The organism is Streptomyces sp. NPDC037410, assembly GCF_055602235.1.
Genome location: NZ_JBVJWR010000026.1, coordinates 31,362 through 85,656 on the forward strand (window position 1 = coordinate 31,362; position 54,295 = coordinate 85,656).

Below are 54,295 nucleotides of genomic sequence, written 5' to 3' on the forward strand. Positions count from 1 at the left end.
CGGGGGGGGGGGGGGGGGGGGGGGGGGGGGGGGGGGGGGGGGGGGGGGGGGGGGTTGGGGGGAGGGGGGGGGGGGGGGGGGGGGGGCGGGGGGGGGGGGGGGGGGGGGGGGGGGGCCGCTTTCCCCCCCCCCCCCCGCGGCCCGAATCCCTCAGCCGGTGCGGCGCGGCCGTCGGCGCAGGGCCGCGCGGACGGCCCGCAGCACGGCCACGTCGTGGGTGCCGGGCGCCGGTGGCATCGGTTCGGCAAGCCGGGCGGCGCGATACGTGTCGAAGAGGTACTGGTGCAGCGCGTTCATGACCTCACCGTGCGCCGCGCCGCCACGGCCCCGCCCCCGGATTGACCACCCCCGTCAATCCGGGGCCCGCCGATTGACGGGGACCGTCAAACGGGACGACAGCTCCCCCGCCGCACCCCGCACCATGGACGGGTGAGCGTGACCATCGACATCACCGGACTGCCGCACGAGCGGATCACCTTCTGCCCCTCGCCGCTGGCCGAGCTGGGCGCCGCCCTGCACGCCCTCGCCGAGCCCACGCACCACCCCCGGCTGCACGCCTGGACCACCACGACCGCCGCCGCGCTCAAGCCGGAGCTCGCGGACCGCCTGCACGAGGCCGACTTCATGTGGCGCTCGACCCGCTCCGACATCCTGCTGCCCGCCCGGCCCCGCGAGACCCTCGCCGAGGAGCTGGACGACCTCGACCGCATGGACGACGAGAAGTACGTGGCCTCGGCCCTGGAGATCTCCTGCGCCAGCCACTACACGCACGGCGCCCCCTCCCCGCTCGTCGACGAGCGGATGCGGCGCCGCGCCCTCGACCTGGCCGCCGCGCGCGGCCCGCGCCAGGCCGCCTTCGCCGAGCGGATGCTCGCGGACCCGCCCGGCACGCGCGCGTGGGTCCGGCGGCTCCTGGAGGACTGCGACGCGGCCTTCTTCGCCGACACCTGGCACCGCGTCCGGATCCAGCTCGCCGCCGACGCCCGCCACAAGACCGAGCTGATGCGCCGCAAGGGCCTGGCCGAGGCCGTCACCGACGCCTCCGCCGCGATGGTCCTGGAGGAGGACGAGGCCGGCACCCGGATCGTCGTGGACAAGCTGATCCACGGCCGCACCAGCGCCGAGGACTCGGGCGTGACGTTCCTGCCGACGGCCTTCGGCTGGCCGCACCTCTTCGCGCTGCACGCGCCCGGCTGGCAGCCGGTGGTCCAGTACCCCGTGCCCGCCCGCGACCTCGGCGGCGGCGCCCCCGTAGAGGCCGTCAAGCTGCGCCTGGAGGCGGTCGCGCACCCGATGCGGATGCGCATGTGCCGCAGCCTCGCCCGGGGCGCGTACACGACGAGCGAGCTGGCCGACGCGTACGGCATCACCGCCCCCGAGGTCTCCCGCCACCTCGCGGTCATGAAGAAGGCCGGGCTGACCACCACGCAGCGCCGCGGCCGGTACGTGCTCCACCAGCTCGACGTCTCCGTCATCGCCCGGCTCGGCAGCGACTTCCTGGAGTCGGTGCTGCGGTAGGGCCCCTAGAGCCCGCCGCCGCCCGCCCTGACCAGGCCCGTCTCGTACGCCAGGACCACGACCTGGACCCGGTCGCGCAGGCCCAGCTTGGTCAGGATGCGGCCCACGTGCGTCTTCACCGTCGCCTCCGACAGGACGAGCCGCGCCGCGATCTCGCCGTTCGACAGGCCCTGCGCGACCAGCATCATCACCTCGCGCTCCCGGTCCGTCAGCCGCTCCAGGCCCTTGTGCTCGGGCTCCCTGCCCGAGGACGGCAGCATCGGCGAGAAGCGGTCCAGGAGCCGGCGGGTGGTCGAGGGCGCCACCACCGCGTCACCGCTGTGCACCGAGCGGATCGCGCCCAGCAGCTCCGCCGGCGGCACGTCCTTCAGCATGAAGCCGCTCGCGCCCGCCTTCAGGCCCGAGAAGGCGTACTCGTCGAGGTCGAAGGTCGTCAGGATCAGCACCTTCGGCGCCCCCGGCTCCGCGCAGATCCGCCGGGTCGTCTCCACCCCGTCCAGCTTCGGCATGCGCACGTCCATCAGGACGACGTCGACCGCCGTGGAGCGCAGCACCTCCAGGGCCTCGACGCCGTCGCCGGCCTCCGCCACGACCTCCATGTCCGGCTGGGCGGCGAGCACCATGCGGAAACCGGTCCGCAGCAGCACCTGGTCGTCGACGAGCATCACGCGGATGGACATCAGGTCAGTTCCTTAGGGGTCGTCAGTGAGCGGGCTTGAGGGGGAGCAGGGCGCTGATCCGGAAACCGCCGCCCGGACGCGGGCCCGCGTCCAGGGTGCCGCCGACCATGCCGACCCGCTCCCGCATGCCGATCAGACCGTGGCCCCGGCCGTCGGCGCCGCCGTCCTCGTACATCTCCTGCGGAGCGCCCCGGCCGTCGTCCTCCACGAGCAGGCCGAGACCGTCGTCGAAGTAGACGAGGCGGACGCTGGCGCCGACGTCGGGACCGCCGTGCTTGCGCGTGTTCGTGAGGGCCTCCTGCACGATCCGGTACGCGGTGAGCTCGACGCCGCTGGGCAGCGGGCGCGGGCTCCCCTCGATCGCGAAGTCGACGGTGAGGCCGGCGCCCCGGACCTGCTCCACGAGGTCCTCGATCTGCCCGACGTCGGGCTGGGGCACGTACTCCCCGGCCTCCTGGTGCTCGCCGGTGCGCAGGATCCCGAGGAGCCGGCGCATCTCGGCGAGCGCCTGCCGGCCCGTGGTGGAGATCGTCTCCAGGGCCTGCTTGGCGGTCTCCGGGGAGGAGTCCATGACATAGGCGGCGCCGTCGGCCTGGACCACCATCACCGACACGTTGTGCGCGACGACGTCGTGCAGCTCGCGGGCGATCCGGGCCCGCTCGGCGGCGACCGCTACCTTCGCCTGGGCCTCGCGCTCCTGCTCCAGGCGGGAGGCCCGCTCCTCCAGCTGCGCGAAGTACGCCCGGCGGGTTCTGAGCGAGTCGCCGAGGACCCAGGCCAGGGCGAACGGCACGGTCATGATGATCGTGAAGAAGACCTTCGCCGCGTCCGAGCCCGGGGCCTCCATGGGCCATCTGATCTGCGAGAGCGTGGAGGCGCTCAGTCCGCCGATGAGCGCGAGCCGGGACGCCCAGCGGGGTCCGTCGTGCGCCGCGACGGTGAAGATGATCACGAGCATCGCGAAGTCGGCCAGGAACGGCATCAGGCCGAAGGCGAGCTGGGCGACGCCCAGCGCGACCGCGAGCAGCAGCATCCTCTCGGGGGCCCGCCTGCGCAGGGCCACGACCAGGGAGAACAGCGCGGCGACCGCGCCGTACGCGACGGGACTGTCCACCGCCGGGAGGGTCGTCCCCACCCACAGCAGGGAGAACCCGAGGAGGACGACGGCCCAGAAGGTGTCGACGCCCGTCGGGTGTCTGCGGATGAAGTCGTAGAGGCGCTGCACGTCACCCAGAGTAGGGAAAGCCGGCAGGTGCCGGGATCAACCGTGGGGCCGATCCTTGGCGCGGGACCCGTACTCCCCGAGGTGGAGACTGGGGCACGTGACGGACGAGACGTGTCAGGGGCAGGAGTGGCAGGGGTGGCGCGAGGCCACGGAACGGGCGCTGTACGGCCCCGGGGGCTTCTATCTGCGCCCCGAGGGCCCGGCGGGGCACTTCCGCACCTCGGTGCACGCCTCCCCGCTCTTCGCGGGAGCCGTGGCCCGGCTGCTCGCCGAGGTCGCCGGGGAGCTGGGGACGGACGAGGTCGACCTGGTGGACGTGGGCGCGGGCCGCGGTGAGCTGCTGACCTCGGTGCTCGCGGCGGTCGGGGCCTCGCTCACGGTGCGGGCGGTCGCGGTCGAGCGCGCCGCCCGCCCGGCCGGGCTCGACCCACGGGTGGAGTGGACGGACCGGGTGCCGCGGGGCGTGCGCGGGCTGCTCTTCGCGAACGAGTGGCTCGACAACGTGCCGGTCGACGTCGCCGAGGCGGACGCGGACGGCACGGTCCGGTACGTGGAGGTCGCGCAGGACGGCACCGAACGGCTCGGCGCCCCCGTCACCGGCCCGGGCGCCGCCTGGCTGGACCGCTGGTGGCCGCTGCGGGAACCGGGCGCGCGGGCCGAGATCGGGCGGCCGCGCGACGAGGCCTGGGCGGCGGCGGTCGCCTCCCTGGCGGCGGGCCGGGCGGTGGCCGTGGACTACGCGCACGTACGGGCCACCCGGCCGCCCTTCGGAACCCTGACCGGCTTCCGGGACGGCCGCGAGGTCCCGCCGGTCCCGGACGGAAGCTGCGACGTGACGTCCCATGTGGCGCTGGACGCGTGCGGGGGCGCGGGCGCGTACGAGTTGGTCACGCAGCGGGAGGCGCTGGGGCGGCTCGGGGTGTCCGGGGAGCGGCCGCCGCTCGCGCTCGCCTCGACGGACCCCGCCGGGTACGTCCGGGCGCTCGCCTCCGCGGGCGAGGCCGCCGAGCTGACGGCGCGGGGCGGGCTGGGCGACTTCCTGTGGCTGACCCGAAGGGTCCCGGCCGCGGGGTGACCCGCCCAGGGGATACTGGCCGCATGACGGAGACGACGGTCGGAATCGGCGGCGCGGCGGAGAGCACCGACATGGTGCTGAACATCGGACCGCAGCATCCCTCGACCCACGGCGTGCTCCGGCTCCGGCTCGTGCTCGACGGCGAGGTCGTCCGGCACGCCGAGCCGGTGATCGGCTACATGCACCGGGGCGCCGAGAAGCTCTTCGAGGCGCGGGACTACCGGCAGATCATCATGCTGGCCAACCGCCACGACTGGCTGTCCGCGTTCTCCAACGAGCTCGGGGTCGTCATGGCCGTCGAGCGGATGCTCGGCATGGAGGTCCCGGAGCGGGCCGTGTGGACGCGGACGCTGCTCGCCGAGCTGAACCGGGTGCTCAACCACCTGATGTTCCTCGGCTCGTACCCGCTCGAACTGGGCGGCATCACGCCCGTCTTCCACGCCTTCCGGGAGCGCGAGGAGCTCCAGGCGGTGATGGAGGAGGTCTCCGGCGGCCGGATGCACTACATGTTCAACCGGGTCGGCGGCCTCAAGGAGGACCTGCCGGCGGGCTGGCTGGGGCGGGCGCGGCAGGCCGTCGCGGACGTGCGGTCGCGGATGGACGTGTACGACCGTCTCGTCCTCGGCAACGAGATCTTCCGGGGCCGTACGCGCGGGGTCGGCGTCCTCGCCCCGGAGACCGTCCACGCGTACGGGGTGTCCGGGCCCATCGCCCGCGCCTCGGGCGTCGACTTCGACCTGCGGCGTGACGAGCCGTACCTCGCGTACGGGGAGCTCCAGGACACGTTGAAGGTCGCCGTGCGGCAGGAGGGCGACTGCCTGGCCCGGTTCGAGTGCCTCCTCGACCAGACGCACAACTCCCTGGACCTGGCGGACGCCTGCCTGGACCGGATGGCCGAGCTGCCGCAGGGCCCCATCAACCAGCGGCTGCCGAAGGTGCTCAAGGCGCCGGAGGGCCACACGTACGCCTGGACCGAGAACCCGCTCGGCGTCAACGGCTACTACCTGGTGTCCAAGGGCGAGAAGACCCCGTACCGGCTGAAGCTGCGCTCGGCGTCCTTCAACAACATCCAGGCCCTGGTGGAACTGCTCCCGGGAACCCTGGTCGCGGACATGGTGGCGATCCTGGGCTCGCTGTTCTTCGTGGTGGGCGACATCGACAAGTAGCCGCCCACCCGGGCCGGGGGCCGTCAGGAACTGACCGCGCCCCTGAGTTCGGCGACGTCGAGCTGTTCCGTCTCGTCGTGGGCCGTCAGGTCGATGACCTGGCCGATCGTGCGGGGGGCCGCCGGGACCGGGGTGAGGAGGGGGGCGCCGGAGGCGAGGACCTCCTCGCCCACGACGTCGGCGAGGTCGCTGTTCTGCACGGCCTCGATCGCGGCCGCCGCCTTCTGCGTACCGAAGAAGTCGAAGCCGCCCTCGGGGCGCGGGACGGGCCTGCGGGCGGCGTACGGGACGACCGCGGAGGCGACCGGGACGGCCGGCAGGGCGGTGGACGGGGTGGAGGCGGCCGGGCGGGTGTGCTGCTCGGTTCCGGCGGCCGCCGCGTGCTTCCCCTGCGGCTCCTCCGTGTCCCGGGCGCGCTCGGCGAGGTCGCGGGCGCGGGCGGCCTCGGCGGTGCGGCGGGCCTGCTGGGCCGCGGCGTTGCGCGGGAGGTCGCGCAGGGCCTGGGCGGCGCGGCGGAAGGCCTCCGGGGTGGGCGTGGATCCGGCGGCGGGCAGCGCCTTGGCGTCGGGTGCGGCGGCGCTGGTCTCCAGGGCGAGGACGCGGCGGCCCTCCAGGGCGCTGGCGCGCTCGGTCTCGGCGGTGGCGTACCGGCGGAGCAGGTCGGCGTGCTCGCCGCGCAGTCCGGCGAGCTCCACGCGCTTGGCGCGGAGCTTGGCGTCGAGCCGGGAGCGCAGCGTGCGGGACTCCTCCAGGTCGGCCTCCAGCTCGGCGGTCCGCTCCTCGGCCTTCCAGACCTCGGCGGCGCGCGCACGGTCGAGTTCGGCGACCTTGAGGCCGGCGCTCCGGTCCCAACTGCGCATGAGGACGGCACCGGTGACGGCGGCGGCGGCCGCCGCGGCCGCGAGCAGCCGCGCGATCACCGGGTCGCCGGGCAGCCAGGCGGCCGCGGCGCACACGACCGCGGCGCCGGCGACCGCGGACGGTGGCAGCAGCTTGTGCAGAGGCGGGGAATGGCGGTGGCGTCCACGTGGCATGGCCTGAAATTTACCGTGCGTAGGCGTCATGTGGGGCGTCGGCCCGGCAATCTCTTGGCCACTTCTCGCCACCAGAAGTGGATATCGACGGTTCCGGTTCCGTTTCGGGCCGACTCCCCTCCCCCACCGCCTACTTCTTGAGCAGCCCCTTCGTCTCCAGATACTCCTTGGCGACGTCCTCCGGCTTCGCCCGCTCGGCGTCCACCTTGCGGTTGAGTTCGGCGAGATCCGCTGTGGTGAGCACCTTGGTGATCTTGTCGAGGGCGGCGGCTATCTCCGGAGCGCCGGCGTCCTCGGCGTTGACCACGGGAAGGACGTTGTCGGCGTTCTGCAGCTTCTTGTCATCGGTGAGGAAGACGAGGCCGTAGCCGTCGACGGTGGCGTCCGTGGTGGTCGTCAGGACCAGCTGGTCCACCCCGTCCTTGACGGCCTGCTTGGCCTGCGGCGTACCGACGCCCTTGGGGTCGATCCCGGACACGTCGATCCCGTACGTCTTCTTCAGACCGGGCGCGCAGAAGGGGCGCACCGCGCATTCGTCACCGGCCGCGATCTTCACCTTCAGCTTCGCGCGGCCGAGATCGGAAAGCGTCGTCAGCTTGTTCTTCGCGGCGAATTCCTTCGTCACCGCGAACGCGTTCTGATCGACGGCCGCTCCGGCCGCGAGGACCTTCAGACCGCGCGGTTCGGCGAGCTTCCGCAGGGCGTCGACGGTGGCCGTCACGTCACCCGAGGCGACCGGCTTGTCCTCGGGCGCCTTCGGGCCGTTCACCTTCGCGTTGAGGAATTCCGCGACGGTCGCCGCGTATTCCGGGACGACGTCGATCTCGCCTTTCTCCAGCGAGGGTTCGTACAGTTCGCGATTCTTCACGGTGGTGATCGACACCGAGTAGCCCTCGGCCCTCAGCGACTGCGCGTACAGCTCGGCGAGGACCTTGGCCTCCGTGAAGGCGGCCGCGCCGACCACCAGCGAGCCCTTCTTCCCCGCGGCGGAACCGCCCGAGTCCTTCTTCTTGCCCTCCTCCAGGCTGTCGCCGCCGCACGCGGCGAGAGCGACGGTCAGCGCCGCCGTCCCCAGCAGCGCGCCCGCGATACGCGAGACCCTGTTCACGAGATCACCCATCCCAGTCAGCGTTCGGTCTTTCGTCTGTCACGTGTCAAGAGGCGGTCCGCGCCCGCCAGGACGCCCTCCACCAGGAGCGCGAGCGCCGCCACGAGCACGGCGCCCGCGACCACTCGCGCGGTGTCGTACGTGGCGAAGCCGGCCGTGATGATCCGGCCCAGGCCGCCCTGGCCGACCATCGCGGCGACCGTCGCCGTGGCGACGACCTGCACGGCGGCCGAGCGGACCCCGGTCATCACCACGGGCCGGGCCAGCGGGAGTTCCACCCGCAGAAAGAGCTGGCCGCCCGTCATCCCCATGCCCCGCGCCGCCCGCACCGCCGCCCGGTCGACCTCCCGCACCCCCACGTACGCGTTGGTGAGGAGCGGGGGTATCGCGAACAGCACCAGGGCCACCACGGTCGGCACATAGCCGGCGTTCCGCAGGGGGGACACCATGAACAGCGCGAGGACCGCGAAGACGGGGATCGCCCGCCCCACGTTCGACACGTTCACGGCGAGCGTCCCGCCGCGGCCGAGGTGGCCGAGCCACAGACCGAGCGGCAGCGCGAGCGCCGCGGCGATCAGCAGCGCCGCCCCGCTCACGTACACGTGCTCGGCGAGCCGCCGCCCGATGCCGTCCTCCCCCGTCCAGTGCGCGCCGGTGGCGAGCCAGCCCCAGGCGTCCGTCACGATGCCCATGTCACCCGCCTCCCGGCGCGGTCCGTATCCGGGTCCAGGGCGTGAGCAGCCGCTGGAGGCCCAGGAGCAGCAGGTCGGCGGTGACGGCGAGCAGCACGCACAGCACCGAGGCGGCGAGCATCTGCGCCTTGAAGAAGGTCGGCAGCGCGTCGTCGATGAGGTTGCCCAGGCCGCCGCGGCCGACGACCGAGCCGACCGTCGTCAGGGCGATCGTGGAGACCGTCGCCATCCGTATGCCCGCCATCAGCACCGGCAGCGCCAGCGGGAGTTCGACCTGCCAGAGCATCCGCAGCGAGCCGTACCCCATGCCCCGGGCGGCCTCCCGCGTCTCGGCCGGCACGGCCGCGAGCCCCGCCAGGGTGTTGCGCACGAGGATCGTCAGCGCGTACAGCACGAGGCCGGTGACGACGAGCGCCGCCGACAGGCCGAAGAACGGCAGCAGCAGCGAGAACATCGCGAGCGACGGCACCGTGTAGAGCAGGGTGGTCAGTCCGAGGACCGGGCCGGCGAAGCGGGGCCGGGCGCGGACGAGCAGCGCGAGGGGCACCGCGACGGCGAGCGCGATCAGCACGGACGCGACCGTGATTCCCACATGCTGGAACAGCGCGTCCGTCAACTCCCCGCTGCGCGTGCGCAGATACTCACCGCAGATCCAGTCGTTCGTGACCAGACAGTTCGGTGCGCTCATCGTCCCTCCCCCCGGGTCGCCCGCCCTTCCGAACGCTTGTGTGACGACCCTAACCCCCGCCACTGACAATCCCAGAGATCCGCCACCATGCGGCAACACGCCCTTCACACAAGCCCGTCGGCCAGGGGCCAGAATGGGGAACCATGATCCGGTTCGAGCACGTGACCAAGCGGTACGACGACGGCACCACGGCCGTGGACGGCCTCTCCTTCGAGGTCGCCGAGGGCGAGCTCGTCACCCTGGTCGGCCCGTCGGGCTGCGGCAAGACGACCACGATGATGATGGTGAACCGGCTCGTCGAGCCGACCTCGGGCCGCGTCCTCGTCGACGGCCGGGACGTCGCCGGCGTCGACCCGGTCGCCCTGCGCCGCAAGATCGGCTACGTCATCCAGCAGGTCGGGCTCTTCCCCCACCGCACGGTCCTCGACAACACCGCGACCGTCCCCGCCCTCCTCGGCTGGAAGAAGGCCGCCGCACGCGCGCGTGCCGCCGAACTCCTCGACCTCGTCGGCCTCGACCCGGCCGTGTACGGCTCCCGCTACCCCGCGCAGCTCTCCGGCGGCCAGCGCCAACGCGTCGGCGTCGCCCGCGCGCTCGCCGCCGACCCGCCCGTCCTCCTCATGGACGAGCCCTTCGGCGCCGTCGACCCGGTCGTCCGCGAGCGCCTCCAGAACGAGTTCCTCGCGCTCCAGGCCACCGTCCGCAAGACCGTCCTCCTCGTCACCCACGACATCGAGGAGGCCGTCCGCATGGGCGACCGCATGGCCGTCTACGGGCAGGGCCGCATCGAGCAGTTCGACACCCCCGCCACCGTCCTCGGCTCCCCCGCCACCCCGTACGTCGCGGACTTCGTCGGCAACGACCGCGGCCTCAAGCGCCTCGCGGTCACCCCCGTCGCCGAGGCCGACCTCGACTCCTGGACGGAAAGCACCGAGGCGACCACGGACGGCGCCCCCGTCACCGTCCCCCTCGGGACCTCCCTCAAGGACGCCCTCGCCGTACTCCTCCAGCACGACACCGGCCGCCTCACCGTCACCGGCAACGACGGCCGACCCCTCGGCGTCCTCACCCCGGCCGGCGTCCACCGGGCCCTGCGCCGGGCCTCGGCGCCCGCGGACCGACGCGAATTGTCAGACACGCCCTAGTTCGCGCTGAGCCTTCCGCCCATCCAGATCAGGCCCGGCGCCAGCTCGCGGTTCCACGTGTTGAAGTTGTGACCGCCGCTGTCGAGGATGATCGACGAGACCGTCGCCGGGCTCTTCACCTTCTTGATGAACTGCCGCGTCCCCTTCAGGTTGCTCTCGCCCCGCTTCGACGAGGTCACCAGGAACGACGTCTCCCCCCGCGGCCCGTGATCCAGGCTCCACAGCAGGTCGCCCCGCTTGCGCAGCGCGTCGTCCCCGCGGAACAGATCCCCGGTCGTGACGTCCTCCGCCGCCCGGTAGTACGCGGAGAAACCCGCCCCCGCCGTGAACCGGTCCGGGTGGTGGAGCGCCATCTTCAGGGCGCAGTAGCCGCCCGTCGAGTTCCCCATGAACCCCCAGTTCCGCGCCCTCTTCCCCACCCGGTACCGCTCCGAGACCGCCTTCGGCAGGTCCTGGGCGAAGAAGGTCTCCGTCTGCGGGCCGCCGGGAACGTCCACGCACTCGGTGTCCCTCGGCGGCGCCACCGTCGGGCGCAGCATCACCAGGATCATCGGCTGCATCCGCCCCGCCTTCGCCTGGAGGTACGCAGCCTTCGGATAGTTGAGCCCCTTGATCAGGTTCTCCGCCGTCCCCGGATACCCGGTGAGCACCACGGAGGCCGGAAACGTCCGCTTGGCGTACTGCGGCTGGAAGTACTCCGGAGGCAGATACACATAGGCCGGCGAGACGATCCCCGAGCGGTCGCCCGCCACCATGACCTTCTGGATCTGCCCCCCGACCGAGGGACGGCCGCCGCCCGGCACGTCCAGCGTCTGCGTCGCCAGCACCCGCAGGTGCTTCGAGCCGGCCGCGTGGTCGACGACCACGCCCAGGTCCTGCTCCTGCCCGAACAGATCGGCCCAGGAGCCGTAGAAGAGGAACGACCGGTTCGCCGCGAGCCCGACCGCCGCGAACAGCGTCACCTGGGTCACGAGCAGCAGCCCCACCCGGCCCACCACCGGCCGCCAGCCGCGCCGCGCGAGCTTCGGCCACAGCCAGACCGTGGCCAGGAACAGCACCACGGCCAGCACCACGGCCGACGCGAGGACTTTGTTACTGGTGAGACCCATGGGACGACCGAGCCTTCTTTCCGAGATTTTCCCGTGTCTGAATGAACCCGACCCCGCACGCCCTCGTCATAGAAGGCGCACCAGCCGGGACGGCCCCACCGAACGAGCCGCAGGGCCCGACCGGAGTCAAAGACCCTGCGCAGGACCACGGGAAGTACGGGAAGCCATGTCTGTCACGGTAGATGGGGACAAATCGGGATCGGTTCCGATTCGGGTGCGGCAGATTCTCCGCGGCCCCCGCCCCGAGAAGGTCCCGACCTACATCGGCACGGCCTGCACCGCCATCGGCCTCATCGACATCGCCGCCGGGGTCTTCCCCCGCTTCCGGGCCAGCCGCATGCACCACGCGGCCGAAGTCCTCCCCGGCACCCTCGGCCCCCTCTCCGCCGCCCTCTCCCTGAGCGCCGGCGTCCTCCTCCTGCTCCTCGCCCACGGACTCAAGCGGCACAAGCGCCGCGCCTGGCGCGCCGCCGTCGTCCTCCTCCCCCTCGGCGCCGCCGCCCAGTTCGCCTGGCGCCACTCCGTCCTCGGCGCCCTCCTCTCCCTGGCGCTCCTCACCCCCCTCGTACGCCACCGAAGCGAGTTCAACGCCCTCCCCGACCCCCGCAGCCGCTGGCGGGCCCTCGCCAACTTCGTCCTCATGGGCGCCGGATCCATCGCCCTCGGCCTCGTCATCGTCAGCGCCCACCCCCGACGCATCATCGGCAGCCCCAGCCTCGCCGACCGCCTCGAACACGTCCTCTACGGACTCCTCGGCATCGAAGGCCCCGTCGCCTACACCAAGGGCGTCGACTGGACCGTCGGCTACTCCCTCGGCGCCCTCGGCATGCTCACCGCCCTCACCACCATCTACCTCGCCTTCCGCCCCGAGCACCCCGCCGCCCGCCTCACCGACGAGGACGAGACCCGCCTCCGCGCCCTCCTCGACCAGCACGGCGGCCGCGACTCCCTCGGCCACTTCGCCCTCCGCCGCGACAAGGGCGTCGTCTTCTCCCCCAGCGGCAAGGCAGCCGTCTGCTACCGCGTCGTCTCCGGCGTCATGCTCGCCAGCGGCGACCCCATCGGCGACGTCGAAGCCTGGCCCGGCGCCATCGAACGCTTCATGGACGAAGCCAAGGCCCACTCCTGGACCCCCGCCGTCATGGGCTGCTCCGAGACCGGCGGCCAGGTCTGGACCCGCGAGACCGGCCTCGACGCCCTCGAACTCGGCGACGAGGCGGTCGTCGACGTCGCCGACTTCTCCCTCACCGGCCGCGCCATGCGCAACGTCCGCCAGATGGTCAAACGCATCGAACGCAACGGCTACACCACCCGCGTCCGCCGCGTCCGCGACCTCGACGACGAAGAACTCGAACGCGTCCGCCGCGCCGCCGCCGACTGGCGCGGCACCGACACCGAACGCGGCTTCTCCATGGCCCTCGGCCGCATCGGCGCCCCCGGCGACGGAGACGCCGTCATAGCGACCGCCCACAAGACCGACGACACCGACGATCCGCACTCCCCCTACGGGGACCTCAAGGCGGTCATCCACTTCGTCCCCTGGGGCCCCGACGGCATGTCCCTCGAACTCATGCGCCGCGACCGCACCGCCGACCCCGGCATGAACGAACTCCTCATCGTCGCCGCCCTCCAGGCCTCCCCCGACCTCGGCATCACCCGCGTGTCCCTCAACTTCGCCATGTTCCGCGCCGCCCTCGCCCGCGGCGAGAAGATCGGCGCCGGCCCCGTCCTGCGCATCTGGCGCGGACTCCTCGTCTTCCTCTCCCGCTGGTTCCAGATCGAGTCGCTCTACAAGTTCAACGCCAAGTTCCGGCCACGCTGGGAACCCCGCTTCGTCGTCTACCGCAAGAGCGGCGACCTCCCCCGCATCGGCTTCGCCGCCATGCAGGCCGAAGGCTTCGTGAACCTCTCCCTGCCCCGCCCCTTCACCCGCAGGCGCCCCGCACCCACACCCCGCCCCTGCGCCCACATCGTCCCCGCCCAGACCGGAGACCACGAGGTCCGCGCGGCCTGATCTCGCCCCTGGGCCCTACGCTGGACACATGAGTAAGACGATCGACCGGGGCACGGCGCTCGGCCTGCCGGAGTGGGACCGCTGCGCGGTCATGGGCGTGGTCAACGTGACCCCCGACTCCTTCTCCGACGGCGGCCGCTGGTTCGACACCACGGCCGCCGTCAAACACGGCCTCACCCTGGCCGCCGAGGGCGCCGACCTCATCGACGTCGGCGGCGAATCCACCCGCCCCGGCGCCACCCGCGTCGACGAGGACGAAGAACTCCGCCGCGTCATCCCCGTCGTCCGCGGCCTCGCCGCCGAAGGCGTCACCGTCTCCGTCGACACCATGCGCGCCAGCGTCGCCGCCCGCGCCGTCGACGCCGGCGCCATCCTCGTCAACGACGTCAGCGGCGGCCTCGCCGACCCCGCCATGATCCCCACCGTCGCCGCCACCGAAGCCCCCTTCGTCGTCATGCACTGGCGCGGCTTCAGCGACAACATGAACAGCCTCGCCGTCTACGACGACGTCGTCGGCGAAGTCCTCACCGAACTCCGCACCCGCATGGAAGCCGTCGTCGACGGCGGCATCGCCCCCGAGCGGATCGTCATCGACCCCGGCCTCGGCTTCGCCAAACTCGCCCCCCACGACCTCGCCCTCGTCGCCCACCTCCCCGAGCTCCGCGCCCTCGGCCGCCCCCTCCTCGTCGCCGCCTCCCGCAAACGGTTCCTCGGCCACGTCCTCACCCGCGAAGGCGCCACCCCGCCCCCCGCCCGCGAACGCGACGCCGCCACCGCCGCCGTCTCCGCCATCGCCGCCCACACCGGCGCCTGGGCCGTCCGCGTCCACGAGGTACGGGCCACCGCCGACGCCGTACGCGTCGCCAGGGCCGTCGAAGGAGCCGCGTGAGCCCCACGGACCGCGCCACCGACGAAGCAGCCGTCGAAGCCGCCAACACCGCCTTCTACGAGGCCATGGAGACCGGCGACTTCGAACGCCTCACCGCCCTCTGGCTCGACGACGGAGCCACCCCCATCACCTGCGTCCACCCCGGCTGGCCCGTCCTCACCGGCCGCGGCGAGGTGCTCCGCTCGTACGCCCTGATCATGGCGAACACCGACTACATCCAGTTCTTCCTCACCGACCTGCGGATCTCCCTCGCCGGCGACACCGCCCTCGTCACCTGCACCGAGAACATCCTCAGCGGCGGCCCCGCCGAGGACGGCGCCGAGCTCGGCCCCCTCGTCGGCCAGCTCGTCGTCGCCACCAATGTGTTCCGCCGCACACCCGGAGGCTGGCGCATCTGGTCCCACCACGCCTCCCCCGTCCTCGGCGAGACCGAGGAGACAAGCGGCCCCGAAGACGGCCCCGAACCTTCGGAACCACCCGCCTGACCCGCCCCCGGCCCCCCAAGAGCAAGCGCTGTCGGTCCCCGCAGGTAGATTCGAAGTGGACACCCGGCCGTCCGCAACCGGCTGCGTGGCCACCCGAACTACGACATCAGGAGTGATTCGCGTGGATCGTGTCGCGCTGCGCGGCCTCAAGGCCCGAGGCCACCACGGCGTCTTCCCCAAGGAGCGCGAGGAGGGCCAGACCTTCATCGTGGACCTGGTCCTCGGCCTGGACACCCGCCCGGCGGCCGCCGAGGACGACCTGACGAAGACCGTCCACTACGGAATCGTCGCCGAAGAGGTCGTCGACGTCGTCCAGGGCGAGCCCGTCGACCTCATCGAAACCCTCGCCGAGCGCATCGCCCAGCAATGCCTCAGCCACGCCGGGGTACAAGAAGTGGAGGTCGTCGTCCACAAGCCGGACGCACCCATCACCGTGCCCTTCGACGACGTGACCATCACGATCACCCGGAGCCGACGATGAAGCCGACGCAGAGCGACCCCACCGTCCAGCCCGTGCCGGCCTCCGTCGTCGCGACCGTCGACGCCGCCGACACCACCCTCTCCAACCCCCGCTGGGCCGTCCTCGCCCTCGGCGCCAACCTCGGCAACCGCCTGGAGAACCTCCAGGGCGCCATCGACGCCCTCGGCGACACGCCCGGCCTCCGGGTCAAGGCCGTCTCCCCCGTCTACGAGACGGCCCCCTGGGGCGTCGAACCCGGCACCCAGCCCTCGTACCTCAACGCCGTGGCACTCGTACGGACCACCCTGCCGCCCTCCTCCCTCCTGGAGCGCGCCCACGCCGTCGAGGAGGCCTTCCACCGCGTCCGCGAGGAGCGCTGGGGCGCCCGCACCATCGACGTCGACATCGTGGCGTACGCGGACGTCGTCTCCGACGACCCCGTCCTCACCCTCCCGCACCCCCGCGCCCACCAGCGCGCCTTCGTCCTCGCCCCCTGGCACGACGTCGACCCCGACGCCCAGCTCCCCGGCCACGGCCCGGTCGCCGACCTCCTCGCCGCCCTCGGCGACGAAGGCGTCACCCCCCGGGCCGACCTGGAACTCCGTCTCCCCGAGTAGTCGTTACGCTCGGGTAGACCGCCCGACGACCACACGAAGGACACCCGGTGAAACAACTGCGGCTGAAGGTACTCACCGGACTGTTCCTGGTCGCCGGTGTCCTCTCCTGGGGCGCCGCCCGGCTCTGGGACGCGGTCGGCACCCTCCCCAGCGTGCCGCTCGCCGCGCCCATCGTCCTCGCCGTGATCGCCGTCGTCCTCACCGCGACCGCCCTCTCGATCCGCGTCCGCCTCAAGGCCCAGCGCGAGCGCCGCCCGGGCGCCAAGGGCGTCGAACCCCTGATGGCGGCCCGCGCGGTGGTCTTCGGCCAGGCGAGCGCCCTGGTCGCCGCCCTCGTCGCCGGCATGTACGGCGGCACGGGCGTCTTCCTCCTCGGCTCCCTCGACATCCCCGCCCGCCGCGACCAGGCCCTCTACGCAGGCCTCGCGGTCGCGGCGGGCATCGGCGTCATCGCCGCCGCCCTCTTCCTGGAGCGCGTGTGCAAACTCCCGGAGGACGAGGACAAGAACCAGGCCCCGGCGGCCTAGCTCCCTACCAGGGCTCGCGCGCGAGGTGCCCGTTCACCAGGAAGGTGGGGTGGGGGGCGAGGCGGTAGCCGTAGAAGGTGAAGGGCTTGGTGCCGAGGGCGGGGCGGGGGCGGACTTCTTGAACTTGGACCCAGGTGGACTCGGGTGGGTTCAGGGGGTGGTGCTCGGGGGTGAAGGTGCCGCGGTATTCCCAGCGGTTCGAGACATAGAGCCGCGAGGCCAGGCCCCGTTTCGAAGGGGTGAACCGGGCCCCGATGAGCTGCGCGAGGTCAACCAGAAAGGGAACGTTGGCACTCACGATCACACGTCCCCAGCCATGCTTGAGGTTGCAACCGTCGCCCTCGATGTAGCCGTCCAGGAATCCCTGGAAGGTATCGATGTCCCGCAGCACCACGCGCGGGAGGCGCTGCCGCATGTGGTGGGCGTCCCCGCCCACATAGTGCCGCAGCGCGTCGGAGAGGTACGAGGAGACCACTCGTACGCGGAAGCCGGGCAGATCTCGCTTCAGATAGCCGGATGGCCGGGTCACCGCCTCAAGACGGGCGGGGAGTCCTGTGCAGGCCGTGCGCGCGGCCGCGTACCGGGCCGCAAAGGCCTCCTCATTGACGATCAGCGACACATAGTTCTTGTAGACCGTCCCGTCCGCGCAGGTGGCTCCGACGAAATAGCCGAACTCGTACCCCGGCCGGATCGTCGGCCGCTCCCTGCACAGCTTCTTCGCGTGCGTCCAGGCGACCGTCGTCCCCTCCGTGTCCGCCGCATGCGTCCACCCGTCCGGCGTGAGCAGCAGCAGGTCCGGGCTGACAGTGAAAGTCATGTGGTCCGTGACCACGTCGACGGCCTGCCGCCCCTTCACCGCCGCCACGTCCACGACCGTGGTCTGCACCGTCCGGTCGCCGTCCAGCGTCCACATGACACTGCCCGGAACCACGTTCTTGGCTTGCGCGTAGCCATCCACCAGGCTGACCAGCATCTTGCTGGTCGGTCCGTACCCCATACCGCCCCCTTGATCAGCGATCAACTCCACTGATCAGGACGGTATGGAGCACAGCGGACAGTCCGCTACTAGCGGGCCAATATCAGGGACATAGCCTCAGCACGGGTGGTAGCGTCACGAAGTTGACCACGTACCGCCGAGGTCGTCGTCTTCGCGCCCGGCTTACGGACGCCACGCAGCGTCATGCACATGTGCTCGGCCTCGATGACGACGATCGCGCCGCGCGCCTCAAGGATCTCCATGAGCGAGTCGGCGATCTGCGTCGTGAGACGCTCCTGCACCTGCGGGCGCCGGGCAAAGACGTCCACCAAGCGGGCCAGCTTCGACAAGCCGGTAATTTTGCCCGATTCCGCCGGAATGTAACCAATGTGAGCTACGCCATGAAATGCCAGGAGATGATGCTCACACTGGGATACCAGTTCGATGTCCTTCACCAGGACCATCTCGTCGTGCCCCAGGTCGAACGTCGTCGTCAGAACGTCCTCGGGCTTCTGCCACAGCCCCGCGAAAAGCTCCCTATACGCCCTCGCCACACGCGCCGGCGTTTCCTTGAGCCCCTCGCGGTCCGGGTCCTCGCCGACCGCGATGAGGAGCTCTCGTACGGCGTTCTCGGCGCGCTTCTCGTCGAATTCGCCGATCGTGCCCTCGCCGTCCAGCGTCACCGGGTCGGTCATCCTGTGCCTCGTTCCGTCTGACTGTGTGCGCGCGAAATGGCCGCGCCCCCACAGGCTAGAACCTGTGGGGGCGCGGCTTCCATTCCGGGGTGCCGGGACGGTCAGTCCTCGGGGGTGTCGACCGGGGCGATGTCGATGCCCTTGGTGGTGTCGACCACCGGGGCCGCCGTGCCGTTGGCGGTGTTCGTCAGGGCCAGCTCCTTGGGGGAGAGGACCGGCGGGCGGGTGGAGGGGGTGCGGCGGGCCGAGCCGGTCCAGGCCGGGCGGGCCGGGCGCTTGACGATGGGGGCGAAGATCTCGGCGATCTCCTCCTTGCCCAGCGTCTCCTTCTCCAGGAGGGCGAGGACCAGGTTGTCGAGGACGTCGCGGTTCTCGACCAGGATCTCCCAGGCCTCGTTGTGCGCGGTCTCGATGAGCTTCTTGACCTCTTCGTCGACCAGCGCCGCGACCTCTTCCGAGTAGTCGCGCTGGTGCGCCATCTCGCGGCCGAGGAAGGGCTCGGTGTTGTCGCCGCCGAACTTGATGGCGCCGAGCCGCTCGGTCATGCCGTACTGCGTGACCATCGCGCGGGCCGTGCCGGTGGCCTTCTCGATGTCGTTCGCGGCGCCCGTGGTCGGGTCGTGGAAGACGAGCTCCTCGGCCGCGCGCCCGCCCAGCATGTACGCCAGCTGGTCGAGCATCTCGTTGCGCGTGGTCGAGTACTTGTCCTCTTCCGGGAGCACCATCGTGTAGCCCAGGGCGCGGCCGCGGGACAGGATGGTGATCTTGTGGACGGGGTCGGCGTTCGGCGAGGCCGCCGCGACGAGGGCGTGGCCGCCCTCGTGGTACGCGGTGATCTTCTTCTCCTTGTCCGACATGATCCGGGTCCGCTTCTGCGGGCCCGCGACCACGCGGTCGATCGCCTCGTCCAGAGCCTTGTTGTCGATCAGCTTCTGGTCGCCTCGGGCGGTGAGGAGCGCCGCCTCGTTGAGGACGTTGGAGAGGTCCGCGCCGGTGAAGCCGGGGGTGCGGCGGGCGACGGCGCCGAGGTCGACGTCGGGCGCGACCGGCTTGCCCTTCTGGTGGACCTTGAGGATCTCCAGGCGGCCCTGCATGTCCGGGCGGTCGACGGCGATCTGCCGGTCGAAGCGGCCGGGGCGCAGGAGCGCGGGGTCGAGGATGTCGGGGCGGTTCGTGGCGGCGATGAGGATGACGCCGCCCTTGACGTCGAAGCCGTCCATCTCGACGAGGAGCTGGTTGAGGGTCTGCTCGCGCTCGTCGTGGCCGCCGCCGAGTCCGGCGCCGCGGTGGCGTCCGACGGCGTCGATCTCGTCGACGAAGACGATCGCCGGTGCGTTGGCCTTGGCCTGCTCGAAGAGGTCGCGGACGCGGCTGGCGCCTACGCCGACGAACATCTCGACGAAGTCGGAGCCGGAGATCGAGTAGAAGGGGACGCCGGCCTCGCCGGCGACGGCGCGCGCGAGGAGCGTCTTGCCGGTTCCGGGCGGGCCGTAGAGCAGGACGCCCTTGGGGATCTTGGCGCCGACGGCCTGGAACTTGGCGGGCTCCTGGAGGAATTCCTTGATCTCGTGGAGTTCCTCGACGGCCTCGTCCGCGCCTGCGACGTCGGCGAAGGTGGTCTTCGGCGTGTCCTTGGTGATGAGCTTGGCCTTGGACTTGCCGAACTGCATGACGCGGGAGCCGCCGCCCTGCATCTGGTTCATCAGGAAGAGGAAGACGACCACGATGAGGACGAAGGGGAGGAGCGAGAGCAGGATCGAGACGAAGGGCGACTGCTTCGTCGGGGAGACGGTGTAGCCCTTCTCGATCTGCCCGGCCTCGAACTTCTCCTGGAGCTTGTCCGCGAGGTCCGCGCCCTGGGTGCCGATGTAGCTGGCCTGGAGCTTGTCGGCCTTGTTGATCTTCTGACCGTCGATGAGGTCGATCTTGATGAGCTGCTCATCACCGGTGGTGAGTTTTGCCTGCTTGACCTGGTTCTTGTCGATCGCCTGGACGACCTGGCCGGTGTCCACCGTCTTGTAGCCCTCGGACGAGCCGACGACCTGCATCAGCACGACCACGGCGAGGACGGCCAGCACGATCCACATGACCGGCCCACGGAAGTATCGCTTCACGTCCATCCATACGGAGCGAGTACGCCCCGTCCCTCCTGCCCGTAGGAAAATGCTGCTGTGAGAGCTGCTGTGTGAAAAAGCTGTTCTTCGGACGGTACCTCAGCATCGTCGCCCGCGACCGCCTTCCCGTGGTTCAACGGAGGGAAGGCGGTGCGGGTTCCCTGCGAGGCCGGGGTCTCAGCCGCCGTAGACGTGCGGGGCGAGCGTGCCGACGAAGGGGAGGTTCCGGTACTTCTCGGCGTAGTCGAGGCCGTAGCCGACGACGAACTCGTTGGGAATGTCGAAGCCGATCCACTTGACGTCGATGGCGACCTTCGCGGCCTCCGGCTTGCGCAGGAGGGTGACCACCTCGAGGGAGGCGGGCTCGCGCGAGCCGAGGTTCGACAGCAGCCAGGACAGGGTCAGGCCGGAGTCGATGATGTCCTCGACGATCAGGACGTGCTTGCCCTTGATGTCGGTGTCGAGGTCCTTGAGGATGCGTACGACGCCGGAGGACTGGGTGCCGGCGCCGTAGGAGGAGACGGCCATCCAGTCCATGGTGACGGGGGTGGAAAGGGCGCGAGCCAGATCCGCCATCACCATCACGGCGCCCTTGAGGACGCCGACGATGAGCAGGTCCTTGCCCGCGTATTCCGCGTCGATCTTCGCGGCCAGCTCTGCCAGCTTGGCGTCGATCTCTTCCTTGGTGATGAGCACCGACTGGAGGTCGGTGCCCATGTCCTTCTCGTTCACCCGGGTCACTTTCGTTGCAGCGTGCGTCAGCCTTGCCGGATGACCAGTCTGCCACCCTGGCGGCGGGCTTCGACGCGGCCGGGCAGGTTGATGGCCCCCTGGCCGCGCCATCCGGTGATGAGCCGGTCGACTTCTTCGATGTGGCGGGCGAAGAGGGAGCCGGCGGGGGCGCCCTCGGCGATGACGGCGCGGCGCAGGACGCGGCGGCGTACGGCGGGGGGCAGGCCGAAGAGTTTGGCGCATTCGAGGGTGCCCGCCTCGTCGCGTACGGCGGTCTCGGCGTCGGCGGCCCAGGTGTCGAGGGCGTCGGCGTCGTCGCGGGAGAGTTGGGCCGTTCGGGCGAGGGCTTCGACGACGCCCTTGCCGAGGGCCTTCTCGAGGGCGGGGAGGCCTTCGTGGCGGAGCCGGGAGCGGGTGTAGGCGGGGTCGCTGTTGTGGGGGTCGTCCCAGACGGCGAGTTCCTGGGCGATGCAGGCCTTGCGGACGGTCTGGCGGTCGAGCTGGAGGAAGGGGCGCCGGTAGCGGCCGGAGGTGCCGGAGACGGCGGCCATGCCGGAGAGGGAGCGGATGCCGGAGCCGCGGGCGAGGCCGAGGAGGACGGTCTCGGCCTGGTCGTCGCGGGTGTGGCCGAGGAGGATCGCGGTGGCGCCGTGGCGGGCCGCGGCGGCGTCCAGGGCGGCGTACCGGGCGTCGCGGGCGGCGGCCTCGGGTCCTCCTTCGCGGCCGACGGTGACGGTGACGGCCTCGACGGGGGTGAGGCCGAGGGCGGTCATGCGTCCGGCGACCTCGGTGGCCCGGGTGTCGGAGCCGTCCTGGAGGCCGTGGTCGACGGTGATGCCGCCGGCGCGTACGGGGAGTTTGCGGGCCTCGAAGGCGAGGGCGGAGGCGAGCGCCATGGAGTCGGCGCCTCCGGAGCAGGCGACGAGTACGAGCGGTTCGGTTCCGGTCGTGTGGTCGGTGATGACGTCGTGGAGTACGCGGCGGACCGCCAGGCGTATCGCCGCGACCGCAGGATGGGGACCCATGTCCGGTTCCCTTCGTGATGGGGGTGGGGTGCCTCGGTCGGTGTCTTAACGGTCGGAAAGGGGGGTTCGGTCACTCAGAGTGCGTCGATGGTGACAGAAACCTGGCCGTTACCCGAGCATTGCACGCCTCACCCCATGCCCAGGGTCCCTCGGATGGGTGATTGGCGGGTTGTTCTCACGTGTTCCTGTGTCGTGTGCCGCATCCGCCTCAGGAGTCTGCCTTACGGTGCACCCTCGCGATCCAGTCGGCGGGTGCGGCGATCTCGGCCTTGGTGGGGAGGGTGTTGGGGGAGGTCCACACGCGGTTGAAGCCGTCCATGCCGACCTGGTCGACGACGGCGCGGACGAAGCGTTCGCCGTCGCGGTACTGGCGGAGTTTGGCGTCGAGGCCGAGGAGCCTGCGCAGGGCGAGGTCGAGGCGGGAGGCGCCGCGGGCGCGGCGGGCCTGGAACTTCTCGCGGATCTCGGCGACGGAGGGGACGACCTGGGGTCCGACGCCGTCCATGACGTAGTCGGCGTGGCCTTCGAGGAGGGACATGACGGCGGTGAGGCGGCCGAGGATCTCGCGCTGTTCGGGGGTCTGGACGAGTTCGACGAGGGAGGGGGAGGGTTCGCCCTCCTCGCCTTCGGGGCGGCCGCCGGCGAGGGTCTGGGCGGCGTCGCGGAGGCGTTCGACGACGGTGCCGGGGTCGACGTCGGTGGCGGCGAGGAACGACTGGATCTCGCCCTGGAGGTGGTCGCGGAGCCAGGGGACGGCGGTGAACTGGGTGCGGTGGGTCTCCTCGTGGAGGCAGACCCAGAGCCGGAAGTCGTGTGGGGTGACGTCGAGTTCGCGTTCGACGTGGACGATGTTGGGGGCGACGAGGAGGAGGCGTCCGCCGCCGTTCGCTCCGGCGGGGAGGTCGCGGGTGGCGGGGGCGAAGGTCTCGTACTGGCCGAGGATGCGGGAGGCGAGGAAGGACAGCAGCATGCCGAGTTCGACGCCGGTGACCTTGCCGCCGACGGTGCCGAGGAGGGCGTTGCCGGGGGTGGTGGCGCGGCGTTCCTGCATCTTGCCGAGGAGCGGGGTGAGGAGTTCGCGGAAGCCGGCGACGTTGGCCTTGATCCAGCCGGCGCGGTCGACGACGAGGACGGGTGTGTCGTGCGGTTCGGCGCCTTCGGGGATCATCCGGGTGTAGGCGCGGACGTGTTCTTCGGAGGCCTTGGCGTGTCTGCGGAGTTCGGCGACGACCTCGCGGGCCTCGTCGCGGCTGACTTCGGGTCCGGGCCGCACGAGGCGGGTCGCGGTCGCGACCGCGAGGTTCCAGTCGACCATCCCGGATGTGCCTGCGCCACCGATGCTCGTCATGCGTCAACCGTACGGGCTCGGGGCCTGTTCGGTGAGGGTTCGATGGGGGGTGTGTGGGGTCACTTCCGGCCGGTGAGGGCGGCGGAGAGGCGGTCGAGGGCGGGCTGTGCCTCGTACGGGGAGGGGGTGCGGCCGGCGAGGAACGCGAAGGCGAGGAGGCGCCCGTCGGGGGTGACGACGGTTCCGGCGAGCGTGTTGACGCCGGTGAGGGTGCCGGTCTTGGCGCGGACGAGTCCTGCTCCTGCGGCGGCGGGGCCGGTGTCGAAGCGGCCGGCGAGGGTGCCGGTGAAGCCGCCGACGGGCAGTCCGGTGAGGAGGGGCCGCAGTTCGGGGCGGGCGGGGTCGGCGGCGCGGGTGAGGAGTCCGGTGAGGAGGGCGGCGGAGACGCGGTCGCGGCGGTCGAGTCCGCTGCCGTCGGCGAAGCGGGCTCCGGCGACGGGGAGGCCGAGCCGGGCGAGTTCGTCGCGTACGGCCTTCTCGGCGCCCTGGAAGCTCGCGGGCTGTCTGCGGGCGAGGGCGGTCTGGCGGGCGAGGGCTTCGGCGAGGTCGTTGTCGCTGTGGGTGAGGGTGTGCTCGACGAGGTCGGCGAGGGGTGCGGACGCGGTACGGGCGAGGGGGGCGGCCTTGGGGGTGGGGCCGGGGGCGGGGGTTCCGGTGATCGTGACGCCGGCGTCGGTGAGGAGTTCGGCGAAGGCGGTGGCGGTGTCTCCGGCGGGATCGGCGGTGCGGGGGGCGGGGCCGCCGGCGCTGTCGTCGAGACGGCCTTCGCGGGTCATGAGGGCGACGACGGGGGCGAGGTTCTCGTTGGGGCCGATCGGGTGGAGTGCGGGGCCCCGGTAGAGGCTCGTGTCGTAGGCGAGGCGTACGGAGGTGTGGGCGCGGGCCTTGAGGGCGCGGGCGGTGTCGGTGGCGAGGGACTTGAGGCGGGCCCGGTCGAGGGTGGGGTCGCCGCCGCCGGTGAGGATGATGCCCGTGCCGTCGGGGGTGGCGGTGACGGTGGTGGGGATGCGGTGGTCGGGGCCGAGGGCGGAGAGCGCGGCCGCGGTGGTGGCGATCTTGACCGTGGAGGCGGGGGTCATGGGGGTGCCGGCGCCCTCGCCGTACAGCTGTCTGCCGGTGGCGGTGTCGACGACGGAGGCGGTGCGGAGCGGGCCGAGGCCGGGGTCGGCGAGGAGCGGCACGAGGACGGCGGCGAGGTCGGCGGCGCGCCCGGCGGCGGGGGCGTGCAGGGCGGTGAGGACGCCGGGGGCGCTGGGGGCGGGCGCGGGGCGGCGGGGTGGTGCGGGTGCGGCGGACGGGGCGTGATGTGTGACACCCGTCGCGGGGGCGGCGGCGCGGGCCCGCTCGGCCGTACGCTGGCCACCGTCCCATGGTCCGGCCGCGGTCACCGCGGCGGCGGCCAGGGCGAGACCGAGGACGGCGGCGCCCGCCGTGAACTGCCACGTTCTCGGCTCCGGCATCGCCGACCAGCCCCTTTCGCGATCACACACGTGCGTGAGGGACACTTAATCACCGCGCGTCGTCGCGAGCATTCACTTGTGTTGATTCAGGAGGAGCCACCCGTGGAGTTCGACGTTCTCATCGAGATCCCCAAGGGATCGCGGAACAAGTACGAGGTCGACCACGAGACCGGCCGCATCCGTCTGGACCGTCGCCTCTTCACGTCGACGGCCTACCCGACCGACTACGGCTATGTCGAGAACACCCTCGGCGAGGACGGCGACCCGCTGGACGCGCTCGTCATCCTCGACGAGCCGACCTTCCCGGGTTGCCTCATCAAGTGCCGCGCCATCGGCATGTTCCGCATGACGGACGAGGCCGGCGGCGATGACAAGCTGCTGTGCGTGCCGGCGACGGACCCGCGCATGGAGCACCTGCGGGACATCCACCACGTGGCCGAGTTCGACCGCCTGGAGATCCAGCACTTCTTCGAGGTCTACAAGGACCTGGAGCCGGGCAAGTCGGTCGAGGGTGCCGACTGGGTCGGTCGCGCCGAGGCCGAGGAAGAGATCCAGAAGTCGTACGCGCGCGCCAAGGAGCAGGGCGGCCACTGAGCCCGCTGTTCTCGTGAGCGTCTGAAGGCGGTGCACCTCTTGGGGTGCACCGCCTTTCGCGCATCCGTCCGACCTTCATACTGGAATCCTGGATTCCCCGGGGATGAGGCGGAGAGCGTGGTGGCGGAGCCGGAGGACGGTGTTCCTGAGGACCGGAAGCCGCAGTCGGACGAGGCGCGGAGCGCGTTCGTGCCGCCGGCCGGGGTGGAGCAGCCCGCGCCGCCCGAGGAGGAGCATCCGACCTCGGAGTTCGCCCTGCCGCCGGGGACGACGACGGAACCGCCGGCCGAGCAGGAGGGTTCGGCGTTCGCGACGCCTGCCACGTACTCGGCCAAGAGTTCGCCGCCCGCGTTCACCCCGGCGTACGGGGTGCCGCTGGTGCGGCTTCCGCAGGACGCGCCGTGGCAGGACCGGATGCGGACGATGCTGCGGCTGCCGGTGGGTGAGCGGCCGGTGCCGGAGGCGCCGCGCAAGGAGGACGAGTCGGGGCCTTCGGTGCCGCGTGTGCTCGACCTGACGCTGCGCATCGGCGAGCTGCTGCTGGCGGGCGGGGAGGGCGCGGAGGACGTCGAGGCGGCGATGTTCGCGATCTGCCGCTCGTACGGTCTGGACCGGGTGGAGCCGACGGTCACCTTCACCCTGCTGTCCGTCACGTATCAGCCGTCGCTGGTGGACGATCCGATCACGGCGAACCGGACGGTGCGGCGCCGGGGCACGGACTACACGCGGCTCGAGGCCGTGTACCAGCTGCTGTCGGACATCAACGCGCGGGCGGAGGAGGTGACGCCGGAGGAGGCGTACCGGCGGCTCGCGGAGATCCGGCGGAACCGGCATCCGTATCCGGGCTGGGTGCTGACGGCGGCGGCGGGTGTGCTGGCCGGGGCGGCGTCGGTGCTGCTCGGCGGCGGTGCCACGGTGTTCTTCGTGGCGGCGCTCGGCGCGGTCCTGGGTGACCGGCTCGCGTGGCTGTTCGCGGGGCGGGGGATGCCGGAGTTCTACCAGTTCCTGGTGGCGGCGATGCCTCCGGCGGCGATGGGGGTGCTCCTGACAATGCTGCACGCGGAGCTGCTGCCGTCGGCGGTGATCACGGGTGGTCTGTTCGCGCTGATTCCGGGGCGGGCGCTGGTCGCGGCGGTGCAGGACGGCCTGACCGGTTTCTACATCACGGCCTCGGCCCGGCTCCTGGAGGTCGCGTACTTCTTCGTCGCGATCGTGGTGGGCGTGCTGTCGGTGCTGTACATCGCGGTGCAGTTCGACGCGCAGCTGAACCCGGAGGGGCTGCTGCGGCCGGTGGAGCGGCCGGTGGTGCAGATCCTGGCGTCGATGGTGCTGTGCGCGACCTTCGCGATCCTGCTGCAGCAGTCGCGGTCGACGGTGCTGTTCGCGACCCTGAACGGCGGGGTGGCGTGGGTGATCTACGCGTCGATATCGGTGACCGCCGGGGGTTCGGCGGTGATGGCGACGGCGGTGGCGGCCGGGCTCGTGGGGCTGTTCGGGCAGCTGATCGCCCGCTACCACCACACGTCGTCGCTGCCGTACGTGACGGCGGCGATCGGGCCGCTGCTGCCCGGTTCGGCGACGTACTTCGGGGTGCTCGCGATCGCGCAGAACAATCTGGACCAGGGCTTCGCGTCGCTGGCGAAGGCGGCGGCGCTCGCCCTGGCGATCGCGATCGGCGTGAACCTGGGGTCCGAGCTGGCGCGGCTGTTCATGCAGGCCCCGGGCGCGGCGGCGGTGCGGCGCGCGGCGAAGCGCACCCGGGGGTTCTAGGCGTAGGGACTACCGCTTGGCGTGGCGGCCTCGGGCGCCGCCGGGCGGGTTCGGGGTGCCGGGGGCGTCGTGGTCGCTGTGCGGCGGGTTCTTCCTGGCGTGGGAGCGGGCGCGGAGGAGCTCGATCGCGACCGGGATCACGGAGATCAGGACGATCCCGACGAGGATCAGCTCGATGTGCTTGTGGACGAACTCGACGTTGCCGAGGGAGGCGCCGAGCAGGGTCACGCCCGCGCCCCACAGCGCGCCGCCGATGAGGTTGAAGATGATGAACGAGCGGTAGTTCATGCGGCTGACGCCGGCGATGATCGGCGTGAACGTGCGGACGATGGGCACGAAGCGGGCCAGGATCAGGGACTTCGGGCCGTGCTTCTCGAAGAAGGCGTGCGCCTTCTCGACGTTCTCCTGCTTGAACAGCTTGGAGTCGGGGCGCTTGAAGAGGGACGGGCCGACCTTGCGGCCGAAGAGGTAGCCGACCTGGTCTCCGAGGACGGCCGCGGCCACCACCAGGGTGCACACCATCCACAGCGGGGTGTCCAGCTTGTGGGTGGTGACGAGCAGGCCGGTGGTGAAGAGCAGCGAGTCGCCGGGCAGGAAGAACCCGATGAGGAGTCCGGACTCGGCGAAGACGATGACGAGGACACCGATCAGACCAAAGGTCTGGATCAGATGGTCCGGGTCCAGCCAGCTCGGTCCGAGGGCAAGCGTGTTCACGGGCTTCCGGGCTCCTGCGGTCGGTGGGGGCTTGGGGACGCCGGCCCCGGGGCATGGGGACGGCCGGCCCCACGGCAGGGGACGCCGGCCCCGAGGTGTGGGGACGGCGGCCCCGAGGCATGGGGACGGCGGGCCCCAAGCTATCAACGCGGGCCGGAGGCGCCCGGTTCCCCCGGCCCTCACGGGATGCGGACCCCGGCCGCGGGCCCGAGGCTTGGGGGTCAGGAGGTGATGCCGATGGGCATCGACGAGTACGGGGGCGGCCAGGGGCCGCACGCCGAGGTGCTGGTCGTGACGACGAACGACGTGCCGGGCTTCGAGGTCCGGCAGGTGATCGGTGAGGTCTTCGGGCTCACCGTCCGCTCCCGCCATCTGGGCAGCCAGATCGGCGCGGGCCTGAAGTCGATGATCGGCGGTGAGCTGAAGGGCCTGACGAAGACCCTCGTGCAGACCCGCAACCAGGCGATGGAGCGCCTGGTGGAGCAGGCGAAGGCGCGCGGCGCGAACGCCGTGCTCATGTTCCGCTTCGACGTGACCGAGGCGGCGGACGTGGGCACGGAGGTGTGCGCGTACGGCACGGCGGCGGTGATCGCGCCGCGCACCTGAGACTCCGCCGGGGAGCCTGGCCGGTCAGGCCTTCCGGCGTTCGGCGTTCGCCCGGACGGACTCCCGGAGGTGTTCGGGCAGGCCGGGGTGGATCGACTCGTAGAACGCGTGGAAGTTCTCGTCGGCGACGTACATCTCCGTGAGCTCCACGTGGGTCCTCGGGTGGCACTCGAAGAACCAGGTGGTGAGGTGGCGGCGGTGGGCCTCGGCGAGGTCCATCGCCTCCTCGGACCGCGGGTCGCGGCCCTCGTCCATCAGGGCGGCGTAGGCCGCGCCCCAGGCGTCGACCTCGTCCTTCATCCGCTGCCAGTCCTCCTTGGAGTACTGGGCGGCGCGGGCCTGTGCCTGCTCGTGCGAGTAGGAGCCGCCCCAGCGGCGGGCGGACTCCTCCGCGTACCGCTCGGGGTCCTTGTCCCCGAAGACCTCGAACTTCTCCTCGGGTGTGAGGTTGATGCCCATCTTCTTCGCCTCCATGGCGTGCTCGACGGCCGCCGCCATCCTCTGGAGCTCGCCGATCCGCGCGGTCAGCAGCGTGTGCCGGCGCCGCAGGTGTTCCTGCGGGTCGGCGTGCGGGTCGTCGAGGAGGGCGGCGACCTCTTCGAGGGGGAAGCCGAGCTCCCGGTAGAACAGGATCTGCTGGAGCCGGTCGAGGTCCGCGTCGTCGTAGCGGCGGTGGCCCGCCGTGCTGCGGCCGCCCGGTGAGAGCAGCCCGATCGCGTCGTAGTGGTGCAGGGTGCGCACCGTGACCCCGGCGAAGCCGGCCACCTGTCCCACGGAGTAGCCCATCGGCCGTCCGCCCTTTCTCTGTCGGTACGCCGTTCAGCCTGGGTCCTGACGCGACGTGAGGTGCAAGTCCCGGCTTGGGCGTTGTCCGGGATGTTGTGCGGCATTTGCTCACTTATGGTGGGCCGGTGGCCACCGATCAAGCTCCGCCTCCCGTCGAGTCGCCCGCCCGGCTCCTGCTCCCCCAGATCCTGCCCGCGCTCCTCGTCGGGGTGGGCGCGAGCCTGCTGTTCCTCGGGGTCAGCGCCCTCGCGGAGAAGTTCCAGCACGTGCTGTGGAACAACCTGCCGGAGGCGCTCGGCATCGGGAACTACTCCTCCCTGTGGATCATCATCATGCTCACGGCGACGGGCGTAGCCGTGGGTCTGATCGTGTGGAAGGTGCCCGGCCACGCGGGCCCCGACCCGTCCTCGGAGGGGCTCGGCGGGGCGCCGCTCGCCCCCGCGGTGGTGCCGGGGCTGCTGCTCGCGAGCACCTTCATGCTGGCCGGCGGAGTCAGCCTCGGCCCCGAGAACCCGATCATCGCCACCAACATCGCGCTCGCCTACTGGCTGGGCCGCAAGGCGGCACCCGCCGCGCCGGGCGCGGCCTGGGTCGCGCTGGCCTCGGCCGCCACCATCGGCGCCCTCTTCGGCACTCCGGTGGCGGCCGCCCTCGTCCTCTCCGAGGCCCTGGCGGGCCAGCCGGGCCGCGGTTCGCTCTGGGACCGGCTGTTCGCCCCGCTCGTCGCCGCCGGCACCGGCGCCCTGACCACCCAGCTCCTGGCCCAGCCCAGCTTCGACATCGGGCTCCCGCCGCTGGACGACCCCGGCTTCGGCGACATCCTCGCCGCCCTGGTGATCGCCTCGGCCGCGGCCGTGTTCGGCCTCGTCGCCTGCTCTCTCTTCCCGTACGTCCACGCCGTCTTCCGGCGGCTGCGGCACCCCCTGGTGATGCTGCCCGTCGGCGGCCTCGTCCTGGGTCTCCTGGGCGCCTTCGGCGGGCATCTGACGCTCTTCAAGGGCCTGGCGGAGACCAAGGAGCTCGCCGCCTCCGTCGGCAGCTGGTCCTCGGGCGAGCTGATCAAGTTCGCCGTGGTCAAACTCCTCGCCCTGCTCGTCGCCGCCTCCTGCGGCTTCCCGGGCGGCCGGATCTTCCCGGCCGTCTTCATCGGCGCCTCCTTCGGCCTGTGCGCCCAGGCCCTCGTCCCCGAGGTCCACCCGGCCGTCGCCGTCTCCTCCGCCGTCCTCGGCGTGCTCCTGGCCACCACCCGGCAGGGCTGGATCAGTCTCTTCACCGGCGCCGTCCTCGCCTCCTCCCCCGCGATGCTCGCCGTGCTCGTCCTCGCCTCCCTCCCGGCCTGGCTGATCGTCACGGGCCGCCCCCAGCTCGAACTCGACCACGAGGGCCACGCCCTGCGCTGAGCCCGGCTCCCGCTCCGGTCCGCCGCCCCGCAAGCTTCGTAGTCAAACTTGACCAGTGGGCCGTGACGGAGCACCGCATGCCCTCGCGGCGCATCAGTCACACGTGATCATTTCGCGTACGGGTTCTCCTGGCCCTCCGCGAGCACCCCCACGAAGGCCTCGCCCTCGCCCGCGAACACGTACGCCCCGCCCTCGATCCGCTCGATCAGGCCGAGCGTCCACTCCTTGCCGGCGTCGGCCGAGTGGACCCACATGTGCATGATCTCGCCGACGTGCCCGAGCTGCTCCGGGCCGCCCTCCGGCGTGTAGTACCCGGTGCCCGAGGCCCGCCACTCGTCGAGCGCCCGCACCCGCCGGCGCAGCAGCTCGGCGACCTCCTCGCGGGGCAGGTCCACCATGAAGCCGATCGCCGCCGACAGGACGTCCATCTTCTGGTCGTACGCGGTCAGCGCCTCGCGCAGCAGCGCGAAGTACTCCTCGACACCGGCCTCGGTCAGCTCGTACTCGACGCGCGGCGGCCCGCCCACCGCGCTCGGCGCGACCTCGTGCGCGCGCAGCAGTCCCTGCTTCGCCATCTGTTTCAGCGCGTGGTAGATCGAGCCGGGCTTGGCGTGGGACCACTCGTGCGCACCCCAGTACTCCAGGTCGTTGCGGACCTGGTAGCCGTGGGCGCGGCCGTGCTGCTTGACCGCGCCCAGGACGAGAAGACGCATGGCTGACATGCTTCGATGGTAGTCAATATGGACTAAGCGGCGCCGTTCTCCTCGTCGATCAGGTCGAAGGAGCCCTTGCCGTCCAGGGACTCGCGGATGACGTCCGCGTGGCCGGCGTGCCGCCCCATCTCCTGGACCAGGTGCAGCAGCATCCAGCGGATCGACACCCGCCCGTCCTGGGGGAACCAGGGCGCCTCGGGCAGCGGGAAGGTGTCGTCCAGACTCGGCACGGAACGGATGAACTCCTCGGACTCCTTCGTCACGCCCGCCCAGAAGTCCACGATCGCCGGGATCGTCTCGTCGCCGACGAGCCGGAACGCGTCGCCCCAGGTCTCCTCGGTGCGCTGCCGCTCGCTCGGCCGCTCCTGGGCCATCCGGAGCCAGGCGAGCTCGACCTCGGCGACGTGCTTGAGCAGACCGGAGAGGCTGAGCTCACTGGCGCTGGGCCGGCTCGCCGCCTGCTCCTCGGTGAGGCCGAGGACCGAGCGGCGCAGCGCGGCGCGCTGGGTCTCGATGAAGTTGAGGAACGCACCGCGCTCGTCGCCGGGCTGCTCCGCGGGAACAAACGCCACCATGATGTCCGCCTTCTGTCGTCCGTACGCCGGTCGGTGTCGGTGTGGTTTCCCCGACACCGACCAACTTAGGGGCCATGTAGGCCAGATGCTGTCCTAGAAGGCTCCGGAAGACCCCGGAAGGCTCAGAAGCTCCGGAAGGCCCTAGAACGGGAAGCGACTGCGGCCGTGCTGGATCGAGATCCACTTCTGGGTGGTGAAGGAGTCCACCATCGCCTCGCCGTTGAGCCGCCCGATGCCCGAGTGCTTCTCGCCGCCGAAGGGCACGATCGGCTCGTCGTGCACGGTGCCGTCGTTGATGTGGATCATGCCGGTGTGGATGCGCTTGGCGACCCGCACGCCCCGCTCCACATCACCCGTGTGGACGGCGCCGCTGAGCCCGTACGGGGTGTCGTTGGCGATCCGTACGGCCTCCTCCTCGCCGTCGAAGGGGAGGATCAGCGCGACCGGGCCGAAGATCTCCTGGCTCAGGACCGGGGCGTCGGCGGCGATGCCGGTGAGGACGGACGGGGAGACCAGGTTGCCGTCGACCGTGCCGTGCAGCAGGGCCGTGGCGCCGGCCGCGACCGTCTGCTCGACGACCGAGGAGACGGACTCCGCCTGCTGGGAGTTGATGAGGGGACCGATGTGGGTGGCGGGGTCGGCCGGGTCGCCGACGCGCAGGGTCTTCACCTTCGCCACGAACTTCTCGGTGAACTCCTCCGCCAGGGTGCGGTCCACCAGGATGCGGTTGGCGGCCATGCAGACCTGGCCCTGGTGCACGAAGCGGCTGAAGACCGCCGCGTCGACCGCGTAGTCCACGTCGGCGTCGTCGAGGACGATCAGGGCGCTGTTGCCGCCGAGTTCGAGGACCGCGTGCTTGAAGTTCTGCGCGCAGACAGTGGCGACGTGGCGGCCGACCTTGTCGGAGCCGGTGAAGGAGATGACCTTCGGGACCGGGTGGGTGAGGAGCGCGTCGCCGATCTCGGCGATGTCGGTGACGACGACGTTCAGCAGGCCGGCCGGCAGACCGGCCTCCTCCAGGACCCTCGCGACCAGCGTGCCGCCGCAGATCGGGGTGTTCTGGTGCGGCTTGAGGACGACGGCGTTGCCGAGCGCGAGCGCGGGCGCGACCGACTTGATGGAGAGGAGGAAGGGGAAGTTGAAGGGGGAGATGACGCCGACGACGCCGACCGGGACGCGGTAGACCCGGTTCTCCTTGCCGTCGACCGGCGAGGGCAGGATGCGGCCCTCGGGGCGCAGCGCCAGCTGGATCGCCTCGCGCAGGAACTCCTTGGCGAGGTGCAGCTCGAAGGCCGCCTTGAGACGGGTGCCGCCGAGCTCGGCGACGATCGTCTCGGCTATCTCCTCCTCGCGGTCCTCGACGATCCGCAGCGCGCGCTCGAAGACCAGGCGGCGGGTGTACGGGTTGGTCTCGGCCCACGCGGTCTGCGCGCGCTCGGCGGCCCAGTAGGCGCGGTCGACCTCGTCGGCGGTGGCGACGGTGATCGACGCCAGCTTCTCCCCGGTGTACGGGTTGAAGTCGATGATGTCCCACGAACCGCTTCCGGGCTTCCACTCGCCGTCGATGTACTGGTGGGCCAGGTCGGTGAAGTGCGACATGGTGGAGACCCCTCTACCCGCTACCTGCAGTGCGACTGATGTGGCGTCATCGTACTGATGTATCAGGAGAGTTGGAGGAGACCCCGGAGAAGGTCCCGGCTTTCGGCCGGATCCGGTCCGTCCTCCTGGAGCTTCTCCATCACCCGCTGGTACTGGGCGACTTCCTCGCGCTTGTCGAGGTAGAGGGCGCTGGTGAGCTGTTCGAGGTAGACGATGTCGGAGAGGTCGGACTCGGGGAAGCTCAGCATCGTGAAGGCGCCGCTCTCGCCGGCATGACCGCCGAAGCTGAAGGGCATGATCTGGAGCGTGACGCCCGGGTGTTCGGAGATCTCGATGAGGTGCCTCAACTGCCCCTGCATGACGGACCGGTCGCCGTAGGGGCGGCGGAGCGCGGCCTCGTCGAGGACGGCGTGGAACTGCGGGGCGCGCTCGGAGACGAGGACCTTCTGGCGCTCCAGGCGCAGGGCGACGCGGCGGTCGATCTCGGCGCGCGGGGCGTCGGGCATGCCGCGGGTGACGACGGCCTGGGCGTACGCCTCGGTCTGCAACAGGCCGTGGACGAACTGCACTTCGTAGACGCGGATGAGGGAGGCGGCGCCTTCCAGACCGATGTACGTCTGGAACCAGCCGGGCAGGACGTCGCCGAAGCTGTGCCACCAGCCGGCGACGTTGGCCTCGCGGGCGAGTCCGAGGAGCGCGCCGCGCTCGACCTCGTCCCCGACCCCGTAGAGGGTGAGCAGATCCTCGACGTCCCTGGCCTTGAAGCTCACCCGTCCCAACTCCATACGGCTGATCTTTGATTCGGACGCGCGGATGGAATAGCCCGCCGCCTCACGGGTGATCCCGCGCGACTCGCGCAGTCGCCTCAGCTGGGAGCCCAGCAGGATGCGCCGCACCACGCTCCCGCTCGCTCCACTCGATTCGCCTGCGGTCACGGCTCTTCGCCTCCCCTTTACGGTGTCGAGCCCCCGTCGAGCCCCGGATTCTGCCATCAAACGCTTCAGCGCGTACACATTCGATTACGGAAAGGCGGCGAGTTCCGGGCATCCGGGCGCACAATGCGGGCACAGTGCGTGCGGATCGAGGGAAGTTCGCCTCATCGTGTGGACGACTTATGCACAGATTCGGCACGTGGGCGGACAGGTCCGGCGCGTGCACGTGCATCTGCCCTTGCATCCAGTGGACGCATTCGGAACCATGGAGCTCGCGCAGCCGCGTACTCGTTCGTGTTGTCGTGTTGTCGCACCACAGTCGCGATTCCCGGGAGTGCCTCGCATGGGGACGAATGGATCGACCGTGCTCGAGCCGTTACGGCAGGGCCTGCCGCCGATCGATCCCGGCGCCGTCTCCACCTCCGCCTCCTGCGCCCTGCCCGCCCGGTTCGAAGCCGTGCGCGGGGCCCGCAAGTTCACCAGCGCCACGCTCGACCGCTGGGACCTGACGGAGCGCTTCGACGACGTGGCCCTGGTCGTCTCCGAACTCGTCACCAACGCGCTGCGTCACGCGGTGCCCGCCGACGCGACCCAGGAGGAAGGCCAGAACCCGCCGGTCCGGCTGCACCTGATGCGCTGGGCCTCGCGCCTGGTGTGCGCCGTGCGCGACCCCAGCAGGGAGAGCCCGGAGGCGCGCGGCGGCGAGGAGGACTTCGCCGCCGAGTCGGGGCGCGGTCTGTTCCTGGTGGACTCGTTCAGCGACGGCTGGGGCTGGCACCCGCTCGCGGGCACGCTCCAGGGCAAGGTGGTGTGGGCGCTGTTCCGGATCGGACCGGAGTAGCGCCGCGGACAGGAGAAGGGCCCCGACGGAAACCGTCGGGGCCCTTCTCGCGTCTCAGACCAGGTGGTCGAACTCCCCGTCCTTGACGCCCAGCAGGAGTGCCTCGATCTCCGCGGGCGTGTAGACGAGCGCGGGCCCGTCGGGGTGGCGCGAGTTGCGCACGGCGACGTCTCCGCCGGGGAGTTTGGCGAACTCCACGCAGGATCCCTGGGAGTTGCTGTGCCGGCTCTTCTGCCACACGACTCCTCGCAGCTCCGTGGCCGCCATGCCGTTGTACGCGTGATGCGCATGATGCACTGGTAGCTCCCCGAGTTGCTTGGTGCAGGTGTCAACTTCCTCGGATCATAGCTGTGTTCATATGCGGATGCATGAGCAGATGCACGTGCACAGGGGGTGGCGTAGCGGCTACGCGACGGAGAGTTCTACCGGCGGGTACGCCGCCTCGGCTCCGTCAGGGCCGTCGTGAACTCCTCCAGGGACTCCAGGAGCAGGACCGCGCCCTTGTGGAGCAGGAAGTGGTCCGGCGGTTCGGCCGACCAGGCGGTGACCGTCTCGCGCAGGTCGTCCCAGTGCGGCTCCCGGCGTTCCCGTACCTCCTTCGCGCCCCGCTCCGTCGACCGGCGCAGGGACTCGGCGAGGGCCGCCGCCGCGGGCAGCGGCGGGGCGCCGCGCTCCGGCAGGTGCGCCTCCATGAGCATCGCCACCCGGCCGAACTCGGCGAGCGCGTGCTCGGCCTGCTCCACCGCCGCGTGCGAGAGCCCCCGGTGCCGCACCGGTTCGTGGGTCGCCCGCTCCACCGCCTCCTGCCAGGCGACCCGGGCCGCGCGGGCCTTCAGGACCGCCTCCCGTACGTCGGGGCCGGCCGGGCCGGCCGGATGCGCGTACCGCGCGGTGACGACGGCGGCGTACGCGCCCACCGACGCCAGCCAGTCCGCGAGCCGGCCGCGCAGCCGGGGCGTCTCCCAGGCCGGGTAGAGGGCGTACGACAGCATCGCGAGGAGCCCGCCGAGCAGGGTCAGCAGGACGCGCTCCCGTACGGTCTGGGTCAGGCCCTCGCCCACCATGCCGAGCAGGAAGACGACGTACGCGGAGACGAAGGTCTGCGCTGCCGCGTACCCCGTCCGCATCAGCAGGTACATGCAGAACGCGCACACCACCGCGAGCCCGGCCGACAGATACGTGCCCGGGTGCGCCGACTGCACGACCGCCGTCGCCAGCGCCACCCCGACCAGGGTGCCGCCGAAGCGCGCCACCGAGCGGGCGTACGTCTGCGTGAAGTCCGGGCGCATCACCATCACCGAGGCCATCGGCGCCCAGTAGCCGTGCCCGAACGGCAGCCACGTCCCCAGCAGATAGCCGGCCGCCGTGACCGCCGAGACGCGGACCGCATGCCGCAGGACCGGGGAGTCGGGGCGCAGTTCGGCGCGCATCGCGGCGAGGACGAGGGGCGCGAGACGGAGCAGGGTCGGGCGGGTGCGGGTCCCTGCCGCTTCCCCGGACGGCTCCGTACCCGGCTCCGCCGTCTCGACGACATCGCCGAGCAGCGCCGCCAGGCGGGAGGCCGCGCGGCGGGGCGGGCCCTTGAGGATCGCGCCGGTGTCCGGGGTACGGAGGGCGGCGAGGGCCGGCGGCGGCAGCGCGACCGGTTCGCCGTGCCGGATCGCGTGCGCGGCGGCGTCCAGGACGTCGGCCGCCGCGCCGAGCAGCTCCCGTACCCGGTCCCGCTGCGCCCCCTCCGCCGGCACGCCGACCGCCGGGTCCGCGAGCGAGGCCAGGACCGGCCGGATCCGCTCCGCGAGACCCCGCGCCCCGTGCAGCTCCGCCGGGCGGGTACGGGCCTGGCGCGGCGTCACGGCGGCGGCGCTCCTCGCCGTCATGAGCGGTACGGGATCGAACGGGGCGACCGGGTCGTGGCGCAGCCTGCGGGCGTAGTCCGCCTCCGCGGCGAGCGCGTCCGCGAGGGCGTCGCGCTGGGCGCCCCAGCGGCGGACCGGGAGGAGGACGACCAGGGCGGCCTGGACGACACCGCCCGCGAAGATCATGACGGCGTGGCCGGCGGCGGTCGCGACGGAGGTCGGGAGGGTGACCGTCACCAGCATGATCGCCACGTTGGAGGAGGCGATGATCCCGGCGGTCGGCCCGGCGGCCCAGACCAGGCCCGCCAGGAACGTCCAGCAGAGCAGCAGGGCGAGGAAGACGGCCGTGTGGGCGCCCGTGAGATAGCCGAGGAACGTTGACACGGCGAGGCTGCCGCCGGAGGCCAGGGCCAGGGTGGGGCGGGGCCGCCAGGAGCGCTGGAAGGTGGCGATGGCGGCCTGGAAGGCGCCGAAGGCGGACGACGCGGCGACGGCGGGGCCGAAGAGGGCGAGCGAGACGCCGACGACCAGCGCGAGGCCGAGTGCCCCGCGGGCCGCGACGGCGGGCTCGAGCCGCCGCCGCTCGACGGTGAGCCCGGAACGGGCGGTCTCCTTCAGCGCCCGGAACCAGCTCATGCGCCGAGCGTAACCACGAAACCATGCGAAACGGGTGTTTCACCCCGTTGTGGGCTGCGCCCCGCACGGGGTGGGCCGGGGCGCCGTCCCGGCCCACCCGCGCCGCCCTACGGCAGGTGCGGTCTGTTCGGGTGAAGGCCTGCCGCGTCGGCGGCTGTCGCGCCGTGCGTCCAGCCCGCCTCGTCCCACGCCGCGCGCACCCGCGTCGTGCGGGTCTCCGGGAAGAGTTCGTCCGTGCGGGCCGTGACCGCGACCTCCCGGGACGCGAGGGCCGGGAGGAGCGTCGGGGCCTCGGCGGCGACCCGGCGGGACGTCGCCGAGAGCCGGGCGCCGAGCCGGTTCGCGTACGCGAGGAAGAAGGACTGCCGGAAGGACTTCGTGCGCTTGCGGCCGCCCGCCCGCTGCTCCGCCTCCGCCCGCGTCATCGCCGCCGTCCCCTGCACGAGCAGCGAGGTGTAGAGCAGCTCCACCGGATCCAGGTCCGCCTCGAAGCCGACGACGGTCGAGAAGCCGTACGTCTCGTTCCACACCGCCCGGCAGTGGTTCGCCGTCGCGACCGCGTCGAGCAGGATCGCCTTCGCCTGCTCGTACGGCGGCTCGACCCCGATCCGGATCGCGCCCGGCGCCTCCGGGGTCGGCGCACCCGCCGCGAGCGTGGCCTCGTCCAGGCTGTGCCGGGCCATCAGCTCCTGGGCCTTGGCCGTCAGCGCCTCCGCCTCCTCCGGATAGCCCGTCGCCTCCGCCTTGGCGAGCAGCGCCCTGATCCGGGTGAGCATCCGGGGCTCTCCGGCCGCCGCCGGCGGCAGGGCCTCCCCCGGGACGGGTCCGACGGCGTCCAGGCGCGGCAGCCGGACCAGCAGCCGGTACAGCTCCAGGACGGCCGTCGCCCGCGAGAAGCGGTCCGCCGGGCGCCCCTCCGCCGTTTCCAGTGCTTCGAGCTGCGCCTGCCAGCGGTGCGGGAGCCGTGCGTAGCCGGCCGTCTCCGACCTGATCAGCTCCGCCAGGAGCCGTACGTGCTCGTCCGACAGCTCGCGGCGGGCCATCCGCGTCAGGTCCGCCGGCTGCCAGCCCCGCACCCACAGCGTCCGCACGAACTCCTCGCCCCGCCGGGACAGTTCCGCGTCCGCGCCCGGGGCGGCGGCGAGCAGGGAGGCCGCCGTGTCGAGGGAGCCGTCGTCGCTCGCGTACAACGCCTCGAAGGCCTTGTCGATCACGGTCATCCCGTCGTCCTCGCGTCCCATTCCTCGCGCGACCGGGCGATCACCGCACGGTGGTCGAGCGACCAGTCGATCAGCTGCTTGATGAGGTGGGTCATGCTGTGGCCGGTCTCCGTCAGCGCGTACTCCACCTGCGGCGGCGTCGTCGGGTACACCGTCCGCGACACAAGACCGTCGCGCTCCAGACGGCGCAGGGTGAGCGTCAGCATCCGCTGCGAGACGCCGGTGACGAGCCGCTGGAGCTCCCTGAACCTCCGTGGCCCGGCGGCGAGTTCGACGACCACGTGCACCGTCCACTTGTCGCCGAGCCGGTCCTGGACGTCCCGCACCCCGCAGTCCTCGGCGCAGCTCACCAGGGGCTCGGTGGTTACCTCCGTGTGCCCTTCCGACATGAATGTGCCTCCTTCCGCGATCTTCCACGTCCGCTCACGATGGTCTCAGCCGTCACGCTCTCTGGAGGAATCCATGCTGCTCGTCACCGGCGTCTCCGGCGCCCTCGGCTCACTCGTCGCCGAACGGCTCGCCGGGCGCGACGACGTCGTCCTCGGCACCCGCGCCGGGCTTCCCGGCACCCGCCGCCTCGACTTCGACGCGCCGGAGACCCTCCCGGAGGCCTTCGCCGACGTGGACACCCTGCTCCTGATATCCGCCGGGTACGGGGAGGACGACGTCGTCGTCGCCCGCCACGAGGCCGCGATCTCCGCCGCCGAGGCCGCCGGTGTCCGGCACGTCGTCTACACGAGCCTCTCCGGCGACGGCGACCACCTCGCGTACGCGCTCGCGCACCGCTGGACCGAGCGGCGGCTGACGCGGTCCACGACCCTCGACTGGACGATCCTCCGCAACGGCCTCTACGCCGAGCTCCTGACGTGGATCGCGACCCCCGACGCGCAGCACCGCATCACGGGTCCGCTCGGCGAGGGCCGCCTCGCCGCCGTCGCCCGCGCGGACCTCGCCGACATCGCCGTCACCGTCGCCACGGACCCGGCCGCGCACCGGAACCGGGTGTACGAGCTCGTCGGCGAGCGCCCCCTCGGCGGCGCCGACCTGGCGGCGGCCCTGGGCGCCGAGTACGCCCCCGGCACCCTCGCGGACGCCCGCACCGCGCTCGCCGCCTCCGGGGCCGTGCCCTTCCAGGTGCCGATGCTGGCGAGCACGTACTCGGCGATCGCCCACGGCTTCCTGGACGGTACGGGCGTGCAGCGCGGCGACCTGCGCGCGCTGCTCGGCGGGCGCGAACCGCTCGACGCGCTTGAGGTGTTCGTGAAGGCGGTACGGGAGGGGTAGGGGTAGGGGCAGCACTACCCCTGGGACGCCCGTTGGTGGTCGTGATCGGCGCGGGCCGGAACGGTTCGCTTGAGCCATGACCTCGAACGCCGCCGTACGGCTCCGCCGGCTCACCCGGCACCACCGTGACGTCCACGCCCTCGACGGCGTCGACCTCGACTTCCGCGCCGGGACCTTCACCGCCGTCATGGGGCCCTCCGGCTCCGGCAAGTCCACCCTCCTCCAGTGCGCCGCCGGGCTCGACCGGCCCACCGCCGGGACCGTGGAGGTCGGCGGCGTCGCCCTGGAGGGCCTGAGCGAGCGGCGCCTCACGCTGCTGCGGCGGGACCGGATCGGCTTCGTCTTCCAGTCCTTCAACCTGCTGCCCTCCCTGACCGCCGCGCAGAACGTGGCCCTGCCGCTCCGGCTGGCGGGCCGCCGCGTGTCCCGTGCCGCGATCCGGGAGGCACTCGCGCGCGTGGGGCTCGCCGGCCGGGAACGCCACCGGCCCGGCGAGCTGTCCGGCGGCCAGCAGCAACGGGTCGCGATCGCCCGGGCGTTGATCACCGGCCCGGCCGTTCTCTTCGGCGACGAACCGACCGGCGCGCTCGACTCGACGACGAGCCGCGAGGTCCTCGGCATGCTCCGGGACCTCGTCGACCGGGACGGCCAGACGATCGTCATGGTCACCCACGACCCGGTGGCGGCGTCCCGCGCGGACCGCGTGGTCTTCCTGACCGACGGAAGGGTCGCGGGCGAGCTGACGGGGCCGACGGTGGAGACGGTGACGGCACGGATGACGGGCCTTGAGACGGGAGCCGACGCGGCGCGGCGGGGGCAGGGGCCGGGCGGCTTCAGCCCGGCCGGCGGCCGGGAGCCCCGCGGTGGCGGCGCGGCCGGTGCCCGCGGTCCCGGCGGTGCCTCCGCCGGAGGTGCGGGGTGCTGAGCGTCGTGTGCTCCGGGCTTCGTGACCGGTGGGCCTCCTTCCTCGGGGGGTTCGTCGCGCTCGCGCTCGGTGTGGGGCTGCTCGTCACCACGGGGCTCGGGCTCTCCGCCACCTTTCACGCGCCCGAGCGTTCTCCCCAGCGGTTCGCCTCCTCGCCCGTCGTCGTCCAGGGCCGGGACCGGCTGACGCTCGACGTGCGGCGCGGGCCCGGCACCGTACCCGTGGAGCAGCGGCTCGACCGTCCACAGCCTGTGGACGAAGAACTGCTCCGCGCACTCCGCGCCCGCTGGACCGTCACCGCCTCCGGCGGCCCCGACGCCGTCGGCGTCGACGCCCCCGCCGCCGACGTCCGGGCGCTCGTCGGCGGCCGCGCCCGCGTCCTCACCGGGAACGAACGCGCCCAGGCCGACCCCGACCCCGAACGGGACGCCCGCGCCCTCGTCACCCTCAACGCCCTGCTCGGCACCTCCGGCGGCGTCACCGCCTTCGTCTCCGTCTTCGTCGTCGCCTCCACCTTCGCCTTCGCCGTGGCGCTGCGCCGGCGCGAGTTCGGGCTCCTGAGGACCGCCGGAGCCACCCCCGGCCAGATCCGGCGGCTCCTCCTCGCCGAGGCCGCGGTGCTCGGCGTGCTCGCCTCCGCCGCCGGGTGCGCGCTCGGCGCCCTCGGCGCGCCCCTCCTCGCCGGGACCCTCGTCGACGGCGGCCTCGCGCCCGCGTGGTTCACGACCGGCGACGCCGCCTGGCCGTTCCACGCGGCCTTCTGGACCGGCGTGGCCGTCGCCCTCGCCGGGGCCGTCGCCGCGTCCCGGCGGGCCGGGAGGGTCGGCCCGACGGCCGCGCTGCGCGACGCGGACGTCGACGCCGACGCCCTGCCCCCCGGCCGGGCCGTCCTCGGCACGGGCCTGCTGCTGGCCGGTCTCGGGCTCCTCGCCTGGACCTGCGCCACGGACCCGTCCGCGCTGCTCAAGCGGAAGACGTACACGACGCTCCCGATGCTCCTGATCAGCGGCGTCGCCCTGCTGTCGCCGCTCCTCGTCCGGCCGGCGGCGCGTCTCCTCCGGGCGCGCGGGGCGGTGGGCACGCTCGTACGGGAGAACAGCGCGGCCGCCGTCCGCCGCACCGCGGCCGCCGCCGCGCCCGTCCTCGTGACCGTGGCGCTCGCGGGGACGCTGTTCGGGTCGGCGGCGAGCGTCACGCGCACGAAGGAGGCCGAGGCGCGGGAGCAGACGACGGCTCAGTACGTGGCGAGGGGGGAGGATTTGGGGCCGGTGACGGCGCCGGCCGGGGCCGTGGTGTCCCCCACCGGGGCGACATCCGTCTTCGTACGGGACGGGGACGCGGCCGTCGTGAAGTACGGGGCGCGGGCGGTCGCCGACCCGGCCGCCTTCGCGGAGCTCGCCCGGCTGCCGGTCGTCGCCGGGGACCTGCGGGACCTGGACGACCGGTCGATCGTCGTCAACGAGGAGTTCGAGCGGCAGCGGGTCGGCGGGACGGTGGACGTGTGGCGGGCGGACGGGAGCGGTCCGGTACGGCTCCGGATCGTGGCCGTCCTCGCGCGCGGCACCGGCGACAACGGGCCGTACGTCACCCGGGCGAACGCGCCCGGCGCCACCCTCGACCGGATCGACGCGCGCGGGGGCGGGACGGCGACGGTCCGGGCCCTGGAGGCGAGCGGCGGAACGGTCGGGCAGCCGGCGAGCGGCACCTCTCAGAACCGCCTCGGGATGATCCTGGTCCTCGGCATCGCCCTCGTCTACACGGTGATCGGCCTCGCCAACACCCTGCTGATGGCGACGGCGGTACGGGGCCGGGAACTGGCCTCGCTGCGGCTCGCCGGGGCCACCCGCGGCCAGATCCTGCGGGTCGTGACGGGCGAGGCGGCACTCGCCGTCGCGATCGGGACGATGCTGGGCCTGGTGGTGACCGGGCTCGTCCTGGGCGCGCTGGGAGCGGCCCTGGCGGCCCTCTCGGCGCCCGTGGCACTGGTCCTGCCGTGGCCGGTCCTCGCCTCGGCGGCGGGCGTGTGCGGCGTGGTCGCGGTCGCCGCGTCGGGCGTCCCCGCGTGGCGGCTCACGCGCTGAGCGGCCATGGTGGGATGACAGGGCGGTGACCGGGGTCGGAGCCGGGTCACCGCCCTGTCCGCGTGGCCCCGCGCCCGCCAGACCGGGCACCCGGCCCACCCCCGTGCGGCCGGGCGCCCGCCGGGACAGGCCCTAGCCCGCCGGGGTGCCGTGCCAGTCCGGGGCCAGGACCGACCAGATCTCCTCGTCGTGCCGCACCCCCCGGTACGCGTAGCTCGCCCGCAGGACCCCGTCCCGTGTCATGCCGAGGCGCCGTGCCACCGCGATGCTCGGTGCGTTGTCGGAGGAGACGACCCACTCGACCCGGTGGACGCCCCGTACCCGGATCGCCCAGTCGATGAGGACCCGCGCCGCCCGGGTCACCAGGCCCTTGCCGGCGGCCGCCGGTTCCAGCCAGCAGCCGGCCTCGGCGTAGCCGCCCGGCACGTCGAGCCTCCGGAGGATGACCGCGCCGACGAGCGTGCCGTCCGACCAGATGCCGTGGATCCGGCCCGTGTCGGTCGCGACCTTCTCCGCGTACAGCCTGAGGTAGGCCCGGCTGGACTCCAGGTCCGTCACCACGTCGGGGAGCCCGTTGCGCGCGCCGATGAACTCCCGCCCCCGGTCCATGTGCGCGAGGAACTCCTCCGCCTGCCACGGTTCCAGCGGGCGCAGCTCCGCGCCGTCGTCTCCCAGGGACATCGCGTACATCGGCGGCATCGCCTTTCTCGTCGGGACCCGTCTCACGTGCCTTACGGGATCAGGACGATCTTGCCTCGTACGTGCCCCGACTCGCTCGACTCCTGCGCCCTGGCCGCCTCCTTGAGCGGCAGGGACTCCGCCAGCCGGACCGTCAGCGCGCCCTCCGCCGCCAGGCGGGCCTGGGCGGCGAGCCCGGCGCGTACGGCCTCCGGGGCGCCCGTGACGCCCGAGAAGACGATGCCGTGCTCCGCCGCGTCCGTCGCCGCGATCGTCACGATCCGCTCCTTCGCCGCCTCACCGCCGCCGAGCAGTTCGACGGCGACCGGCAGCACGCCGTGCCCGGCCGCGTCGAAGACCGCGTCGACGCCCTGCGGGGCGGCGGCGCGGACCGCGCCGGCGAGGCCCTCCCCGTACGCGACGGGGACCGCGCCGAGTTCGCGCAGGTAGCCGTGGTTGGACTCCGAGGCGCTGCCGATCACCGTGATCCCGGCCGCGACGGCGAGCTGGACGGCCACCGAGCCGACGACGCCGGCCGCGCCGTGCAGGAACAGCGTCTCGCCCTCCCGCACCCGGAGCAGGTCCAGGACGCGCTGGGCGGTCTCGCCGGCCACCGGGAGGCTCGCGGCGGCCTCCCAGGAGAGCCCGGCGGGCTTGGGGGCGACGGTGCCGGCGATGGCGTACTCGGCGTAGGCGCCGGTCTCCGTCCAGCCGAGGACCTCGTCGCCGACGGCCAGGTCGGTGACGCCCTCGCCGAGCGCGTCGACGGTGCCGGCGAACTCCAGGCCCGGGACGGCGGGGAAGGTCGTCGGGTAGAACTGCTCGACCCAGCCGTAACGCCGCTTCCAGTCCACCGGGTTGAGTCCGACCGCCGCGACCTTGACCCGCACCTCACCCGGTCCCGGCTCCGGCTTCGCGACGCCGGTCTCGTGTCGCAGCACCTCGGGGCCGCCGAACTCCTCGTACACGATCGCTTCCATGTCAGCCTCCGTCGCTGCCCGTTGCGTCTTCGATCTTTCCTCGATGCCCCGAGCCTGCCGCCCCGGCCCCCTTCCTCCCGCCCACCCAACGGCCAGTCCCACCTGGCCGAAAGACGGGCCGTCACCTGACCGCCCCGGATTAGGCTGAACCGCATGGACGCGCCCACGCTGACCACCGCGTACGAGATCATCCGGCAGCCGCTCGGGGAGATCCTCCCCAAGGTCTCGGCCGCCCTCGCCCCGCTCGTCCCGCACGTCGACGCGGCCGAACTCTCCACCCACTGCGCCCACTCCCCCTTCAAGACCCTCGGTGGTACGGAGCTGATGACCTCCGCCGAACTCGCCCCGCTGCTCGCGGCCGGCGTCCCGGGCGCCCCCTGGCAGGGCCGCGCCGTGATCGGCGGCCGGGAGCGCGAGGTCGTCGCCGTCACCAGCCACGCGACCCGGCGCGGGGCGGTCCTCGTGCTCGTACGGGAGGACGGCGCCGCCCCGGCCGACGCGGCCGCCCTCAGCGTCGCGCAGGCGCTGTGGGACCTGGTCGCCGCACACTTCGACCGGTTCGCGACGGAGGCCATGCCGGGCGCGCTCGCCCGCTCACGGGCCGCCGCCGACACCCGGGCCCGGGTCATCGCCGAGCTCACCGCCTCGCACGCGGCGGCGCTGTCCGGGGTCCTCGGGGTGCTGCGCAGCCGGGCCCTCGACGACACGACCGCCCGGACCACCGCCACCGACCTGGCCGCCTCCGCGCTCATCGAGATGCGGGCCGAACAGCGGCGGGACCGGGCGCTCGCGGAGGAACCCGCCGAGGACGCCTTCGAGCGGCTCGCCGGCGAGCTCCGGCCGATGCTCCGGCACAGCAGGGTCCGGCTCGAACTCGGCGCGCCCGACTCCACACGCTCGCTGGCTGCGGACGTCGCCCACAGCGCGCGGGCCATCGTCCGGTCGCTGCTCCTGATCGTCCTGGAGCAGGAGTCCGTGCACCGGGTGCACGTCGGCTGGCAGCTCACCGAGCACGAACTGCGGGCCTCCGTGCGTGACGACGGCGCGGGCGCGCTCGCCGCCTGCGACCTGGGGGCGGGGACGATCCGGGACCGGCTCGACGTCCTCGGCGGGCGGCTCGACATGGACGCGGTGCCGGGCTGGGGCACGACGATCACCGCCGTCATCCCCCTCGCGACCCCGGAGGCGCCCGTCGAGGCCGCCCACCCGCTGACGGGCCTCGGGGAGCGCGAGGTGGAGGTGCTGCGGCACCTGGCGCTCGGGCACCGGAACCGGCGGATCGCGGAGGAGCTGCACATCAGCGAGTCGACGGTGAAGTTCCACGTCGCGAACATCCTGAACAAGCTGGGCGTCGACTCCCGGGGCGAGGCGGCGGCCCTGTTCCACGCGGCCGCGTAGCGCCTCCCCGGTCTTCCGCTCGGCGGCATGACCCGTCCCTCCGGCCTGGCTCCCCGGGGGTGTCAGTAGCGGGTGCCAGACTCGCACCCATGAGCGAGAGGTGGGCGCTGGACGCCGAGGCCGAGGGGGACGGAGCGCTGCTCGTGCCCCTCGGGCCCGACGGGCTGCCCGCCGGGCCCGTGCGGCGCGAGCCGGACCTCGTGGCGGCCGTGCGGGACCGCCCCGGCGTCGCCCGCTGGGTGTGGCGGTCGACGGCCGGGGTCTATCCGCGGCTCCTCGCCGCCGGCGTCCGCGTCGAGCGCTGCTACGACATCGAGGACGCCGAGCAGCTCCTCCTCGGCCACGAGGGGCGGCTCGGCGAGCCCCGGTCGGCCGCCGCCGCCTGGGCGCGCCTGCGCGACGCCCCCGTACCGCCGGATCCGCCGCAGCGCGCCGCCGAGCCCGGTTCGCAGGACTCGCTCTTCGAGCCGCGCCCCACCGTCTCCGTGCCCTTCGACGGGCTCCTCGCGGTCTACGCGGAGCAGCTGCGCCGCCACGACCGGGCGGAGCATCCGGGCAGGATGCGGCTGCTCACGGCCGCCGAGTCGGCGGGGATGCTGGTGGCCGCCGAGATGCACCGGGCCGGGCTGCCGTGGCGGGCGGACGTGCACCGGGACCTCCTGAACGAGCTGCTCGGCGAGCGGTACGCGGGCGGAGGCGAGCCGCGCCGCCTCGCGGAGCTCGCGGACGAGGTGTCGGCGGCGTTCGGCCGCCGGGTCCGGCCGGATCTGCCGGCGGACGTGGTGAAGGCCTTCGCGCAGGCCGGGATCCGGGTGAGGTCGACGCGCCGCTGGGAGCTCGCCGAGCTCGACCACCCGGCCGTGGAGCCGCTCCTCGCGTACAAGAAGCTGTACCGGATCTGGACGGCGCACGGCTGGTCGTGGCTGGCCGACTGGGTGCGCGACGGCCGTTTCCGGCCGGAGTACCTGCCGGGCGGCACGGTCAGCGGCCGCTGGACGACGAACGGCGGCGGGGCCCTGCAGATCCCGAAGGTGATCCGGCGGGCGGTGGTCGCCGACGAGGGCTGGCGGCTCGTGGTGGCCGACGCCGACCAGATGGAGCCGCGCGTGCTCGCCGCGATCTCCCGCGACCCGGGCCTGATGGAGGTCGCGGGGCACCCCGACGACCTGTACACCCGGCTGTCCGACCGCGCGTTCTCCGGCGACCGCGACCACGCCAAGATCGCGCTGCTCGGCGCGATCTACGGGCAGACCAGCGGCGACGGCCTGAAGAACCTGGCGGCGCTGCGCCGCCGCTTCCCGCGCGCGGTGGCCTACGTCGACGACGCGGCGAAGGCGGGCGAGGAGGGCCGGCTCGTACGGACCTGGCTGGGCCGCACCAGCCCGCGGGCGGTCGGGGCGGGCGAGGACGACGAGGCCGGGCTGCCGCAGGAGGGCGGCGAACCGGAGGCGGAGAGCGGCGAGTTCGTCCCCGGGTACGCCTCGGGGAACGCGCGGGCGCGCGGCCGGTTCACCCGTAACTTCGTCGTGCAGGGCAGCGCCGCCGACTGGGCGCTGCTGATGCTGGCGGCGCTGCGGCGCTCCCTCGCCGGGATGCGGGCGGAGCTGGTGTTCTTCCAGCACGACGAGGTGATCGTGCACTGCCCGGCGGAGGAGGCGGGGGCGGTGACGGAGGCGATCCGGGCGGCGGGGGACGAGGCCGGGCGGATCGCGTTCGGGGAGACGCCGGTCCGCTTCCCGTTCACGACGGCGACGGTCGAGCGGTACGCGGACGCGAAGTAGGAGGGGGGCGGGACGCAAGTCGGCCCGCCCCCCTCCCCGTACTCCTACTTCAGCGGCAGCTTCTTCCACTTCGGGCTCAGGGCGATCGCCTTCAGCTGCTCCATCGTCAGCGCGGGCTCCTCGCGGGTCGCGGCCTGGTACTGCGCGGCCGAGTTGAAGGCGGAGACGATGACGCGGAAGCCCTGCGGGGTCAGGGTGTCGACGTTCCACCACACGACACCTTCGCCGCCCTTCTCGCCGGGCTGCTGCGTGGACCTGACCTTGGTGCCGTCGGGCAGGGTGACGACGTCGTCACCGGTGAAGAGGTCGGCGATCTTCCCGGCGCTGGGCTGGACGTCGAAGCCGATCATGCTCGCGCCCTTGCCGTCGTCGACGACGACGTAGCCGTGGCCGTCCCCGCCGCCGTGGGACTTCACGGTGAGGCCCTGGGGCAGGAGGGAGCGCAGGGTGGACTGGACGGCGGCCGCGCTCGGCACGCCCGGCAGCCGGACCTCGTCCGGTCGGAGCTTCTTCGGGAGCGCGGGCAGCCGGGCGATCAGCGGCCGCCAGGCCTCGGCGGTGACGAGGGCCTTGAGCTGGGCGGGGCTGAAGGGCGGGTTCTCGCGGCTGATCGGGGCGCCCTTCTCGGCGGCGGCGTTGTACTCGCTCGCGTCGATCAGGATGCCCTCCTTGGTGAGCAGGACCGCCCGCCAGTTCTTGGTCTCCTCGCGCTTGTCGGCGTACTCGTACCCCCGGATGACCATGAGCCGGTCACCGCCCGGCAGTCGCTCGCTGGTGCAGGAGTCGAAGGGGACGAAGGCCTTGTCGGGGCACGTGACCTGGCCCGTACCGGACTCGGCGGTGTCCCCCGCCCGGTAGAGGCCGACGCTGACGCCCGCCTTGCCGTCGCCGTCGTCGTAGACGCCCGTGACGGACTGGCCCGTGCCGTCCAGGTCGTCGAACTTCCACTGCCCGGCCGGGGTGTTGGCCTTCAGGACGGCGGCGATGTCCTTCACCGGGATCTGCGCCTCGGGCCGCGGCTCCTTGCCGGAGGCGGCGGTCCCGTGGGACCGCCCCTGCTGCGGGGGCGCCGCCACCGAGGTCGTCGTCGACTGCCCGGCGGGGCCGAGGAGCGAGCCGCCGTACGCGCCGCCGATGCCGACGGCGGCGAGCGCGAGGACGCCGCCGGTCACGGCGAGGCGGCGGCGCACCAGGAGGCGCCGGCCGCGCTGGAGCCCGCCTTCGGCCAGCTCGCGCCGGTCGTCGACGGCGAAGCCGTCACCGGCACTGCGCAGGACCGCGCCGAGCTCCTCCTCGAAGCGCTGGGTTTCTTCGTTCTGGGGCATGCCGAGATCACCGTCTCCGGTCGGTAGGGAAGCAGGAAGAGTGCGTGGTCAGCGGGTGGCGAACTCGGCGACGCTGCCGCCGAGTCGTTCCCGCAGCTTCGCGAGCGCCCGCACCGAGCGGGTGCGTACCGCGGCGGAGCTGACGTGCAGGGCGTCGGCGGTCTCCTCGATGCTGCGGTCCTCCCAGTACCGCAGCACCACGACCGCCCGGTCCTTCGGTGCGAGCCCGGCCAGCGCGTCGAGCAGCGCGATCCGCAGGGCGGGGTCCTCGCCGTGCTCGGGGGCGCGGTCGGGCAGCTCGCCGAGGGGGCGCTCGGTGGCCGAGCGGCGCCGCTGGTGGCTGAGGAAGGTGCGGACGAGCACGGTCTGGGCGTACGCGGCGGGGTTCCCGATCCGGGCCATGCGGCTCCAGTGGGCGTACATCCGGCCGAGCGTCTCCTGGGTGAGGTCCTCGGCGAGATGCGTGTCACCGCTGGTCAGCAGGCACGCCGAGCGGAACAGGTGCCCTGTGCGTGCGGAGGCGAACTCCAGGAACTCGTCCGCGCGGGACTTTCTCATGCCCCTCCTTTCCCTCGCGGTCACGTGGTGTGGTCGCCGTACACCCCATTGACGCGACGGGGGAGAGGAAATGTTTCAGCCTGACGTATCCGAAGAAGCGGAATCGGGTAATCCTGTTTGTATGAACACTCTCAGCGCAGCAGAGAACCTGGCCGCTGGGGTTTGGCAGTCAGGTCTGGCCCAGGTCATCGGCGGGCTCGTGGTCGTCGCCGTCCTCATCGGCGCCGTCTGGCTGGGCTTCCGGCTCAGCGACCGCGAATCCAAGAAGCCGAATCCGGAAGAACAGCCGCACCGGCCCGACACCGGCGCGCTGCCCGGCGAGGTGGAGGAGTACCGCAAGCCCTCCGAGATGCCGCAGACCGACGGCGAGCACCGGCTCATGCCCTACCAGCTCAAGAACGCCGGAGAGGCCTCGACCGACCCACCCTCCGAGGAGAAGCGCAAGTGGGGCGGCATCTCCAGCGGTGGCTTCGGCAGCGGTGGCACGGGCCACGGCGACTGACCGCGGACCGGCTGACGCCCGTCCGTCGGCACCCTGACCCAAGAAAAGCCCAGCCGTACTCGGCTGGGCTTGGTCCGGCTCCGGTTCCGGCACGCGCTCCGGTCACACCTGGGCGGCCGCCGGCTCACCGCCCAGGATCCGGCCCGCTCGCGAGGCGATGTGGGCCGGCGGGGCGAAGTCCGCGGGGAGGAGCGGGTCGGTGACCGGCTCGCCGAAGGTGGTCACCACCGGCAGCACCCCCGCCCACAGGCCGAGCGCGGCGTCCTCGGACTCGCCGTCGTCCGGCGGGCCGGAGGCGGTCTTCACCGAGGCCTCGGTGAGGTCGAGCGCCAGCACCGCCGTCGCGGCCAGCTCCTTGCGGCTGGGCTGCCGCGCGTACTCCCACTGGCCCGGGGAGCTCTGCTCGGTCAGGGCCCGCAGGCCGCGGAGCTTCTCCTCCGGGTCGGTGACGATCTCGGGGACGCCGTAGATCATCGCGCAGCGGTAGTTGACCCCGTGCTCGAAGACGGACCGGGCGAGGACGAGGCCGTCGACGTGCGTGACCGTGACGCAGACGGTGGTGTCGGGAGCCTGGACCAGGCTGCGGCTGGCGACCGAACCGTGCAGGTAGAGCCGGTCGCCGTCCACGCCGTACGCGGTGGGCACCACCATCGTCGTGCCGTCGACGGTGACGCCGAGGTGGCAGAGGAAGCCCGCGGCGAGCACGGCGTCCAGGTCGGCCCGCCGGTGGCTGCCCTTGTGACGCATCCGGCGCAGCCGGGTCCGCTCGGTGACGGCCATCGCGCCGTCACCGCAGGCGGCGGCGTCGATGTCGGCGTCGGTGGTGGTGCTCATGGTGAGCTCTCCTCAGGGTGTGGTCGTTGGTGTTGTTGTACGGGGGATCAGCCCGACAACGCCACCGGCGCCCGCCTGTCGGAACGGGGGCGCCCCACAAGGGAGTCACGGGTCTCGACGGGCGACTTCACGATGCGATCGGCTCATTGCCGACCTTGGTCCCGGCGACCGGCGTGGCGAGCGAGCGTTCGGCGGCGCGGGCCGCGGGCGGGGTGAGGACGGCGGCAAGGGGGACGATGGCGGCGATGACCAGCCAGCCCGCCATGTGCCAGTTCATGGCGAGGAAGGTGTACGCGGCCGGCGCCCACACGGAACCGATCGTCTGGCCGACCTGCTTCACGCCCTGGTATTCGCCGCGCCGGGCGGGATCGGACAAGAGCGCCGCGAATCCCCAGCCCGCCGCCGCCTGGAAGAGTTCGGCACCGGTCAACACGATGTGCGCCAGCCAGACCAGAGCGATGGTCAGCCACGTGGCGATGCCTTCGGTGAACATGATGACCAGGCAGGAGGCGACGAAGCAGACGGCGCTCCGGTACGTCGCCCGAATCCCGCCCGACAGTGTGTCGGTGCCGCGAGCGGTCACGGTCTGCAGAGCCACCACCATGAGGGTGTTGCTCACGGTCAGTCCTGCCAGGAGCGCCCGAGGCGCATTGGTGTTCTCCACCAGCCAGAGTGGAATGACCACCATGAGGATGACCTGGTTCGTGGACACCACACCGCTCAGGACGGAGACGGCGAGAAACGGACGATTGCGCAGCGCGCCGCCCCACTTGCGACGCTCGCGCCGATCCGACGGGGCGGGATCCTCGACGGGGCCGGCCGCCTTGGGCAGTCGGAGGATCACCGCTGCGTTGATCAGCATCACCACCCCGACGAACAAGGGGAGCATCCGGACGGCCGTATCGCTTCCCGTTGCCAGGGCCAGGCCGCCGAGTCCCGCGCCGATGGCGAACCCGGCGTTCAATGCGCTTCGGTTGTAGGCGACCCCCGCGATCCGCTCCTTCTCGGGGTAGAGGTTGAGCACGTACGCGCCATAACCCGTGGATCCAGCGACGTTGGCCAGCCCGAGGACCGTGACGATCAGCAGGTAGCCGGAGAACCCGCGCGCCGCCGGGTAGGCCAGGTAGCAGGCCGCCTCCACGAGAGACGCCACGGCCCACGCGGCCTTCGGGCCGACCCGGTCGGCGACCCGGCCCAACGGCACGGCGGCGATGAACGCGCCGATTCCGGCGATCGTCAGGCCCAGGCCGACCTCGGCGGCGGAGAGGCCGACGACTTTGGTGAAGAAGACCGCGTTGGTGGTGAGGTAGCTGCCGGTGCCCAGCCCGTAGAGCAGCGCCTGAGCACTGACTCGCCCCGCGGTCCGCGACGGCGGGGCCATTCGCCGGAGCGTGCGAGCGAACGGGCCGCGAGGGGCGGGCGGCGGTACGTCTGGGGTGTATCGCGGCATGCGCGTACGCCCTTTCCTGGGTTTCGGTAATCGGACTTGACGCACTCTCAGCGCAGCGCCGTCTGGTCGGCTGCTGACAGTGCCAATGACTCGGCATCGGAGCCGAACACGCTCAGCTGGAACGGAGTGTTCGCGTGGGGGTGCACAACGGCCTGGAGCCGGATGTCCAACGGGTCGGCTCGCTCGTGCGGCCAGGTCGGATACGCGAAGAACAGCAACGGTGGAGTCAGCCCCTCGTCATGCACCACACGCGTGAGCACGTCCTCGGAGCCGTCGACGCGCAGCGCGGATCGGGGCACTGGACGGAAACCCAGCATCCACTTGTACGCCGCCAGGCCCGCCTTGCCGATGTGCCCGTAGAGGTTGGGGTCCCACCCCAGGCTGACCAGTGGCCTCTCGTGGCCCCGGGCGGCCTTCATCAGGGCAAGGTAGAGGACCCGGGACAGGTTCTGGCTTCGCAGGCCGCTCCGTTCGCCGTACAGCCCGCCCGTGTAGACACCCCGGCCGTGATCGTTGAGCGTGATCATGCCGGCGCACATGGTTCCGTCGCCGTCTCGGATGACCAGCATGTCCAGGTCCGGACCGATGCCCAGCACCTCTTCCGGCGTGGTCACGACTTGGGTGGCGAAGGCCATGCCGGCCAGGGACGCCCGGTAGAGCGGCAGCCACTCCGCGGCCAGCGCGGGCGTGATTTCCTCGACACGCTCAAGCGTCATCTCGGAGGCCTGGAAATCCCTGAGTGCCTTTCGCACGGCGTACCGCGGGTTATGCCCGAGACCCGCGATGTATTCCTCTTCGGATCCCTTCGGATCCGCGATCCAGATGACCTTGGTGGGCCGGTAGCGGAATCCCTCGGCCAGCCACTCGCCGCCGGATGCCGGCGGCGGCGTCACGTCGACGACGTGCGCGTCTCTGCGGGCCTTGAGTGCGTTCCACGCCGAGTGGTCGTTCGCCGTAAGGGTGGCCGTGACCAGTCCCTCGTCATCCTGCAGCATCCGTAGCCTTCCATTCGTGATCAGAACGGCCGCTATCGTCAAGCCGGCGGTGCCAGTGACTCGGCATCGGAGCCGAACACGCTCAGCTGGAACGGAGTGTTCGCGCTGGGGTGCACAACGGCCCGGAGCCGGATGTCCATCGGGTCGGCTTGCTCGTGCGGCCAGGTCGGATAGGCGAAGAACAGCAACGGTGGAGTCAGTCCCTCGTCATGCACCACACGCGAGAGCACGTCCTCGGAGCCGTCGACGCGCAGCGCGGATCGGGGCATCGGGCGGAACCCCAGCATCCACTTGTACGCCGCCAGGCCCGCCTTGCCGATGTGCCCGTAGAGGTTGGGCTCCCATCCCAGGCTCACCAGTGGCATCTTGTGGGCCCGGGTGACGTTCACCAAGGCGAGATCGAGTACCCGGCACAGGTTCCTGGTTCGCGGGCCGCTCCGTTCGCCGTACAGCCCGCCCGTGTAGACACCGCGCCCGTGA

54 protein-coding genes (1 of these 54 running past the window's edge) are annotated in these 54,295 nt (G+C 72.3%); 21 read left to right on the top strand and 33 right to left on the bottom strand.

Features of this window, described 5'->3' with window-relative positions; all coding sequences use genetic code 11:
* Window positions 1-150 precede the first annotated feature (150 nt).
* A complete protein-coding gene (locus ACZ7HT_RS32055) occupies window positions 151-297 on the bottom strand; it encodes a hypothetical protein (RefSeq protein ID WP_471172287.1) in 147 nt (48 codons plus the stop codon).
* 138 nt (window positions 298-435) lie between these two features.
* Here ACZ7HT_RS32055 and ACZ7HT_RS32060 point away from each other — a divergent pair, with 138 nt between their 5' ends.
* Window positions 436-1,518 (top strand): DUF5937 family protein, encoded by a 1,083-nt coding sequence (locus tag ACZ7HT_RS32060; protein WP_471172459.1) that lies wholly within the window; start codon window positions 436-438, stop codon window positions 1,516-1,518.
* A 5-nt stretch (window positions 1,519-1,523) separates the two neighbouring features.
* Here the strand turns inward: ACZ7HT_RS32060 and ACZ7HT_RS32065 are convergent, their stop codons facing one another.
* Together ACZ7HT_RS32065 and ACZ7HT_RS32070 are read right to left on the bottom strand one after the other, a co-directional pair.
* Entirely contained in the window at window positions 1,524-2,198 is a 675-nt protein-coding gene (locus ACZ7HT_RS32065; protein WP_471172289.1) for a response regulator, read from the bottom strand.
* Window positions 2,199-2,220: 22 nt separating this feature from the next.
* A complete protein-coding gene (locus tag ACZ7HT_RS32070) occupies window positions 2,221-3,423 on the bottom strand; it encodes a DUF7134 domain-containing protein (RefSeq protein WP_471172292.1) in 1,203 nt (400 codons plus the stop codon).
* 97 nt (window positions 3,424-3,520) lie between these two features.
* On the opposite strand from ACZ7HT_RS32070, the gene ACZ7HT_RS32075 reads away from it, so the two are divergent.
* The gene (locus tag ACZ7HT_RS32075) at window positions 3,521-4,498 is read left to right on the top strand and encodes an SAM-dependent methyltransferase (protein ID WP_471172295.1); all 978 of its coding nucleotides are present in this window, start codon (window positions 3,521-3,523) and stop codon (window positions 4,496-4,498) included.
* Between the two features lie 23 nt (window positions 4,499-4,521).
* Window positions 4,522-5,664, top strand: coding sequence for an NADH-quinone oxidoreductase subunit D (locus tag ACZ7HT_RS32080; RefSeq protein ID WP_116160322.1), 1,143 nt, complete (start codon window positions 4,522-4,524; stop codon window positions 5,662-5,664).
* 23 nt (window positions 5,665-5,687) lie between these two features.
* On the opposite strand, the gene ACZ7HT_RS32085 is transcribed toward ACZ7HT_RS32080, so the two are convergent.
* From ACZ7HT_RS32085 to ACZ7HT_RS32100, 4 genes are all read right to left on the bottom strand, one after another.
* Entirely contained in the window at window positions 5,688-6,698 is a 1,011-nt protein-coding gene (locus ACZ7HT_RS32085; protein ID WP_471172299.1) for a hypothetical protein, read from the bottom strand.
* 130 nt (window positions 6,699-6,828) lie between these two features.
* Window positions 6,829-7,818 carry an ABC transporter substrate-binding protein gene (locus ACZ7HT_RS32090; protein WP_471172301.1) on the bottom strand — a complete coding sequence of 330 codons (990 nt, stop codon included), beginning with the start codon at window positions 7,816-7,818 and terminating at the stop codon, window positions 6,829-6,831.
* 5 nt (window positions 7,819-7,823) lie between these two features.
* Complete coding sequence (locus tag ACZ7HT_RS32095; RefSeq protein WP_471172302.1) at window positions 7,824-8,498, bottom strand: ABC transporter permease; 675 nt, start codon at window positions 8,496-8,498, stop codon at window positions 7,824-7,826.
* Window position 8,499: 1 nt separating this feature from the next.
* On the bottom strand, window positions 8,500-9,186 hold the full coding sequence (locus tag ACZ7HT_RS32100; protein ID WP_471172305.1) for an ABC transporter permease: 687 nt from the start codon (window positions 9,184-9,186) through the stop codon (window positions 8,500-8,502).
* A gap of 143 nt (window positions 9,187-9,329) precedes the next feature.
* Here ACZ7HT_RS32100 and ACZ7HT_RS32105 point away from each other — a divergent pair, with 143 nt between their 5' ends.
* A complete protein-coding gene (locus ACZ7HT_RS32105; RefSeq protein ID WP_471172306.1) occupies window positions 9,330-10,331 on the top strand; it encodes an ABC transporter ATP-binding protein in 1,002 nt (333 codons plus the stop codon).
* Here the strand turns inward: ACZ7HT_RS32105 and ACZ7HT_RS32110 are convergent.
* Window positions 10,328-11,440: an alpha/beta hydrolase gene (locus ACZ7HT_RS32110; RefSeq protein ID WP_471172308.1), complete on the bottom strand. Its 1,113-nt coding sequence runs from the start codon at window positions 11,438-11,440 to the stop codon at window positions 10,328-10,330. The two genes, ACZ7HT_RS32105 and ACZ7HT_RS32110, sit on opposite strands and share 4 nt — an antisense overlap.
* 166 nt (window positions 11,441-11,606) lie before the next feature.
* On the opposite strand from ACZ7HT_RS32110, the gene ACZ7HT_RS32115 reads away from it, so the two are divergent.
* From ACZ7HT_RS32115 to ACZ7HT_RS32140, 6 genes are all read left to right on the top strand, one after another.
* Window positions 11,607-13,454 (top strand): phosphatidylglycerol lysyltransferase domain-containing protein, encoded by a 1,848-nt coding sequence (locus tag ACZ7HT_RS32115; RefSeq protein ID WP_471172311.1) that lies wholly within the window; start codon window positions 11,607-11,609, stop codon window positions 13,452-13,454.
* A 28-nt stretch (window positions 13,455-13,482) separates the two neighbouring features.
* Window positions 13,483-14,343: a dihydropteroate synthase gene (folP, locus tag ACZ7HT_RS32120; RefSeq protein ID WP_471172314.1), complete on the top strand. Its 861-nt coding sequence runs from the start codon at window positions 13,483-13,485 to the stop codon at window positions 14,341-14,343.
* Window positions 14,344-14,408: 65 nt separating this feature from the next.
* Window positions 14,409-14,828, top strand: coding sequence for a nuclear transport factor 2 family protein (locus ACZ7HT_RS32125; RefSeq protein ID WP_471172463.1), 420 nt, complete (start codon window positions 14,409-14,411; stop codon window positions 14,826-14,828).
* 121 nt (window positions 14,829-14,949) lie between these two features.
* Window positions 14,950-15,309: a dihydroneopterin aldolase gene (gene folB, locus ACZ7HT_RS32130; protein WP_116160313.1), complete on the top strand. Its 360-nt coding sequence runs from the start codon at window positions 14,950-14,952 to the stop codon at window positions 15,307-15,309.
* Entirely contained in the window at window positions 15,306-15,905 is a 600-nt protein-coding gene (gene folK, locus ACZ7HT_RS32135; protein WP_471172318.1) for a 2-amino-4-hydroxy-6-hydroxymethyldihydropteridine diphosphokinase, read from the top strand. Before folB ends, folK begins: the two co-directional genes overlap by 4 nt.
* Window positions 15,906-15,952: 47 nt before the next feature.
* Entirely contained in the window at window positions 15,953-16,432 is a 480-nt protein-coding gene (locus tag ACZ7HT_RS32140) for a DUF3180 domain-containing protein (RefSeq protein ID WP_471172322.1), read from the top strand.
* Window positions 16,433-16,436: 4 nt separating this feature from the next.
* Here the strand turns inward: ACZ7HT_RS32140 and ACZ7HT_RS32145 are convergent, their stop codons facing one another.
* The 7 genes from ACZ7HT_RS32145 to dacB form a co-directional block, all read right to left on the bottom strand.
* The gene (locus ACZ7HT_RS32145; RefSeq protein ID WP_471172326.1) at window positions 16,437-17,429 is read right to left on the bottom strand and encodes a hypothetical protein; all 993 of its coding nucleotides are present in this window, start codon (window positions 17,427-17,429) and stop codon (window positions 16,437-16,439) included.
* Between the two features lie 68 nt (window positions 17,430-17,497).
* On the bottom strand, window positions 17,498-18,103 hold the full coding sequence (folE, locus tag ACZ7HT_RS32150; protein ID WP_471172328.1) for a GTP cyclohydrolase I FolE: 606 nt from the start codon (window positions 18,101-18,103) through the stop codon (window positions 17,498-17,500).
* Window positions 18,104-18,204: 101 nt separating this feature from the next.
* Complete coding sequence (gene ftsH / locus ACZ7HT_RS32155; protein WP_471172331.1) at window positions 18,205-20,223, bottom strand: ATP-dependent zinc metalloprotease FtsH; 2,019 nt, start codon at window positions 20,221-20,223, stop codon at window positions 18,205-18,207.
* 171 nt (window positions 20,224-20,394) lie between these two features.
* The gene (gene hpt, locus ACZ7HT_RS32160) at window positions 20,395-20,934 is read right to left on the bottom strand and encodes a hypoxanthine phosphoribosyltransferase (protein ID WP_116165458.1); all 540 of its coding nucleotides are present in this window, start codon (window positions 20,932-20,934) and stop codon (window positions 20,395-20,397) included.
* A 41-nt stretch (window positions 20,935-20,975) separates the two neighbouring features.
* A complete protein-coding gene (gene tilS / locus ACZ7HT_RS32165; protein ID WP_471172334.1) occupies window positions 20,976-21,974 on the bottom strand; it encodes a tRNA lysidine(34) synthetase TilS in 999 nt (332 codons plus the stop codon).
* 208 nt (window positions 21,975-22,182) lie between these two features.
* The gene (locus ACZ7HT_RS32170; RefSeq protein WP_471172338.1) at window positions 22,183-23,322 is read right to left on the bottom strand and encodes a zinc-dependent metalloprotease; all 1,140 of its coding nucleotides are present in this window, start codon (window positions 23,320-23,322) and stop codon (window positions 22,183-22,185) included.
* Between the two features lie 59 nt (window positions 23,323-23,381).
* The gene (dacB, locus tag ACZ7HT_RS32175) at window positions 23,382-24,782 is read right to left on the bottom strand and encodes a D-alanyl-D-alanine carboxypeptidase/D-alanyl-D-alanine endopeptidase (protein WP_471172341.1); all 1,401 of its coding nucleotides are present in this window, start codon (window positions 24,780-24,782) and stop codon (window positions 23,382-23,384) included.
* 102 nt (window positions 24,783-24,884) lie between these two features.
* Between dacB and ACZ7HT_RS32180 the strand changes: the two genes are divergently transcribed.
* The gene (locus ACZ7HT_RS32180) at window positions 24,885-25,376 is read left to right on the top strand and encodes an inorganic diphosphatase (protein WP_471172344.1); all 492 of its coding nucleotides are present in this window, start codon (window positions 24,885-24,887) and stop codon (window positions 25,374-25,376) included.
* A 117-nt stretch (window positions 25,377-25,493) separates the two neighbouring features.
* On the top strand, window positions 25,494-27,146 hold the full coding sequence (locus ACZ7HT_RS32185; protein ID WP_471172346.1) for a threonine/serine exporter family protein: 1,653 nt from the start codon (window positions 25,494-25,496) through the stop codon (window positions 27,144-27,146).
* 9 nt (window positions 27,147-27,155) lie between these two features.
* Here the strand turns inward: ACZ7HT_RS32185 and ACZ7HT_RS32190 are convergent, their stop codons facing one another.
* On the bottom strand, window positions 27,156-27,860 hold the full coding sequence (locus ACZ7HT_RS32190) for a DedA family protein (RefSeq protein WP_471172350.1): 705 nt from the start codon (window positions 27,858-27,860) through the stop codon (window positions 27,156-27,158).
* Window positions 27,861-28,097: 237 nt separating this feature from the next.
* Between ACZ7HT_RS32190 and ACZ7HT_RS32195 the strand changes: the two genes are divergently transcribed.
* On the top strand, window positions 28,098-28,466 hold the full coding sequence (locus ACZ7HT_RS32195) for a YbjQ family protein (protein ID WP_471172355.1): 369 nt from the start codon (window positions 28,098-28,100) through the stop codon (window positions 28,464-28,466).
* A gap of 24 nt (window positions 28,467-28,490) precedes the next feature.
* On the opposite strand, the gene ACZ7HT_RS32200 is transcribed toward ACZ7HT_RS32195, so the two are convergent.
* Window positions 28,491-29,252, bottom strand: coding sequence for a MerR family transcriptional regulator (locus tag ACZ7HT_RS32200; protein ID WP_471172358.1), 762 nt, complete (start codon window positions 29,250-29,252; stop codon window positions 28,491-28,493).
* Window positions 29,253-29,377: 125 nt separating this feature from the next.
* Between ACZ7HT_RS32200 and ACZ7HT_RS32205 the strand changes: the two genes are divergently transcribed.
* Window positions 29,378-30,652 (top strand): ion channel protein, encoded by a 1,275-nt coding sequence (locus ACZ7HT_RS32205; RefSeq protein ID WP_471172360.1) that lies wholly within the window; start codon window positions 29,378-29,380, stop codon window positions 30,650-30,652.
* Between the two features lie 107 nt (window positions 30,653-30,759).
* Here ACZ7HT_RS32205 and ACZ7HT_RS32210 read toward each other — a convergent pair whose 3' ends face one another.
* The 4 genes from ACZ7HT_RS32210 to ACZ7HT_RS32225 all read right to left on the bottom strand — a co-directional run bounded on the left by ACZ7HT_RS32210 (window position 30,760) and on the right by ACZ7HT_RS32225 (window position 34,474).
* Window positions 30,760-31,374 (bottom strand): PadR family transcriptional regulator, encoded by a 615-nt coding sequence (locus tag ACZ7HT_RS32210; RefSeq protein ID WP_471172362.1) that lies wholly within the window; start codon window positions 31,372-31,374, stop codon window positions 30,760-30,762.
* 23 nt (window positions 31,375-31,397) lie between these two features.
* Window positions 31,398-31,940 carry a DinB family protein gene (locus tag ACZ7HT_RS32215; protein ID WP_471172365.1) on the bottom strand — a complete coding sequence of 181 codons (543 nt, stop codon included), beginning with the start codon at window positions 31,938-31,940 and terminating at the stop codon, window positions 31,398-31,400.
* A 141-nt stretch (window positions 31,941-32,081) separates the two neighbouring features.
* Window positions 32,082-33,539 (bottom strand): aldehyde dehydrogenase family protein, encoded by a 1,458-nt coding sequence (locus ACZ7HT_RS32220; protein WP_471172367.1) that lies wholly within the window; start codon window positions 33,537-33,539, stop codon window positions 32,082-32,084.
* Window positions 33,540-33,601: 62 nt separating this feature from the next.
* Window positions 33,602-34,474: a helix-turn-helix domain-containing protein gene (locus ACZ7HT_RS32225; RefSeq protein ID WP_471172372.1), complete on the bottom strand. Its 873-nt coding sequence runs from the start codon at window positions 34,472-34,474 to the stop codon at window positions 33,602-33,604.
* Window positions 34,475-34,814: 340 nt separating this feature from the next.
* On the opposite strand from ACZ7HT_RS32225, the gene ACZ7HT_RS32230 reads away from it, so the two are divergent.
* Complete coding sequence (locus tag ACZ7HT_RS32230; protein ID WP_471172375.1) at window positions 34,815-35,312, top strand: ATP-binding protein; 498 nt, start codon at window positions 34,815-34,817, stop codon at window positions 35,310-35,312.
* Between the two features lie 54 nt (window positions 35,313-35,366).
* Here ACZ7HT_RS32230 and ACZ7HT_RS32235 read toward each other — a convergent pair whose 3' ends face one another.
* The 4 genes from ACZ7HT_RS32235 to ACZ7HT_RS32250 form a co-directional block, all read right to left on the bottom strand.
* Window positions 35,367-35,579 (bottom strand): DUF397 domain-containing protein, encoded by a 213-nt coding sequence (locus ACZ7HT_RS32235; protein ID WP_063992029.1) that lies wholly within the window; start codon window positions 35,577-35,579, stop codon window positions 35,367-35,369.
* Window positions 35,580-35,734: 155 nt separating this feature from the next.
* Complete coding sequence (locus tag ACZ7HT_RS32240; RefSeq protein ID WP_471172377.1) at window positions 35,735-37,804, bottom strand: FUSC family protein; 2,070 nt, start codon at window positions 37,802-37,804, stop codon at window positions 35,735-35,737.
* A 107-nt stretch (window positions 37,805-37,911) separates the two neighbouring features.
* A complete protein-coding gene (locus ACZ7HT_RS32245) occupies window positions 37,912-39,024 on the bottom strand; it encodes a DUF2786 domain-containing protein (protein ID WP_471172382.1) in 1,113 nt (370 codons plus the stop codon).
* Window positions 39,021-39,413, bottom strand: coding sequence for a winged helix-turn-helix transcriptional regulator (locus ACZ7HT_RS32250; protein WP_471172384.1), 393 nt, complete (start codon window positions 39,411-39,413; stop codon window positions 39,021-39,023). Before ACZ7HT_RS32250 ends, ACZ7HT_RS32245 begins: the two co-directional genes overlap by 4 nt.
* A gap of 73 nt (window positions 39,414-39,486) precedes the next feature.
* Between ACZ7HT_RS32250 and ACZ7HT_RS32255 the strand changes: the two genes are divergently transcribed.
* The 3 genes from ACZ7HT_RS32255 (at window position 39,487) to ACZ7HT_RS32265 (ending at window position 43,314) form a co-directional block, all read left to right on the top strand.
* Entirely contained in the window at window positions 39,487-40,308 is an 822-nt protein-coding gene (locus ACZ7HT_RS32255) for an NAD(P)H-binding protein (RefSeq protein ID WP_471172387.1), read from the top strand.
* Window positions 40,309-40,384: 76 nt separating this feature from the next.
* Entirely contained in the window at window positions 40,385-41,233 is an 849-nt protein-coding gene (locus ACZ7HT_RS32260; RefSeq protein ID WP_471172388.1) for an ABC transporter ATP-binding protein, read from the top strand.
* The gene (locus ACZ7HT_RS32265; RefSeq protein WP_471172390.1) at window positions 41,227-43,314 is read left to right on the top strand and encodes an FtsX-like permease family protein; all 2,088 of its coding nucleotides are present in this window, start codon (window positions 41,227-41,229) and stop codon (window positions 43,312-43,314) included. The genes ACZ7HT_RS32260 and ACZ7HT_RS32265 overlap by 7 nt, the downstream gene beginning before the upstream one ends.
* Before the next feature lie 132 nt (window positions 43,315-43,446).
* On the opposite strand, the gene ACZ7HT_RS32270 is transcribed toward ACZ7HT_RS32265, so the two are convergent.
* Window positions 43,447-44,004 (bottom strand): GNAT family N-acetyltransferase, encoded by a 558-nt coding sequence (locus ACZ7HT_RS32270; protein WP_471172392.1) that lies wholly within the window; start codon window positions 44,002-44,004, stop codon window positions 43,447-43,449.
* 41 nt (window positions 44,005-44,045) lie between these two features.
* Window positions 44,046-44,972, bottom strand: coding sequence for an NADP-dependent oxidoreductase (locus tag ACZ7HT_RS32275; RefSeq protein WP_471172394.1), 927 nt, complete (start codon window positions 44,970-44,972; stop codon window positions 44,046-44,048).
* 153 nt (window positions 44,973-45,125) lie between these two features.
* Here ACZ7HT_RS32275 and ACZ7HT_RS32280 point away from each other — a divergent pair, with 153 nt between their 5' ends.
* Both ACZ7HT_RS32280 and ACZ7HT_RS32285 read left to right on the top strand, forming a co-directional pair.
* Window positions 45,126-46,370, top strand: a complete 1,245-nt coding sequence (locus ACZ7HT_RS32280) for a helix-turn-helix transcriptional regulator (RefSeq protein ID WP_471172396.1) — start codon at window positions 45,126-45,128, stop codon at window positions 46,368-46,370.
* 89 nt (window positions 46,371-46,459) lie between these two features.
* Window positions 46,460-48,151 (top strand): bifunctional 3'-5' exonuclease/DNA polymerase, encoded by a 1,692-nt coding sequence (locus ACZ7HT_RS32285; RefSeq protein WP_471172399.1) that lies wholly within the window; start codon window positions 46,460-46,462, stop codon window positions 48,149-48,151.
* 44 nt (window positions 48,152-48,195) lie between these two features.
* Here the strand turns inward: ACZ7HT_RS32285 and ACZ7HT_RS32290 are convergent, their stop codons facing one another.
* Window positions 48,196-49,476 (bottom strand): hypothetical protein, encoded by a 1,281-nt coding sequence (locus tag ACZ7HT_RS32290; RefSeq protein ID WP_471172400.1) that lies wholly within the window; start codon window positions 49,474-49,476, stop codon window positions 48,196-48,198.
* Window positions 49,477-49,524: 48 nt separating this feature from the next.
* Entirely contained in the window at window positions 49,525-50,034 is a 510-nt protein-coding gene (locus ACZ7HT_RS32295) for a SigE family RNA polymerase sigma factor (RefSeq protein WP_471172403.1), read from the bottom strand.
* Window positions 50,035-50,155: 121 nt separating this feature from the next.
* Between ACZ7HT_RS32295 and ACZ7HT_RS32300 the strand changes: the two genes are divergently transcribed.
* On the top strand, window positions 50,156-50,536 hold the full coding sequence (locus tag ACZ7HT_RS32300; protein ID WP_471172404.1) for a DUF6479 family protein: 381 nt from the start codon (window positions 50,156-50,158) through the stop codon (window positions 50,534-50,536).
* A gap of 102 nt (window positions 50,537-50,638) precedes the next feature.
* Here the strand turns inward: ACZ7HT_RS32300 and ACZ7HT_RS32305 are convergent, their stop codons facing one another.
* The 4 genes from ACZ7HT_RS32305 to ACZ7HT_RS32320 all read right to left on the bottom strand — a co-directional run.
* Window positions 50,639-51,316 (bottom strand): pyridoxamine 5'-phosphate oxidase family protein, encoded by a 678-nt coding sequence (locus tag ACZ7HT_RS32305; protein WP_471172470.1) that lies wholly within the window; start codon window positions 51,314-51,316, stop codon window positions 50,639-50,641.
* A 181-nt stretch (window positions 51,317-51,497) separates the two neighbouring features.
* Window positions 51,498-52,751 (bottom strand): MFS transporter, encoded by a 1,254-nt coding sequence (locus ACZ7HT_RS32310; RefSeq protein ID WP_471172406.1) that lies wholly within the window; start codon window positions 52,749-52,751, stop codon window positions 51,498-51,500.
* Window positions 52,752-52,867: 116 nt separating this feature from the next.
* Window positions 52,868-53,815: a hypothetical protein gene (locus ACZ7HT_RS32315; protein ID WP_471172407.1), complete on the bottom strand. Its 948-nt coding sequence runs from the start codon at window positions 53,813-53,815 to the stop codon at window positions 52,868-52,870.
* Between the two features lie 38 nt (window positions 53,816-53,853).
* A protein-coding gene (locus ACZ7HT_RS32320; protein WP_471172409.1) for a hypothetical protein crosses the window boundary here: on the bottom strand, window positions 53,854-54,295 show its 3' end. 485 nt of this gene lie beyond the right edge of the window; 442 of the gene's 927 nt are visible here — the last part of the coding sequence; the start codon falls outside the window, past its right edge; it ends in the stop codon at window positions 53,854-53,856.

What these genes read in the sequence shown, in the direction of transcription:
- ACZ7HT_RS32065 (WP_471172289.1), bottom strand. Translation starts at nt 2,198, where the DNA reads ATGTCCATCCGCGTGATGCTCGTCGACGACCAGGTGCTGCTGCGGACC.
- ACZ7HT_RS32295 (WP_471172403.1), bottom strand. Translation starts at nt 50,034, where the DNA reads ATGAGAAAGTCCCGCGCGGACGAGTTCCTGGAGTTCGCCTCCGCACGC.
- ACZ7HT_RS32210 (WP_471172362.1), bottom strand. Translation starts at nt 31,374, where the DNA reads ATGTCAGCCATGCGTCTTCTCGTCCTGGGCGCGGTCAAGCAGCACGGC.
- ACZ7HT_RS32105 (WP_471172306.1), top strand. Translation starts at nt 9,330, where the DNA reads ATGATCCGGTTCGAGCACGTGACCAAGCGGTACGACGACGGCACCACG.
- tilS (WP_471172334.1), bottom strand. Translation starts at nt 21,974, where the DNA reads ATGGGTCCCCATCCTGCGGTCGCGGCGATACGCCTGGCGGTCCGCCGC.
- ACZ7HT_RS32085 (WP_471172299.1), bottom strand. Translation starts at nt 6,698, where the DNA reads ATGCCACGTGGACGCCACCGCCATTCCCCGCCTCTGCACAAGCTGCTG.
- ACZ7HT_RS32250 (WP_471172384.1), bottom strand. Translation starts at nt 39,413, where the DNA reads ATGTCGGAAGGGCACACGGAGGTAACCACCGAGCCCCTGGTGAGCTGC.
- ACZ7HT_RS32125 (WP_471172463.1), top strand. Translation starts at nt 14,409, where the DNA reads ATGGAGACCGGCGACTTCGAACGCCTCACCGCCCTCTGGCTCGACGAC.
- ACZ7HT_RS32230 (WP_471172375.1), top strand. Translation starts at nt 34,815, where the DNA reads ATGGGGACGAATGGATCGACCGTGCTCGAGCCGTTACGGCAGGGCCTG.
- ACZ7HT_RS32115 (WP_471172311.1), top strand. Translation starts at nt 11,607, where the DNA reads ATGTCTGTCACGGTAGATGGGGACAAATCGGGATCGGTTCCGATTCGG.
- hpt (WP_116165458.1), bottom strand. Translation starts at nt 20,934, where the DNA reads ATGGGCACCGACCTCCAGTCGGTGCTCATCACCAAGGAAGAGATCGAC.
- ACZ7HT_RS32055 (WP_471172287.1), bottom strand. Translation starts at nt 297, where the DNA reads ATGAACGCGCTGCACCAGTACCTCTTCGACACGTATCGCGCCGCCCGG.
- ACZ7HT_RS32260 (WP_471172388.1), top strand. Translation starts at nt 40,385, where the DNA reads ATGACCTCGAACGCCGCCGTACGGCTCCGCCGGCTCACCCGGCACCAC.
- folE (WP_471172328.1), bottom strand. Translation starts at nt 18,103, where the DNA reads ATGACCGACCCGGTGACGCTGGACGGCGAGGGCACGATCGGCGAATTC.
- ftsH (WP_471172331.1), bottom strand. Translation starts at nt 20,223, where the DNA reads ATGGACGTGAAGCGATACTTCCGTGGGCCGGTCATGTGGATCGTGCTG.
- ACZ7HT_RS32240 (WP_471172377.1), bottom strand. Translation starts at nt 37,804, where the DNA reads ATGAGCTGGTTCCGGGCGCTGAAGGAGACCGCCCGTTCCGGGCTCACC.
- ACZ7HT_RS32110 (WP_471172308.1), bottom strand. Translation starts at nt 11,440, where the DNA reads ATGGGTCTCACCAGTAACAAAGTCCTCGCGTCGGCCGTGGTGCTGGCC.
- ACZ7HT_RS32200 (WP_471172358.1), bottom strand. Translation starts at nt 29,252, where the DNA reads ATGGGCTACTCCGTGGGACAGGTGGCCGGCTTCGCCGGGGTCACGGTG.
- ACZ7HT_RS32305 (WP_471172470.1), bottom strand. Translation starts at nt 51,316, where the DNA reads ATGGCCGTCACCGAGCGGACCCGGCTGCGCCGGATGCGTCACAAGGGC.
- ACZ7HT_RS32315 (WP_471172407.1), bottom strand. Translation starts at nt 53,815, where the DNA reads ATGCTGCAGGATGACGAGGGACTGGTCACGGCCACCCTTACGGCGAAC.
- folK (WP_471172318.1), top strand. Translation starts at nt 15,306, where the DNA reads ATGAAGCCGACGCAGAGCGACCCCACCGTCCAGCCCGTGCCGGCCTCC.
- ACZ7HT_RS32095 (WP_471172302.1), bottom strand. Translation starts at nt 8,498, where the DNA reads ATGGGCATCGTGACGGACGCCTGGGGCTGGCTCGCCACCGGCGCGCAC.
- ACZ7HT_RS32145 (WP_471172326.1), bottom strand. Translation starts at nt 17,429, where the DNA reads ATGGGGTACGGACCGACCAGCAAGATGCTGGTCAGCCTGGTGGATGGC.
- ACZ7HT_RS32270 (WP_471172392.1), bottom strand. Translation starts at nt 44,004, where the DNA reads ATGTACGCGATGTCCCTGGGAGACGACGGCGCGGAGCTGCGCCCGCTG.
- ACZ7HT_RS32285 (WP_471172399.1), top strand. Translation starts at nt 46,460, where the DNA reads ATGAGCGAGAGGTGGGCGCTGGACGCCGAGGCCGAGGGGGACGGAGCG.
- ACZ7HT_RS32195 (WP_471172355.1), top strand. Translation starts at nt 28,098, where the DNA reads ATGGGCATCGACGAGTACGGGGGCGGCCAGGGGCCGCACGCCGAGGTG.
- ACZ7HT_RS32310 (WP_471172406.1), bottom strand. Translation starts at nt 52,751, where the DNA reads ATGGCCCCGCCGTCGCGGACCGCGGGGCGAGTCAGTGCTCAGGCGCTG.
- ACZ7HT_RS32220 (WP_471172367.1), bottom strand. Translation starts at nt 33,539, where the DNA reads ATGTCGCACTTCACCGACCTGGCCCACCAGTACATCGACGGCGAGTGG.
- ACZ7HT_RS32255 (WP_471172387.1), top strand. Translation starts at nt 39,487, where the DNA reads ATGCTGCTCGTCACCGGCGTCTCCGGCGCCCTCGGCTCACTCGTCGCC.
- folP (WP_471172314.1), top strand. Translation starts at nt 13,483, where the DNA reads ATGAGTAAGACGATCGACCGGGGCACGGCGCTCGGCCTGCCGGAGTGG.
- ACZ7HT_RS32100 (WP_471172305.1), bottom strand. Translation starts at nt 9,186, where the DNA reads ATGAGCGCACCGAACTGTCTGGTCACGAACGACTGGATCTGCGGTGAG.
- ACZ7HT_RS32300 (WP_471172404.1), top strand. Translation starts at nt 50,156, where the DNA reads ATGAACACTCTCAGCGCAGCAGAGAACCTGGCCGCTGGGGTTTGGCAG.
- ACZ7HT_RS32215 (WP_471172365.1), bottom strand. Translation starts at nt 31,940, where the DNA reads ATGGTGGCGTTTGTTCCCGCGGAGCAGCCCGGCGACGAGCGCGGTGCG.
- ACZ7HT_RS32245 (WP_471172382.1), bottom strand. Translation starts at nt 39,024, where the DNA reads ATGACCGTGATCGACAAGGCCTTCGAGGCGTTGTACGCGAGCGACGAC.
- ACZ7HT_RS32090 (WP_471172301.1), bottom strand. Translation starts at nt 7,818, where the DNA reads ATGGGTGATCTCGTGAACAGGGTCTCGCGTATCGCGGGCGCGCTGCTG.
- ACZ7HT_RS32080 (WP_116160322.1), top strand. Translation starts at nt 4,522, where the DNA reads ATGACGGAGACGACGGTCGGAATCGGCGGCGCGGCGGAGAGCACCGAC.
- ACZ7HT_RS32280 (WP_471172396.1), top strand. Translation starts at nt 45,126, where the DNA reads ATGGACGCGCCCACGCTGACCACCGCGTACGAGATCATCCGGCAGCCG.
- ACZ7HT_RS32170 (WP_471172338.1), bottom strand. Translation starts at nt 23,322, where the DNA reads ATGACGAGCATCGGTGGCGCAGGCACATCCGGGATGGTCGACTGGAAC.
- ACZ7HT_RS32275 (WP_471172394.1), bottom strand. Translation starts at nt 44,972, where the DNA reads ATGGAAGCGATCGTGTACGAGGAGTTCGGCGGCCCCGAGGTGCTGCGA.
- ACZ7HT_RS32235 (WP_063992029.1), bottom strand. Translation starts at nt 35,579, where the DNA reads ATGGCGGCCACGGAGCTGCGAGGAGTCGTGTGGCAGAAGAGCCGGCAC.
- dacB (WP_471172341.1), bottom strand. Translation starts at nt 24,782, where the DNA reads ATGCCGGAGCCGAGAACGTGGCAGTTCACGGCGGGCGCCGCCGTCCTC.
- ACZ7HT_RS32290 (WP_471172400.1), bottom strand. Translation starts at nt 49,476, where the DNA reads ATGCCCCAGAACGAAGAAACCCAGCGCTTCGAGGAGGAGCTCGGCGCG.